The sequence below is a fragment of the Pasteurellaceae bacterium RH1A genome (genome assembly GCA_012221805.1).
Lineage (GTDB): Bacteria > Pseudomonadota > Gammaproteobacteria > Enterobacterales > Pasteurellaceae > RH1A.
Window position 1 is genome coordinate 1380542 of the sequence record CP015195.1, and the last position, 57671, is coordinate 1438212.

Here is a 57671-nt window from a genome sequence, read left to right on the forward strand (position 1 = left end):
AGAGAAATGGAAGCCCGTGCCAAGGCCCAAGGCCTGGATGATGCCTTCCAAACCATCCTCCAAGCCCCTGAGGAATTTGAAGCACCCAAGGTTAAACTGGCACCAGCCGCTGAACCTGCAAAAAATCCACCCAAACAGACCGCTTACCCCACCCAGGGCTATGGCGACACCCTCATTCACCCGCTTTTGCAGCAACACAAGAAGCTGGAAAAGCCCAGCACGCCCCTGCCAACCCTGAACTTGCTCAAGCAGGCTCCAGCCCAGAGCCAACTTATTACCGAGCAGGAGATCCGAGAAACCTCTCAGCGCATTGAGCAGGAGTTGGCCAACTTCGGCGTTAAGGCTACGGTGGAAGATGTCCTGGTCGGCCCTGTGGTCACCCGCTATGAAATCCAGCCTGCCGCCGGCACCAAGGCCTCTAAAATCATGAATTTAGATCAGGACTTGGCCCGTGCCTTGGTCTTCAAGGCCATTCGTATCACCGAAGTGGTGCCAGGCAAGCCCTACATGGGGATTGAAACCCCCAACGCTCACCGTGAAACCGTTTGGCTGCGGGATGTGCTAGACAGCCCAGAATTCCGCAATACCACGGCCACCCTGCCAATGGCCTTGGGCAAGGACATCAGCGGCAAGCCTGTGGTGGTGGACATGGCCAAAATGCCCCATCTCTTGGTAGCTGGCCAAACGGGTGGCGGTAAATCGGTTGGGGTCAATACCATGATCTTGAGCCTGCTCTACAAGCTCAGCCCAGAGCAGGTTCGCTTTATTATGATCGACCCTAAAGTGGTGGAACTCTCCATTTATGATGATATTCCTCACTTGCTCACACCAGTGGTGACAGATATGAAACAGGCGGCCAATGCCCTGCGTTGGGCGGTGGAGGAAATGGAACGCCGCTACCAGCTGCTCAAGCATTTGGCTGTGCGTAACATTGAAGGCTATAACGACAAGATCGACCAGGCCGAGGCCATGAATTATCCGATTCCCAATCCGCTCTGGCGGCCAGGCGACTCCATGGACAGCTTCCCGCCACCACTAGAAAAACTTAGCTACATTGTGCTGATTGTGGATGAATTTGCCGATCTGATGATGACCGCAGGCAAGCAGGTGGAAGAGCATATTATGCGGATTGCCCAAAAGGCTCGTGCGGTCGGTATCCACCTGATTTTAGCCACCCAACGGCCATCAACCGATGTAATCACAGGGGTAATTAAGGCCAACATTCCAAGTCGGATTGCTTTTACGGTGTCTAGCCAAATTGACTCCCGCACCATCTTGGACAAGGGCGGAGCAGAAAGCCTGCTTGGCCGAGGGGATATGCTTTATTCAGGTGCCAGCAGCCCAGAAATTATCCGTGTGCATGGGGCTTTTATGAGCGATGAAGACGTGCAAAAAGTCGCAGACGACTGGCGGGCCCGTGGCAAACCGAATTATTTAGACAGCATCACAGCTTCCTCTGAGGAAGGCGAGGGCAGTGACGGCCGCAATCAAGGCGGCGATTTAGACCCGCTCTTTGATGAAATTGTCGAATTTGTGGTGGAAAGCAATGTCACCTCCATCAGCGGCATCCAACGCCGCTTCTCCCTAGGCTTCAACCGAGCCGCCCGCATCATCGATCAAATGGAGGCCGAGGGCGTGATTTCCAGTGCCGATAGCCGAGGGAAAAGGGAGGTCTTGGCCAGATAAATCTAGATTGGCATAAGCTGGTATTGCTTATGCCTTTTCTTTATTGGAGAAAAATGTATGAGTAATCATGTTAAAGAATTTCAGATCAGATGCCCAATAATAAGATGTTCTGGTTGGGTAAATTATATAGATAATGAATTTTATGGGGGCGGATCATGCGGCAATGTTTGGTTTTCACAAGAGAGCTTGATACAGGATATTCAAGCAATTATTAAAAAATATGAATATAGAATAAAGTCTTACAGCCAAGAAGACTTACTGTTGCATAATGAAGATGAACCGTGTAATTATGAAAGCTTAGTAGAAAACGAATAGTTTTCCCTAGAGGAAACAAGCGGTTTATTTTTGCAAAAAATCTGCAAATTTAGCCCGCTTGTGCTATCGAGGTAGAAATGAGATTGAATTCAAAATAATTTAAAACAGGAAATATAATGGAAAACCCAATAAATGCTGTAACACTACCAAAACCACTGCTTACAGACCTTTCTGTGCTTATAGAACAAAGCCAAAGACAGGCTGTGCAATATGCCAACAGCACGCTGACTTTATTGTTTTGGCAAGTGGGCAAACGCATCAATCAAGATGTGTTAGGTAACCAGCGAGCCGCTTATGGAAAGCAAATTGTTCCCCTAATTTCCAATGAATTGGAAGCTAAATACGGACGCAATTTCACCGAGAAAAACATTCGCCGAATGATGCAATTTGCCCAAGTCTTCCCCGAAGTTGAAATTGTCGTTCCACTGGCACGACAATTGAGCTGGTCGCATTTTTTGATTTTAATTCCCCTTAAAAACCAAGAAGCGAGAATGTTTTATGCACAATTAGCGATTTCTGAAACATTAGGCAAACGAGAACTTCGTGAGCAAATCAACATCAAAACCTTTGAACGCACACAAATAGCCAATTTACAGGCTGGGCAGTCAGAAATATTGCCACTGAACACTTTTAAAGATCCGTATTTGTTGGACTTTTTGGGGCTTCGTAGTGATTTTTGGGAAAAAGATTTAGAAACCGCCATTTTGCATAAATTAGAAAATTTCATCTTGGAAATGGGCAAGGGCTTCGCCTTTGTAGAACGTCAAAAAAGAATGATTATAGATGGTGAAGACTTTTATTTGGATTTGCTCTTCTTTCACAGAAAACTCAAACGATTGGTCGCTATTGAACTCAAATTAGGCAAATTCCAAGCCCAGCATAAGGGGCAAATGGAGCTTTATCTCAAATGGCTGAATAAATACGAGCGGCAGGCAGATGAAGAAATGCCGATTGGCTTGATTTTGTGTGCCGAAAGCAGCCGAGAACAGGTGGAGTTGTTGGAACTGCATAAAGACGGTATCATGGTTGCCGAATACTGGACGGAACTGCCACCGAGAAAAGCCTTGGAAGAAAAACTACACGAGGCGTTTTTAGAAGCCCAAGAGCAGTTTGAAAGCCGTAGATTGTTAGGAGAATAAAGTGGTTGTTTCTTGCAAAAAATCCGTAAAACTTGACCGCTTGTAAAAATATTTTTAATTTAAAAAAGTAAAACAAAATGAAATGTTTGGTTTCTTGAGTTAAAGCAAGCGTAGCAAGCATAGAGTGGCCGCTTGCACCCACGCAGTTTTCAAAATTTAGTCGGTAGGATGCTGCCTGCACTAACATCCCCCCTATTCTACGCACTAAGAGAGGTTGTATATGATTAGAGACAATAGAAAGATGATAGCTATTTGGGTGGGCGAAAGCCATAAGCCCTTAGAACAATGGTTAAAGTACACAGATGGTATAGAAAACACAAGAAGAAAGCCGCCGATTGAAAAAGATTTTGGTTGGTTTCCTGATGTTGATTTATTTGGTATTCATATTAGTGATAACGATGTTGTTATCCCAATAGAAGATTTAATACTTGGAGCAACCATATATTCAGAAGAAACCATAAATAAGGTTATACTGGCAGCCAAAGAAAAAGGTATTATGCAAGGCAATAGATTATATTACTATAATCGTTCTGAGTTTATTCCTGATGATGGCAACCCTGATAAATTATATAATGATTTAATGTTTATTGGAAATTTTGAAAATCCACGTTAAATTTATAAGCAAGCGTAGGGTGAGTGCTTGCACCCACGCAATTTCCTATGCACAGAACTCTTCGTGATCGATTGCGACGAAGTCGCTATTGGGGAGGGCTAAATTTAAAGGTGTAATATGATTGTTGAAACCTATAACTATGGTCTGTGTTTGTTTTCCTATGAAAGACTTATTTCTTTTTGGTGGAAAACAAAAAAACAAGAACAAAAAGGTTGTTGGATTTTTTTGAGAAAAACCATGATCACTATATACAATCACTCAAGTCTGGCGTGTGGTTGCCTATTCCAGAGATCGTTAGTGGTGGTTATAAGGTAAGCCTGATTGACGAGAGCAAGGTGGCCGATCTTAATCATCTGTTTAAATACGACAGCTTTAATTTAGAAATAAGCGATAATGCCGTATGGATTTGCGATATTGGGAAATTGTTGAGTTTTGACAAAACCCTATTTCAGGACAGAGATGAGATTTTTTATTATGATCTTGATAAGATCAAGGTAACTAGTGGCCTTCGAGTGCCTATGCCCAATGGGAAATATCTGGTCTCCATTCTCGGCTCTCTTGAAAACCAGCAGCCCTGCTTTTCCTTTGTGTTTAAGCCGGTATCTGAATTTGACGGTTTTAAAGATCCAAGAGAAGATGAAAAATACTCCTTTCAGTTTGATGAGATAAAATAAAATGGAATGGCAAATGAACCATAATAAAGCCAGGCAGTCTTTTATAAAGATTAAAAAATGAGGTGCTAATGATTGATATAGATTGCTTTGGTCGGCCTGACTTTTTGAAAACCTTATATCCTCATGGTCTTACCGCTCATGCAATGATTAAAGATTTCAAAATCTCCATTGATGGATTTAGTGAATTTAGTTTTTTTATAGACCAAGAACCTGAGTTTGTCGTAAAAAAATGGGGGCAGTGGGGAAGGGATTTTAAGGGTTTATGGATAAAAACGGGCAATAACTGCCAGTTTAATCATATTGAAATTAAGGACTTGGATAAGCTGGGCTTTAATCCATTGTTTATCTTTAAAGAAGATGATGGGAGAATACGGATCCATTCAGAAAGAGGTGATTCAAGATTTTTAGTGGATTTAGCCTTAAATCATAGATTTATTATACAGGACATCATACCTATTTTACTTGACGAGTAAGTCGGACATAAGCAACAAGCGGGCTATTTTTGCAAGAAATTTGCAAATTCAGCCCGCTTGTAGCGTGGGCTTCAGCCCACGTTAAGATCTATTGACTAAAACCTGGGTTAAAGCCCAGGCTACATGCTATCTTTTCACCAACATAGCCCTCACTTCCCAAGCCACCACCAGCCCCGTTAGGCCTAGATAAACCAAGGCCATCAATTCGGTATTTTTCAGTGACAGGTAATAATGCACGCCGCCCAGTAAGAGGCAGAGGTAGCCCAGTTTGTGGAGGTAGAACCAGCCCCTGCCCATGGCTTTTTTCACCCAAGGTAGGGAGCTGGCGGCCATCAGGCATAAAATGGCGAAGGCAATAAGGCCAATAATCAAGTAGTTACGGCTGAAAATTTCGCCAATAAAGAGTGGCAGGTCGCTGCCCAGTTCCAAGACAAAATACGAGGCCACATGCAAGAGGGCGTAAAACCAGGCCCAGAGGCCCAAGGCTCGGCGTAAAATTTGGTATTGGTTTTTCTTTAAGAGAAAAAGCACAATGCCCAGTAAAAACATGACCAAGAGAATGGTCAGGGCGGTAAAGCCTAAAAAATGCTGAATGCCCTTGATAGGGTCTGCTCCCAGTTGGCTGTAGTCTTCAAGATAAATGCGGGAGGCCAGCCACAAGAGGGGCATAAGACAGCCAGTATGCACCAGGGTGCGGAGGAAAGCTAACATCAGTAATTTGCCCTCAAGTCTAAGCCTTGATAAAGATGAGCCACCTGATCGGCATAGCCGTTAAATGGCAGGGTCTTTTGGCGGCTTACGCCACTTAAGAGGCCGCCTGCTCCAATCACCCGTTCACTGGCCTGAGACCAACGAGGGTGATCCACTTCAGGATTGACATTGGCATAAAAACCGTATTCCTGCGGGGCCAGCTGGTTCCAGGTGGTGATAGGCTGTTCTTCCACTAAGCGGATTTTGGCGATGGATTTAATGCTCTTAAAGCCATATTTCCAAGGCACAACCAGGCGGATAGGGGCGCCGTTTTGGTTGGGCAGGATCTTGCCATAAAGCCCAACTGACATCAGCGTCAAAGGGTGCATGGCCTCGGCCAGGGTCAAGCCCTCTTTATAGGGGTAGTCCAAGCCGCCGCCAAAGAGCGGGTTCTTTTGGCCTGGAATGTTTTCAGGGTCGTAAACCGTTTCAAAGGCCACATATTTGGCCTTGCTGGTTGGTTTGGCTAGAGTCAGGAGCTTGTTTAGCTCAAAGCCAATCCAAGGCACCACCATAGACCAGGCCTCCACACAGCGGAAGCGGTAGATCCGCTCTTCAAGCGGGAAAGAAGTGAGGATTTTTTGCATATCCAAGACCATGGGGTTTTCCACCTCACCTGAAATCTCCAGTTTCCAGCCCTCAGTTTTGAGGCTGGAGGCAAACTTGGCAGGGTCGTCCTTGCCTAGGCCAAACTCGTAGAAGTTGTTATAGCCCGTGACCTTGTTTTCAGGTGTGAGTTTGAGATCCAAGCCTTCGACAGCCTTTTTAAAGTTAAGGGCGTCTTGCTTTTGTGCTTGAGCCGTCAGCGGCAGGGCAGAGGCCAGGCCCACCAAGCCCATGGCCTTGATGATCTGGCGGCGCTGGTGGAAGATGGCTTCAGGGGTTATATTGGAGGAAAGGTTTTGCATGGTTGAATATCCATTTTATGTTAGCGCCAGCGTCCTCGCTGGTGCTAATCGTTGATAAATAAGGCACCAGCGAGGACGCTGGCGCCATCAAGGATTGAGCACGAGTTACATTTTCTCTTTCGCTTTTTGCATCTCGCCCATCATGTTATCAGACTTCATGCTGTCCATTTTGTCGGATTTCATGTCTTTCATTTTACCCATGCTATCCGATTTCATGTCCTGCATTTTGTCCATTTTCTCAGACTTCATCTCACCCATTTTATGCATGGACTCATCCTTCATGCCCTTCATTTTTTCTTGCTGCATCTGCATACATTGCTTGTCCATACTGTCGCAAGGTTTTTGCATTTCAGTTGCATTGGCCGTTTGAATTGTGCAGAATAAAAAAAGTGAGCTGGCGGCTAAGGTTTTTAAAGTGAAGTTCATTGTGTGTCTCCTTTTATAAAAATAGGGTAATTAAAATGGAAAGCACCTGGCTTTCATATCATTAGACGCAGTCGCTCAGCAATGCTTACAAAATTTTTTGAAAAAAGGAGATGAAATATGGATATGCCATTTTCTCAAGGCCAACTTGAGGAGATCCGAGGCAAGATGCTGAAATTTGCCCTGCTTCAGGTGCAAGACCAAAGTTTGGCTGAAGATATGGTGCAGGAGGCCTTTTTAAATGGCCTGAAAAACCAAGCGTCTTTTAAGGGGCAAGCCGCTTTTTCAACCTGGATTTTTGCTATTCTCAAAAACAAGATCTTAGATTATTTCCGCCAGAAAAAACGCTGGGTTTTGGAGTCGGAATTGGCCGATCAGGATGAAGATACCAACCATTTTTTTGATGAAAACGGCCACTGGAAGAGCCAGCAGTCGCCCTTTAACTTGGCCAAACACGATGGCGAAATCTATTCCAAGGAATTTTGGCGGCTCTTTGAGGCCTGCTTGACCCACCTGCCGGCCAGACAGGCTCGGGTCTTTATGATGCGAGAATATTTGGAGCTAGACAGCGAGCAGATTTGCAGCAATCTTGAGATCAGCACTGCCAACCTGCACACTTCGCTCTACCGTGCCAGACTACAACTACAAGCCTGCCTGACCCGCAAATTAGGAGACTAAATATGAACTGCCAACGTGCCTCGGAACTAATTTCCCGTTCCAAAGAACAAAAACTGACCAAGTCGGAGCAGCTCCGCCTACAATTACACCTCTTGGCCTGCACCCATTGCCGAAAATTCCAAAAAAACTGCGATCAGTTAAGTATAATGATGCAGCAATTCAAGGGCCAGGGTGAGCAAGACTAGATGGCTCATTTCCAGCTTGATTTACGAGCCTACACCTGCCCCCTGCCACTCTTGATGACCAAAAAGGCCTTGAAGACCTTAACAAGCGGGCAGGTGTTGGAGGTTTGGGTCAATAAGAGTGTAGCCAGAGCCGATTTTGAAGCCCTGGCCCAGCAACTTAACTTGCATTTTTCCTTTAGGGAAAACCGACTTTATTTTGAATATCAATAAGGAGTTTCTATGAAAAACAGATGGTTATTTCTAGCCGCCCTAAGCGGCTTTTTCTGTGTCGCCTTTGGGGCCTTTACCGCCCATGCCCTTGAAAAAAGCCTGTCTGATGTGGCTTTGACTTGGATTGACAAGGGGCTGAAATATCAATTTTTCCATACCCTAGCCTTGTTGGCGCTAGGCTTCTTCCAACTTGCAAATAATCTGCAAAATCCACCCGCTTGCCGGGCCAAGGCCTTTAATCTTATCGGCGGCAGCTGGGCACTGGGCATTTTGCTTTTTAGCGGCAGTCTTTATGCCTTAGCACTTGGTGCTAGCAAGATCTTTGTTTGGACAACACCGATCGGCGGCACGCTCTTTTTAGTGGGTTGGGCGGCCTTGATCTTTGTAAGCACAAGAGCGAGTAAGTAATGAATAAACTGGCCCTTTACTGCCGCCCTGGCTTTGAAAAAGAAGTGGCAGGTGAAATTACAGACAAGGCCGCCGAGCGAGGTGTGTTTGGCTTCGTTAATCTTAAGGAAAACAGCGGCTATGTGATTTTTGAATGCTATCAGGCAGGCGATGCCGACAGATTAGCTCGGGAGCTGCCCGTCAGCCAGCTTATCTTTGCCCGCCAGATGATTGTGGTGGGTGATTTGCTGGAAAACCTGCCCGAGCAGGACAGGATTTCGCCTATTCTTGAGTGTTATCAAGCCTTTAACCCCCAGGCTAGCTGCGATATTTGGGTGGAAACGCCTGACACCAACGAGGCCAAGGAGCTTTCGACCTTCTGCCGCAAGTTCACCGTGCCCTTGCGGGCGGCCCTGAAAAAAGAGGGCTGGCTCAAGGGCAGGGCAGGGGCCAAAAACAGCCTTCATCTGCATATTCTTTTTATCCGCCCAGGCGCTTGCTATGTGGGCTATGCCTATAACCATACCCGATCACCGTATTTCATGGGTATTCAACGCCTGAAATTCCCAGCCGATGCCCCCAGCCGTTCTACTCTCAAGCTGGAAGAGGCCATTTTGACCTTTATTCCCGTCCAGGAAGAAGAAAAGCGTTTTTCTGATCAGATGGTTGGCGTGGATTTAGGCGCCTGCCCAGGGGGCTGGACCTATCAGTTGGTTAAGCGTGGTGTCTTTGTTTATGCGGTCGATCACGGCAAAATGGCAGCCAGCCTGCACGACACGGGACGGATTGAACACTGCCCAGAAGACGGCTTTAAGTTCCAGCCACCCAAGGGCAAGCGGGTGGATTGGTTGGTTTGCGATATGGTAGAGCAGCCTATGCGGATTGCCAAACTGATGGCCAAGTGGTTTATCAATGGCTGGTGTAGGGAGAGTATCTTCAACCTCAAGCTGCCTATGAAAAAGCGTTATCAGGAAGTGCAGCTTTGTTTGGACTATTTAGCTGAAAGCTTGGCTAAAGAGGGCTTTAAGTTCAAGCTTCAAGCCAAGCACCTTTATCATGACAGGGAAGAAATTACTGTGCATATCCGTGCGGAAAAACTGTAAAATCGGCCAAAATGGGATAAATATCCTACAAATAGTTTAGATAATGGTCGCTTGTGCGGTTTTTTATAAAAAAGGCTTGCAAGAATTTTTTGTGGGCCTATAATAGCAACCATTCAGACGCGGGGTGGAGCAGCTTGGTAGCTCGTCGGGCTCATAACCCGAAGGTCGTCGGTTCAAATCCGGCCCCCGCAACCAGTTTTAAGGCTCATCGTTCTGTTTAGGACGGTGAGTTTTGTTTTATTAGCTGTTTGATTTTACAAGGATTTGTAAAAAAACGAATAAAACAAACCGCTTGGAAGCCCCTTAAAAATTTTTGGGGCTTTTTTGTGGCTTGAGTCCAGCTTTGTTTGTTTTAAGAGGGCTTTTTAGCTCTTTTTTTGTATCTAATAATCCCCCTCTTTGAAAAAGAGGGGTTAGGGGAGATTTTTCAGGCTTGATAACGGAGAGAGGGAGCATTTTTGAAATGTTTTACCTGCTTGTAAGTTAGTTAAATCCCCCTAGCCCCCCTTTTTCAAAGGGGGGAATACTAAATAGGAGGTTTCTTTGGCAACTTTGGAACAGAAATTACAAGATTTAGTGCTCGATTCTATTGAAGCAATGGGATGTGAGCTGGTTGGTATTGAATGCCAACGTGCAGGGCGTTTTTTAACCGTTCGCCTATACATTGACAAAGAAGGTGGCGTTAGCATTGATGATTGCAGCGATGTCAGCCGTCAAGTCAGTGCCATTTTTGATGTGGAAGACCCGATTGCGGATAAATACAACCTTGAGGTCTCTTCCCCAGGCTTAGATCGCCCACTTTTCACCCTTGAACACTATCAACGCTTTATCGGCCGTGAAGTAGTGATCCACCTGCGGATCCCAATGTTCGACCGCCGCAAGTGGCAGGGCGAGATTTTAAGCGTGGAAAATGACTTGATCAGCTTAAAAGTCGAGAATGAAGAACGTGCCTTTGCCTTTGGCAATATTCAAAAAGCCAATTTAGTTCCAGTTTTTAATTTTTAATAGGGAAAACCATGAGTAAAGAAATCCTGTTAGCCGCAGAAGCGGTATCCAATGAAAAATTATTACCAAAAGAAGCGATTTTTGAAGCCCTTGAAAACGCCTTGGCCATCTCCACCAAAAAGAAAAAAGAGATGGACATTGATGTGCGTGTGGTGATTGATCGTAAAACTGGCGAATTCCAAACCTTCCGCCGCTGGCTTGTGGTGGAAGAAGTCCACAATATGACCCGTGAAATCACCCTTGAAGCGGCACGTTTTGATAATCCAGACGTACAGTTGGGTGATATTGTTGAAGATGAAGTGGATTCTATCCCCTTTGATCGCATCACCATGCAAACAGCCCGTCAGGTGATTAGTGCCAAGATCCGTGATGCAGAACGCCAGAAAGTGGTTGATCAATTCAAATCCCACTTAAACAGCATCATCACGGCCACCGTCAAAAAAGTGAACCGTGATCAAATTATCTTGGATTTAGGCAATCAAGCTGAAGCGGTGATCATGCGTGAAGATATGTTACCGCGTGAAAACTTCCGTCCAGGTGACCGTGTGCGTGGTGTACTTTATGCCATCAAGCCTGAATCCAAAGGCCCGCAGCTGTTTGTTACCCGTGCTAAACCTATCATGCTGGAAGAGTTATTTAAACTTGAAGTGCCAGAAATTGGCGAGGGCGTGATTGAAATCAAGGGTGCCAGCCGTGATCCTGCCTCTCGTGCCAAAATTGCGGTCAAAACCCATGATAAACGTATCGATCCAGTCGGTGCTTGCGTGGGTATGCGTGGCGCCCGTGTTCAGGCCATCAGTAATGAATTGGGCGGCGAGCGTGTGGACATCGTGCTTTGGGACGACAATCCAGCCCAGTATGTGATCAACGCCATGGCACCAGCCGATGTGGTCTCTATCGTGGTAGATGAAGACAAGCACGCCATGGACTTGGCCGTTGAGCCAACCAAACTGGCCCAAGCCATCGGCCGTAACGGCCAAAACGTGCGTTTAGCCACCCAATTAACAGGCTGGGCCTTAAACGTGATGACCACCGAAGACATGGAAAAACAAAATAAATCTGCCACCAACAAGCTGGTTGATTTATTTATGCGTGAACTTGAGCTGGAAGAAGACTTCGCCCAGTTATTGTGCGATGAAGGCTTTACCACCCTTGAGGAAGTGGCCTATATCCCAGTATCAGAGTTTACCGCCATTGATGGCTTAGAAGATGAAGACCTGGTTGAAGAGCTTCAAACCCGTGCTAAAAATGCCCTGACCCGCATTGCCCTTGAAGAAGAGCAAGAGCTGGCGGCGGCCAATATTGAAGAGGCGCTCTTAAACCTTGAGGGCATGGAACGCCACATTGCCTTAAAACTGGCTGAACAAAACATTAAAACCCTTGAAGAACTGGCTGAACAGGGCGTTGATGATCTTGCAGACATTGAAGAATTATCCGCAGAAAAAGCGGCTGACCTTATCATGGCAGCCCGCAACATTTGTTGGTTCAGCGAAAATGAATAAAGGAGTAGAAGATGACAGAAGAGAAAAAACCCGCGAAAAAATTATCGCTGGGCGGCAAAGTCAATAAGCAACAAGATACCGTAAAAACCATTACTTCCGATGGCAAGGCCAAGGCTGTTGTGGTTAAGCAACACAAGCATCGTTCTGTAGATATTGAAGCAGCCAAAAAAGCCGAAGAACAAGCCCGTTTAGCAGCTGAAGCTCAAGCCCAGGCTGAAAAACAAGCGGCTGAAAATGCCAAAAAAGTTGCAGAAGAAGCCGCCAAAGAAGAAGCGAAAAAGGTTTCTCAACCGCCTGTGATGCCAAACAAGGCCAAGGCAGACAAACCAAAAGCCGAAGCCAAACCGGCTGCACCAAAGGCAGAAAAAATAGTGGATGCCGAAAAAGAAGCCAAGCGTAAGGAAGAAGATGAATTACGCCGCAAGCAAGAGGAAATCGCTCGCCAAAAAGCCGAAATGGAAGCCAAGCGTGCCGCAGAAAATGCCCGCCGTTTAGCTGAAATTGAGCGTGAAGAGGGTGGCAATACCAGCGAAGACTTTGAAGACGACCGTTTCACCTCCAAATACGCCCGTGAAGCAGAAAGCGATTCTGAACGCCGCAGCGAAAACCGTGGCCGTGGTAAGGCGGGTGTGGCCAAGGCCAAAAAAGGTGGCCGTGATGATGTGTCTAGCAAGTCTGAACGTGAAGCCAATCGCCGTAACCAAAAGGGCAAAGCCAATAAGAAGAGCAGCCTGCAACAGGGCTTTACCAAGCCAGCTGCCCCGGTTACCCGTGATGTGGTCTTAGGCGAAACCATCACAGTTGCAGAATTGGCCAACAAAATGGCCGTGAAAGCGACTGAAGTGATCAAAACCATGATGAAGATGGGGGCTATGGCCACCATCAACCAGGTGATCGACCAAGAAACTGCCCAACTGGTGGCAGAAGAAATGGGCCATAAGGTTATTTTACGCAATGAAAACGAGCTAGAAGACTCACTCATGAGCGATCGTGATGTGGATGTGGAAAAAGTTACCCGTGCGCCAGTGGTGACCATTATGGGCCACGTTGACCATGGTAAAACCTCCCTTCTTGACTATATCCGTAAGGCCAAGGTGGCCGCAGGCGAGGCCGGCGGGATTACCCAGCACATCGGTGCCTACCATGTCGAAACCGATGATGGCAAGATGATCACCTTCTTAGACACCCCAGGACACGCAGCCTTTACCTCCATGCGTGCCCGTGGTGCCAAGGCAACCGACATCGTGGTGCTTGTAGTTGCCGCAGACGATGGCGTTATGCCACAAACCATCGAGGCCATTCAACACGCCAAGGCGGCGGGTGTGCCAATCGTGGTTGCGGTGAACAAAATTGATAAGCCAGAAGCTAACCCAGACCGAGTGGAAACCGAGCTTCTGCAACACGAAGTGGTGGCCGAGAAATTCGGTGGTGATGTGCAGTTCGTTTATGTGTCTGCCAAGAAAGGAACAGGCGTGGACGAGCTACTCGAAGCCATCTTGCTCCAATCTGAAGTCTTGGAATTAACCGCTGTGAAAAACGGCATGGCAACCGGTGTGGTGATTGAGTCCTACCTGGATAAAGGCCGCGGTCCAGTGGCAACCGTGCTGGTTCAATCGGGTACGCTTAACAAGGGCGACATCGTCTTGTGTGGTTTTGAGTACGGCCGTGTTCGTGCCATGCGTGATGAGAACGGTAAGGACATTGATTCAGCCGGCCCATCCATTCCAGTGGAATTACTGGGTCTTTCTGGCGTGCCAGCTGCCGGTGATGAAGCAACCGTGGTGCGTGATGAGAAGAAAGCCCGTGAAGTGGCCCTCTATCGTCAAGGCAAGTTCCGTGAAGTCAAACTGGCTCGCCAACAAAAAGCCAAACTTGAGAACATGTTTACCAACATGACCGAGGGCGATGTGGCTGAACTCAACATTATCGTTAAAGCAGACGTACAAGGTTCTGTGGAAGCCATCGTTCAATCCTTGCTTGAGCTTTCAACTGATGAAGTGAAAGTCAAAGTTGTGGGTTCAGGCGTGGGCGGTATTACCGAAACTGATGCCACCTTGGCTGCTGCCTCCAACGCCATTATGGTCGGCTTTAACGTGCGTGCCGATGCCTCTGCTCGCCGTGTAATTGAAAACGAAAGCATTGACCTACGCTACTATTCCATCATTTACGAACTTCTCAACGATGTGAAAGCAGCCATGAGCGGTATGTTACAGCCTGAATTCAAGCAAGAAATCATCGGCCTGGCTGAAGTGCGTGATGTCTTCCGCCACCCGAAATTTGGTGCCATTGCAGGTTGTATGGTCACTGAAGGTATTGTTAAACGTAACAACCCAATCCGTGTTCTGCGTGATAACGTGGTTATCTTTGAGGGCGAGCTGGAATCCCTGCGCCGCTTTAAAGACGACGTATCTGAAGTCCGCAACGGCATGGAATGTGGTATCGGCGTGAAGAACTACAACGATGTTAAAGTCGGCGACCAAATTGAGGTCTTCGAAGTGGTTGAGGTTAAGCGTTCGATTTAAGCGCTACAAACAAGATAAAGCCCCGCAAGGGGCTTTTTTTGTGCCTGCAAGCGGTTAGTTTTGAGCTGGAATTTGCAAATTGGCTTGATAAGCAAGGCGGGGAGAGCAGGGCACAAAAAAGCCGAACTCATGTTCGGCTTTTTCTTTCAACGTTTGCTATTCAGGCTTTGGCTCTGAATTGGCAACAGAGCCATTATTCAAATCAACATCAGGTGTTTGTTCCGTTTCTTCCTTAACCTGGTTTTCTGATGCGTTATCATCGGATTTAGGCTTGGTGGAATTGTCCTTCCAGGTTGATTCGCTGACTGGTCGGCGGTTCATCAAGTCATCAATTTGCTGGCGATCCAGGGTTTCATACTTGAGGAGGGCATCCTTCATGGCGTGGAGAATGTCCATATTTTCCATCAGTACCTTCTTGGCTCGGTCGTAGTTGCGGTCGATGATCTTACGCATTTCTTCGTTAATCACCTTGGCAGTATCTTCTGATACGCCCTTAACCGCCCCAAAACCATCTTCATCTTGGTAGAAAATTGGGCCAAGTTTTTCGGAGAAGCCCCATTGGGTCACCATGGCTCGCACAATGCGGCTGGCCTGTTGAATATCTGATGAAGCCCCTGTGGTAATCTTATCTTCACCAAAAATCAAACCTTCTGCCACTCGGCCACCGTAAATCATGGATAGGCGGCTTTCCAGCTTGGTAAAGGTTTCGCTAACCCGGTCGCCTTCAGGCAAGAACTGGGCAAAGCCGAGAGCCTGACCACGAGGGATAATGGTGACCTTGTTGATTGGATCGTGTTCTGGCATGAGATAACCCACAATCACATGGCCCGATTCATGGTAGGCCGTGTTTTCGATTTCTTTCGGGGTCATGGCCATGGAACGGCGTTCTGGGCCCATGTTGATCTTGTCCTTGGCCTTTTCAAAATCTTCCATGGTCACGACTTTCTTGTTCTCACGGGCGGCGAAAAGGGCAGCTTCATTGACTAAGTTGGCTAATTGAGCGCCTGAATAGCCTGGTGTTCCACGAGCCAGGGTTTCTAAGTCCACATTGGCAGCCACTGGCACTTTTTTGATGTGAACCTGTAAAATTTGTTCACGGCCTTTCACATTCGGTAAATCAACTGTGACCTGGCGGTCGAAACGGCCTGGACGGGTGAGAGCATTGTCCAGCACGTCTGCACGGTTGGTGGCAGCGATGATAATAACCCCTTCACTGCCTTCAAAACCATCCATTTCCACCAACATTTGGTTGAGGGTTTGTTCACGCTCATCGTGGCCACCGCTAAAGCCGGCACCGCCACGCTTACGGCCGACCGCATCGATTTCATCAATAAAGATGATACATGGGGCATTCTTTTTAGCCTGTTCAAAGAGATCACGCACACGGGAAGCACCGACACCCACGAACATTTCCACAAAGTCAGAACCGGCCATGGTGAAGAATGGCACTTTTGCCTCGCCCGCAATGGCCTTGGCCAAGAGGGTTTTACCCGTACCTGGTGGGCCGACCATAAGAATGCCTTTAGGGATACGGCCACCCAGCTTTTGGAATTTCTGCGGATCACGCAGGAAGTCCACCACCTCGGCCACTTCTTCCTTGGCTTCATCACAGCCTGCCACATCGGCAAAGGAGGTTTTAACCTGATCGGCGGTCAGCATCTTGGCCTTGCTACGGCCAAAGCTCATGGCACCCCGGCCTCCGCCCTGCATTTGTCGCATATAAAATACCCAAAAGCCGATTAACATAAGCATTGGGAACCAGGAAATCAGGATTTGAGAGAGCAGGCCACGGCGTTCTTGAGGTTCACCTTTGATCACGGCTGAGGTTTTGGCCAGGTCTGCCATCAGATATTCATCATACATAGGCATAACAGTCTGATACTGGGAGCCGTCAGCCTTGGTCACCGTGATAGAATCATCATTCTGTTTGAAATTAACCTCTCTTAAGCGGTTATCCTTGATGTCGCTTAAAAAGGTTGAGTAGGGCACGGTGTTGGCCGTGTTAGTGAAGTTCGAGTTAAAACCTTGGAAAGCGGTCATAAGCACAACGGCCACCACTACCCAAAGTACAATGTTTTTAACCATATCGTTCAAGGTTAAATTCCTCTTGTGAAATAAAAAAGAAAAACAGCGTCAGATTACTATAAATTTAGGCTTTAGGCTATTTAAAATTCCCCGCCTGCTTAGCCTGAATGCCAAACAAGCGGGTAAAAAAGCGAGATTTTTTGCAAAAAGGCAACTTAGCCCTTGTAGCCCGTTGCCACAATATAGACTTCACGCGATCGGCCACGAGAAGCCTCAGGCTTACGGACTTTCACCGTGCTGAACATGGAACGGATTTCCCGCAGATATTCATCAAAGCCTTCCCCTTGGAAAACCTTGACTACAAAACTGCCCTTGACGGCCAAAACCTGACGGCACATATCCAGAGCCAGTTCCACCAGATACATGGCACGAGGAATATCGACAGACGGCATACCACTAAAATTAGGCGCCATATCCGACATAACCACATCCACCTTCTCATCACCCACTCGCTCCAGCAGGGCATTGAGTACACTTTCCTCACGGAAATCGCCTTGCAGGAAATCCACCCCCACAATAGGGTTCATATCCAAAATATCACAGGCAATGACCCGGCCCTTGCCGCCAATTTGCGTGACAACGTATTGAGACCAACCCCCAGGGGCAGCCCCTAAATCGACCACGGTCATACCATGCTTAAATAAGCGATCGGTTTGTTGAATTTCATCTAATTTAAAATAGGCACGGGAGCGAAGTTTTTGCTTGTGTGCCTTTTGGACAAATTGGTCCTTAAAATGTTCTGCAAGCCAACGAGATGAGCTTGCACTGCGTTTTCTACCCATGAATATTCCTTCTAAAAAATCCCTCTAATAATAAGGGTAAAATCAGAACATTCAAGGGAATTTGATCGGGAATGGGCTTTTTTATTCGTTTTTATAACTATTTATTAAGCAGAAAGGGGAGATAGCACCAGGCTATCTACTCAGAAAGGAATAAATTATCTATATATCGTTTTTATGCTAACTCCCAACTTAAATTAGAAATAAGCCTGCACGCTTCACATTGGAAGTGAAAAATCTCGTGTAATGGCTCGGCTAATTTCCAAGGCTTGCTGCAGCAAGGGCACTTGCGGTCTTGTTCTTGAGCCTCATCTTGGCCAAGGCGATAGAGATAGTAGTAAGTTGGAATAGCGGTTTTCTTTTCAATTTCTTGGCAAAGCGCGATGCCTCGTTGGCTGAGCCTGCTTGTGTGCTCAGAAATTTCTGCTAAGGCGGCAGCTTCCAAAATATTACCATTCATTTGTAACTGATCGCAGGCCTGCCAATCTTCTTGCCATTTCAAGATTTTTTGAGAGAGTGCTTGGTCTTTAAGGGTATAAAGTGGAATGGCCCAAAAATCATCCCCACTGTGTAAAGGAGAAGCGGTTTCAAGGTGAGTGGTGTAGAGGATTTGGAAACTTGGTTCCAAATATTCGCTTGTGCCATCACTATTGTAGTCTAGCCCTTCCACCTCGAATTGTGTAAAGGCAAGGCCATGTTTAGCCAATAAAGCCAGGGCATTTTCGACCTCTGGGCTATTGTGGGCTTCAGATAAGCTGTCCATTTCAGGTAGGACTAGGCTGGCCTGAAAACAAGGCTGGCCTAATTCGTTAATCTGATGGGTGACGGGGATTTCCTTGCCAATGATCTGCCCATTGTAGCGCCACTGGTTGATCAGGTGGTTAATGCTCAATAAAGCATCATCAGACATTTTTTCATAGGTAAAACAAACTTTCGCTAAATACATGGGGTTCTCCTTTTCCTCTCATTATGAGCATTATTTTACAAAAGACAAGGTTTGCTTTCATTTAGTATATCTAGTTTATGTGAGCTTGATCACAGTTAAATTGCAATTTTTTAAATAAAAGGCGATTTTTTGATAAATTTAGGCTATAATCCCCCTGTTTTATTTCCAAATTACCCGAGAAAGCGGCTAACAAAAGCGATTTTTGACAAGATTGCTTCTGCTAGTCGCCATTTTTAGGAAGTAAAACACTCGTTTTAACCCTATCAAGAGGACTTATCATGACACCTATCGTCAGACAATTTAAGTATGGTCAGCACACCGTGACCTTAGAAACTGGTGCAATCGCCCGTCAAGCCACTGCAGCCGTCATGGCTAGCATGGATGACACATCTGTATTAGTAACAGTCGTCGCCAAAAAAGACGTCAAAGAAGGCCAAGACTTCTTCCCCTTAACCGTTGATTATCAAGAGCGTACCTACGCGGCTGGCCGTATTCCAGGTGGCTTCTTCAAGCGTGAAGGCCGTCCATCTGAAGGCGAAACCTTAGTCGCTCGTTTAATCGACCGCCCAGTTCGTCCGCTTTTCCCAGAAGGTTTCTTCAACGAAATCCAAGTCATTGCCACGGTGGTTTCTGTTAACCCACAAATCAGCCCAGACCTGGTTGCCATGATTGGTGCCTCTGCAGCCCTTTCCTTATCTGGTGTGCCATTTAACGGCCCAATCGGTGCGGCCCGTGTGGGTTTCATCAACGATCAATTCGTGCTTAACCCAACCACGTCTGAACAAAAAATCAGCCGTTTAGACCTAGTTGTAGCGGGTACAGACAAGGCTGTACTCATGGTGGAATCTGAAGCCGACATCTTAACCGAAGAACAAATGTTGGCCGCCGTGGTCTTTGGCCATGAACAACAACAGGTTGTGGTAGAAAACATCAAAGAATTTGTTAAAGAAGCCGGCAAACCACGTTGGGACTGGGTTGCACCTGAACCAAATACTGATCTCATCAACAAGGTGAAGGCCTTGGCTGAAGCCCGCTTAGGCGATGCCTACCGCATTACTGAAAAACAAGCCCGTTATGCACAAATTGATGAAATCAAGGCTGAAACCATTGCAACCTTGACTGCCCAGGATGAAACCATCACTGAAGGTTCCATCATCGACATCATCACTTCTTTAGAAAGCCAAATCGTGCGTGGCCGTGTGATTGCAGGTGAACCACGTATTGATGGCCGTACCAAAGATACCGTGCGTGCCCTAGACATCTGCACGGGCGTGCTACCACGCACCCACGGTTCTGCCATCTTTACCCGTGGCGAAACCCAGGCCCTTGCGGTTGCAACGCTGGGTACAGAGCGTGATGCCCAAATCATTGATGAACTAACCGGCGAAAAATCTGACCGTTTCCTGTTCCACTACAACTTCCCTCCATATTCTGTAGGTGAAACAGGCCGTATCGGCTCTCCAAAACGCCGTGAAATCGGCCATGGTCGCCTGGCCAAACGTGGTGTATTAGCTGTTATGCCAAGTGCCGAAGAGTTCCCGTATGTGGTGCGTGTGGTGTCTGAAATCACTGAATCTAACGGTTCTTCTTCTATGGCCTCTGTTTGTGGTGCTTCTCTTGCCCTTATGGATGCAGGTGTGCCAATCAAGGCCGCTGTAGCTGGTATTGCCATGGGCTTGGTGAAGGAAGACGACAAGTTCGTCGTACTTTCAGACATCCTAGGCGATGAAGACCACCTAGGCGATATGGACTTCAAGGTGGCTGGTACCCGCCAAGGTGTAACCGCTCTACAAATGGACATCAAGATTGAAGGCATTACCCCTGAAATTATGCGTATCGCCCTCAACCAGGCCAAGGGTGCCCGTATGCACATCTTAGGCGTGATGGAGCAGGCCATTCCAGCCCCACGTGCGGATATTTCAGACTACGCCCCACGTATTCACACCATGAAAATCGATCCTAAGAAGATTAAGGATGTAATCGGTAAAGGTGGTGCAACCATCCGTGCCTTAACCGAAGAAACTGGTACATCAATTGATATTGACGATGACGGCACAGTGAAAATTGCTGCTACCGATGGCAATGCAGCCAAGGCAGTGATGGCCCGTATTGACGAGATCGTGGCAGAGGTTGAAGTCAATGCTGTTTACAAGGGTAAGGTTACCCGTGTGGTTGATTTCGGTGCCTTTGTATCCATCTTAGGCGGCAAGGAAGGTTTGGTACACATTTCCCAAATCACCGAAGCCCGTGTTGAACGTGTGTCTGACTACTTGTCTGTTGGTCAAGAAGTTCAGGTTAAAGTGGTTGAAATCGACCGCCAAAACCGCATTCGTTTAACCATGAAGGACTTAAACCAAGATTTAGCCCTTAAACAAGCTGCGGAAGACGTGGCTGTTGAAGAGGTGCAGTCAGAGGAATAATCTCTATTTTGTAGGGTGGGCATCCTTGCCCACCAAAATATGAGATGAATTCATGGTGGGCAGGGATGCCCACCCTACAGCCCTCATTTTATGGAGGGTATTTATGCAAAACAACACTCAATTTGAATCAAGCCCAGGGTTCGCCCTGCCATATTTCATCAATGTTAACCTGTTTATTGAGTAAGGTTTTGCCTCCCGTGTTGTTGGGAAAGCGTAAGCGGTCAGCATTTGCAAAAAATCTGCAAATTTCGCCCGCTTGTACTCAAGTAAGACATTGATTTTTCAAGCCTCTTATCCAATCACTCAACAATTTAGTTTTATTTTAGGGATTGTATATCCCTTTTCCTATTTGGATTTTTATGACAACCAATACACAAACCTTTGCCGATCTCGGTCTCCCACAAACCCTTCTTGATGCTGTTACACAAATGGGCTTTGTAAACCCATCGCCAATTCAGGCCGCTTGTATCCCGCACTTGCTCAATGGCCGTGATGTGCTGGGCATGGCCCAAACCGGTAGTGGTAAAACCGCTGCCTTCGGCTTGCCGCTTTTGGCTCAGATCGACCCAGACCAACACCACCCACAAATGCTAGTGATGGCTCCAACCCGTGAGCTTGCTATTCAAGTAGCCGATGCCTTTGAAACCTTTACCAAAAATATCCGTGGCCTGCGGATCGTAACCGTTTACGGTGGCCAACGTTACGACATCCAGCTCCGGGCCCTTAAACAGGGGTCGCAAGTGGTGGTGGGCACACCAGGCCGGATTTTGGATCACATCCGCCGTGGCACGCTAGACCTGTCTAACCTCCGTTCTATCGTGCTGGATGAGGCTGATGAAATGCTACGCATGGGCTTTATTGAAGATGTGGAAACCGTGATGGCTGAGCTGCCTGAAGATCACCAAACGGCCCTTTTCTCCGCCACCATGCCTGAGCCCATCCGCCGGATTACCCGCCGTTTTATGACCGATCCGCAAGAGGTCAAAATCCAGGCCACCCAACAATCCCGCCCAGACATTGCCCAAAGCTACTGGCTGGTCAATGGCTTCCGCAAAAACGATGCGCTTTTACGCTTCTTGGAAGTGGAAGAATTTGATGCGGCCATTATCTTTGCCCGCACCAAGACTGGCACCATCGACATCACCGAGCTATTAGAACGCAATGGCTACAAGGCCGCCGCCCTTAACGGCGATATGACCCAGGCCGCCCGTGAGCAAACCCTAGACCGCCTCAAATCCGGCCGTTTGGATATTTTGGTTGCCACCGATGTGGCTGCCCGTGGTTTGGATGTGGAACGCATTAGTTTAGTCGTAAACTATGATATTCCGCTGGATTCTGAAAGCTATGTGCATCGTATCGGCCGTACCGGCCGGGCAGGTCGTTCTGGTCGTGCACTTCTCTTTGTTGAACCACGTGAACGCCGTCTGCTCAAAAACATTGAGCATTTGATGAAAACCCGTGTTGATGAGATCGCCGTACCTAACCATGAAATCCTGATGGAAAAACGCCGGGAACGTTTCAAGGCCCGAATTTCCCAGCAATTAGAACATCACGATCTCCCGCTCTACCGTGAGCTTTTAGAAGATCTCTTCACAGCCGACCAAGACCATGATGAACTGGCCGCTGCCATGATGATGATGCTACAAGAGAAGCAGAAGTTAATCCTGCCGCCAGATGCTCCAATTCGGGCTATGAAGGGCGAGCGTGGCCGTGATCGTCGTGAGCGTGATGACCGCCGTTCCAACCGTGAATACCGGGATAATAACGGTGTGGCCATGGATCTCTATCGGATTGAAATCGGCCGGGAAGATGGGGTAGAAGTCCGTCACATTGTCGGTGCCATTGCCAACGAGGGTGATATCAACAGCCGCTATATCGGCCATATCAAACTGCACGACAGCTATTCCACCATCGAACTGCCACAGGGCATGCCGAAACACCTGGTGCAACATTTTGCCACCAAGGCCCGAGTGCTCAATAAACAAATGCAGATGTCCTTGTTAGGCCCAGTCGGTGCCGGCAACGACAAGCCATTTGAGGGCCGTGGCCGCCGTGGTGACCGCAATGAGCGGGGCGGCCGACGTGAAGGTGGCTTTAAGGATCGCCGTGACAACAAGGGCGGTTTTAAGGAAAAACGCTTTGGTGACAAGCGAGGCCGTTACTAAAACTAACTAAGTAAGAAATTCCGCATAGCAATATGCGGAATTTTTTTGTGACAAGCGGTTAAAAATCTCGCAAAATTGACAAATTATACAGGCTGGGGCCTTACAAATTCGACATTTTGTGTATAATGCAGGCTTCTATTTGAAATGATTTCACCCTAGACCTAGAGGAAATTTGAATGAAAAAAGTGATTACCTTAGCAGCCGTTTTGGCCTTGTCTGTTTCAACCATTGTGGAAGCAAAACGTGGTGGAGCAGGGCGTTCCATGAGTATGAGCCGTCCTGCGGCAACCGCACCTGCTAAGCCTTCTGTGATGCAAAGCCAGGGCGGGGCCAATACCCAGCGTGATGCCAATTTCAGCAGTGCCGCCCCGCAAGCTGCACCTGCGGCCCAAGCGGCAGCCCCTCGTGGTAATGCCATGGCCAATGTCGCCATGGGTGCGGCGGCTGGTTATCTCTTAGGTGATATGCTTTCCCCAAGTGCTGCCCAGGCTCAACCAGCCGCAGGCCAGCCCTTGGAGCAATTAGGCCAGCAGGTGGCAGGACTTGTGCCAACCTTTAAGTCTTTTGATTCCTCTAACCCAGCCTTGATTGGTAAAGCGGGCGATCAAAACCTCTTCTGCTTAAATGGTGCCATGTTCCTGATCAATGGAGCTAATAACCAGCCTTCTGCCATTGTGGATGCCAGCGGCCAGGCCTTGGCTTGCCAAACAGCCCAGTAATTTCTAGGCCTTATGATAGCGCCAGCCTCCAGGCTGGTGCTTAGGATTTGGGCACCAGCCTAGAGGCTGGCGCCATCTTTTAGGCATGTAAACACACTATCAAGCGGTCAAAAATTCCCAATTTTTTACAAATCCTGTGAATATCCTAACATCTTCCAAGCCCCAATGGCTGCAAGACCTGGCCCAGGCCATTAACGATCCCCTTGAACTGCTTAAGGCACTTGAGCTTAACCCTGCCGATTTCGCCCAAGACATTGAGGCTCGCAAACTCTTTGCCCTTCGAGTGCCTCGGCCCTTTGTGCAAAAAATGCGGAAAAAGGAACCGCTTGATCCGCTCTTTTTACAGGCCATGTCGGCAGGCCAGGAGTTTGAGAGGGTAGAAGGCTTTGTTAAAGACCCGCTGGAAGAGCAGCACAGCCCAGCACCCAATATTCTGCATAAGTACCACAACCGCCTGCTCTTTATGCTCAAAAATTCCTGCGCCATTAACTGCCGTTATTGCTTCCGCCGGCATTTTCCTTATGAAGAGGTTAAAAGCGGCAAGCGGGTGTGGCAGGAGGGCTTGGCCTATATTGCGGCCCATACAGAGCTGGAGGAAGTGATTTTATCGGGCGGCGATCCGCTCATGGCCAAGGATGAGGAATTAGACTGGCTCTTGAGCCAGTTGGAGGCCATTTCCCACCTCAAAACCTTACGCATTCATAGCCGTTTGCCAGTGGTGATTCCTAGTCGAATTACGGGCGAGCTTTGTCAGCGTTTGAGCCATTCACGCCTTAAAACCGTGCTAGTAACCCATATTAACCATGCCAATGAAATTGATGAGGTTTTGGCAGAAAAAATCGCCCAGCTTAAGCAGGCGGGTGTTACGGTCTTGAACCAGTCGGTGCTGCTCAAGGGCGTCAATGATAAGGCCCAAACCCTCAAAGACTTGAGTGACAAGCTCTTTGAGGCGGGCGTTTTGCCTTATTATTTACATCTCTTGGATAAGGTGGAAGGGGCAAGCCATTTTTATGTGAGCGATGAAGAAGCTTTTGCGATTTATAAGGAATTGCAAGCCATTACATCAGGCTATCTCGTGCCGAAATTGGCACGAGAAATTGCCTTTGAGCCGAATAAAACCTTGATGGGCTAGGCCTGGCGGCTGACGTTTAAGGCAGAAAAACTCTGCGCTGTTGGCATCACTTCAATACGGTTGATATTCACATGTTCTGGCTGCTGGTTGAGCCAAAGCACGATGTTGGCGATGTCTTGTGGGCTAACGTACTGGACCTTTTCATAAACCTTGGCGGCTTTTTCATCATCGCCCTTAAAGCGGACGTTGGAAAACTCCGTGCCGCCGCACAGGCCAGGCTCCACATTGCTGACCCGCACCTTGGTACCGGCCAAATCTGCCCGTAGGTTGAGGCTAAACTGCTTGACAAAGGCCTTGGTGCCACCATAAACATTGCCGCCTGGGTAGGGGTAGTTGCCGGCAATCGAACCGAGGTTAATCACATGGCCTTGGTTGCGGGCTACCATGTCAGGCAGGATGAGGCGGGTGATATTGACCAGGCCCTTGATGTTGGTGTCGATCATCTGCACCCAGTCCTCAATCTTGGCCTGATGAGCACCCTCTAGGCCCAGGGCCAAACCGGCGTTATTGACCAAAAGATGAACCGTTTGCCAGTCTTGCGGACGGCCTTGTAGGGCCTGTTCGGTGGCGGCTAAATCGCTAATATCAAAAGCAAGCGGGAGAAAGTTCTCGCCAAATTGCAATTTTAGATCGTTTAGGCGTTCAGCCCGTCTGCCCGTGCCGATCACCCGATAGCCTGCCTCAATCAAGGTTTGGCAAATGGCTCGGCCAAAGCCTGCGGTGGCGCCGGTTACTAATGCGGTTTTCATTTTTCACTCCTTTGTCTGTTTATTTGTGGCTGAAAATATACCCTAAATAGGTAATTTTCTAAACCCTTTATTTCTTTTCTGCTTGGGCGTGCTAAAATCAGCCTTATTTTTCACAAAGAGAAACAAGATGCCTAAACAGAACCTCCTAACCGCCCAAGGCGAGCGAGTGGCGGTGGTTGCAGGGGTTAGAACCCCCTTCACCCGCCGAGATAAGGGCTTTAAATCATCTTATGCGGCAGACTTAGGCACCATGGTGACCAACGAGCTTTTAAGCCGCCTGGCCATCGACCGCCAGCAGATTGAGCAGTTAGTCTTTGGCCAAGTGATTCAGCAACCTGATGTGCCTAATCTGGCCCGGGAAATTGCCCTGTCGCTCAATATGCCTCGTCTTCAGTCCTATACCTTGAGCAGCTCTTGTTTATCGGGCCTCCAGTCCATTGCCAACGTGGCTGGCTCTATTATTAGCGGGTCGGTTACAGCAGGCATTGCCGGCGGGGCAGACTCCATTTCCAATGCGCCCTTTACCCTCAGTTCAGTGGGCGTGCATAAACTCAAGGCCATTCTCAATGCCAAGACCTTAGAAGATAAATACCGCCTTTTCCGCCTCTTTTCTTGGCGGGACTTGGTGCCGCACGGGGTCAATCTCAAAGACTATATGACCCAGATGTCAGTGGCCGAAATTTCAGAACAAATGGCTCAAAAGCATCAAATCAGCAGGGCAGAGCAGGATGAATACGCCCGCCATTCCCACCAAAAGGCGCAAGATGCTTGGAAGTTGGGCATTTTGAAAGAAGATGTAATGACCTCCTTCCCCCGTCCCTACAGTGATTTTGTGGTCACAGACGACCTCATTCACGCCGCCACCCGCCCAGCCTACTACCAACGCTTTTCCCCTATTGTGCATAAGCACTATGCCACCGTCACTGACGCCAATATGCCGCAGCCTGCCGATGGGGCAGCTGCCGTATTACTGATGAACGAGGGCAAGGCCAAGGCCCTGGGTTACAAACCTTTGGGCTACATTAAAAGCTATGCCATTATGGGCAACGATATTTGGGACGATATGTTTGTTGGCGCTACCCTGGCCAGCGCCCAGGCCCTGGAGCGAGCCAGCCTTGATCTTGCTGATATGGACTATATTGATATTCACGAAACCTCGGCCAGCCAAATGTTAGCCAATATCCGCCTCTTAGAATCCGACCAATTTGCAAGAAATCAGCTCAACCGCACCGCTTGCTTGGGCAAGATTGATTTAGACAAGCTCAATGCCCTGGGCGGATCCATTGCCTTTGGCAACCCACGAGCCGTTACCAGCCTGAGGATTGTAATTCAATCCCTCAATGCCCTGAAACGCAAGGGCGGCGGCCTCTCTTTGGTGGCCTCCAGCGGTTTGGGTGGCCTGGGTGCAGCCATGGTCTTAGAAAGTGAGTAGGGCAGAGGAGAAGAAGATGATTGAACAAGATTCCCCATTTAAGGTAACCCTTGACGATAACCGCATTGCCATTGTGAAAATTGATGCCGACAATGCCGAAAACTGGCTGCCCGAGAGCTTTGTGGACGACTTGCGGGGCGTGATCGGCACGGTTTTATACCAGCAGGCTCGGGGCGTGATTTTTATTTCAGCCAAAGAAGATGTTTTTATCAAGGGCTTTAAGTTGGCAGGTTTGGCTGAAAAAAGCGATGAGCAGCTCAAGACCCTATCCCACGATATGCAGGCCGTTATGCGGGAAATCAACGTGCTCAAAGTGCCAGTAGTGGCCGCCATTCATGGCCACTGTTTCGGCCTGGGCTTGGAGCTGGCCTTGGCCTGTGATTACCGCCTGGCCAGTGAATCTGCCGACACCAAATTCGCCATGCCGCAGGTGCGTTCGGGCATTCTGCCCTTTGCGGGCGGCACTCAACGCCTGCCCCGTTTAATTGGCCTGCAAAATGCCACGCCACTCTTGCTCTCTGGCCAAAAAATTGGGGTGGAGAAGGCCTTAAGGCTGGGCCTGGTGGATAAAGCGGTGCCAAAAAGCGTACTTTTTGCAAGAGCCTACCAAATGTTGATGGACAATGCCATCAGCAAAATCAACCACCGCCAGGACAATCCCTCCCTCTTTAAACGCTGGCGTAAGCAGTTGGAAGGCAATAAATTCTTCCGCCAGAAATTTTTAGACCGAACCGAGAACCTGGTCTGGCTTAAGGCCTTCGGCAATTATCCAGCCGTGGAAAAAATCATTGAGCTGCTCAAAGAACCCCATTTCAAACCAGGCCTGGCCTTGGAGCAAGAAGCCTTTGTGGATTTGCTCAGAACAGAGCAGTCGCAAGTCCTGATTCGGCTCAAACAGACCGAACGCCAGATGAAGGCCCAATATGTTGAGATGGGTAATGTGCGGGATGTCTTACAAGTTAGCGTACTGGGCAGCGGCTTTATGGGGGCCGGTATTGCCTATTTAACCGCCAATAATGCCCGCGTGCCGGTGCGGATTAAGGACATTCACCCCTCTGAAATCCAAAAGGCCCTACGCACCTGCTACAACCTCATGCAGGCCGCCGTGGCCAAGAAAACCCTCAATCACGGCGAAATGGTGCAACGTATGAACCTGATTACCGGTGGCGACCGCTTAGTCGCTGCCCAGGCCACCGACTTTGTGATTGAAGCGGTGTATGAAAAGCTGGAACTCAAGCAGCAAATGGTGCGGGAGAGCGAGGCCTATTATGACGAACACGCCATTTTCGCCAGCAATACCTCCACCTTCAGCATTAAGGAAATTGCTTCTGTCGCCCAGCGGCCTGAAAATATCATCGGCTTCCACTATTTTAGCCCCGTGACCAAACGCAAGCTGGTGGAGATCATTCCCCATGAAAAAACCAGCCAGCACACCATTGCCACGGCCATTCACTTTGCCATTCAGCAGGGCAAGATCCCGCTTTTGGTGGCTGACAAGCAGGGCTTTTTCATCAACCGTATCTTGACCCCTTATTTGTTGGAGGCCATTCAGTGCCTGGTGGAAGGGGAGGGCATTGAGTTTATCGACCGCTCCCTGCAAGAGTTCGGCTTTAAGCTCGGCCCGCTGGCCATTATTGATGAAATGGGCCTGGATGTGATGGTGAAATCCAACCCAGCCCTGGTGGCCGAGCTAGGCCAACGTTTCGCCCTGCCTGAAAGTGTGGACAGCCTGATCAAAAATGAACGCAAGGGGCGGAAAAACAAGCGGGGCTTCTATTTATACGATTCCTACGGCAACCGCACCCAGGAAGATAAGAGTATCTACCATGTGATGGAAACCATCATGCGTAACGATATGGAGGCCGAGCAAATCGCCCGCCGCTGTATCCTGCGTATGATCAACGAGGCCTGTTGGTGCTTGCAAGATGGCGTGATTCGCTCCACTGACGAGGGCAATGTGGCCTCGGTGCTGGGCCTGGCCTTCCCTGAATTTCGGGGCGGAATTTATGCCTACATTGAAAAAGTGGGTGCGCCAACCATTGTGGAACAGTTGCAAAAACACGCCAAACTCCATGGCAGCCGCTTCGAGCCTTGCCAATGGTTGCTAGAAAAAGCCCAGCAAGCGGTGTAGAATAGGCGTTTTTTTACAAATATAAGGAAGAAAAATGGCCTTTGCCTCTCTTTTTACCCTCTTAGACGACATCGCCGCTGTGCTAGATGATGTGGCTGTGATGACAAAAGTCGCTGCCAAGAAAACCGCAGGTGTGGTAGGTGATGATCTGGCCCTTAACGCCAACCAAGTCACCGGTGCGACTGCCGAGCGGGAGTTACCCATCGTTTGGGCTGTGGCCAAGGGGTCGTTGATCAACAAGGTTATCCTGATTCCGATTGCCCTCTTACTCGCCGCTTTTCTGCCTGCCTTGATTGTGCCATTGCTTATGATTGGCGGCGCCTACCTTTGTTTTGAGGGGGTAGAGAAGTTGCTGCACAAGTTCTTCCATAAGGAAGAAGCGGTAGAGCAGCCAGTGGTTTTTGATGAAGCGGCCAAGATCAAGGGTGCGATTCGGACCGATTTTATCCTGTCCGCCGAAATCATCATTATTGCCCTGGGCGTGGTGTCTGCGGCCAGTATGACCACGCAAATTCTTTCCCTTAGCCTAATTGGTGTGGGCATTACCGTGGTGGTTTATGGCCTGGTGGCCTTGATTGTTAAAGCCGATGACTTGGGCCTTTACCTTATGCAGAAACCAGCCACCGCAGGCCTAGGCAAGGGGATCTTATGGCTTATGCCACGTTTTATGCGGCTGTTAAGCATTGTCGGCACCATTGCCATGTTCTTGGTCGGCGGCGGGATTTTCACCCACAACTGGGAAACCTTGCACCACATCTTGGCTGAATATAACTTGGTGGATGGGCTACTAGGTATGCTGGCCACCTTGGTGGTGGGCGTGATTATCGGCGCTATTTGCTGTGCAGTGATTTTGCCAGTGATGAAATTGTTTCACAAATCTTAATTCAAGAACAAGCGGGCTTAAATTTGCAAATTTTTGCAAAAAATAACCCGCTTGTTTATTTTTTAGGGGTCTTATTATGAAAATCAGCCTTATTGTTGCCCGCACCCTCAATCATGTTATCGGCAAGGACAATCAAATGCCCTGGCATTTACCTGTCGATTTAGCCTGGTTCCGCCAAAATACACTGGGCAAACCCGTGATTATGGGCAGAAAAACCTACCAATCCATCGGCCGGCTCTTGCCCAAACGGCCCAATATTATCTTATCCCGCACAGGTTTTGAGGTGGAAGGGGCCTTATCAGCCAGCAACCTAGACCAAGCCTTGGCCTTAGCAAAAGACTTAGGCCATAGCGAGGCCATGATCATTGGCGGCGGCGAACTCTTTAAACAAGCCTTAAACCTTGCAGATAAATTATACTTAACCGAAATCCAAGCCCAGATTGAGGGCGACACCTTTTTCGAGTTTGATGAAAGCCAGTGGCAGCTTAAACAAGAAAGCTGGTCAGAGATAGATGAAAACAATCCTTACCGCTGCCGATTTATGATTCTAGATCTTTCGCATAATGTAGATTATGTTAAATAAGATAAAATAAGGGAGCTTGAATGCTCCCTTTTCAGTATAACTGTCTTTTTAAGAGGTTAAGGGTTAAATCAGGTTGTTTAAAAAGCATAGTTTTATCGGTCAAGTGATTAAGTCCCTCTAAATCTTGTTTTGAAATATAGGTTATGGCCTCTCCTTGTATGGCATATTCAGCTTGAAAGCATTTATCCAAAGCCTGATCGCAGGCCTCTTCATTTTCGAGGATTGAGAAAAGATAATCCGAAAGCTGAGCGTTCAAAAGATCAATCATCAACCTTGAACAATCCAGGATATGCTCAACTTTATGCTCAATTAAAAAACTCAAAAAGGTATATAAGCACTCCCCGACTATTTTATAAGTGATATTCTCTGTTGTGCTGCTATATATTTCATCTGTATCAATGATTAAGCCATCACATTTTTCCCTTAAAGGGATAAGGGTTAAAGCATCATTTGTTTGTTTTGCGTTCTGATAAATGAAATCAAAGGTGAGAAAGGCATCTCCTTTTTGAAGGCCTCTATCCATTTCACTAATATCTATATGGCAATCAATATCCTGGTATAAAGTCACAATTCTATCAAGACAAAAAACACCAAAGCGTTTTTGTTGATTAAGGTTTAAAGCCCGTAAGGCTTTCCTTAAGGCCTCCTCCTTAAACTTTGTTATCATTTTCCTGCTCCTTTTTCCCAAACCTAAACTTTTTAAATCTTTTCGCCTTTTTAGACATTAAAAAGACAAAAACAAAGAACAGAATGCTCAAAAAAGCAAATAAGCTATTATAAACCCAATCATCAAATTTACCCGATTGCATGATGGTATAAGAGGCGAAATCCTTTTTTACATTATTATCGTAACTGACCCCGTCCCAAACGTATTCCTTAGGTGCAAAACCATAATTGAAAACCCGAATAGGATTATCTCGTGTGCCCTTGCCCTCTCTCCTTTCTTTAGGATGAACAAGCAAAAAGATAGGCCCCTTCTTAAGGCCTTTACTATAGCTGGCCAGGGGCTTAAAATCATGATCTCTTTTGCCCTTATGGAAATAATAGACAGCGTAATAAGTCTTATCTTTTCTCAACAAATAAATATCTGCCCGATCATGATACATATGGCTTCTCCAAGAACGCTCTACATATTCATAATTATCTAGCCGAATTTCTTCAGAGGCCTTCTTATAATCAAGCGTGTTCGAAAATAATAGGGCAAGAAGACGGGGGACAATAACTACACCCCAGAAAAGTAGGCCAGAAAAGAGGGCAATATGGGTTATATGATTAGAAAGATAGGTTTTTAATTTCATCATCTTATAGGTATCCTGTGGATCACGGCGCTTGTAAGCCAACTATAGCCAATTTACCTGCAAAATGCTACCATAAGACCCTTTTTAGCCACTATATCAAGACCTTAATGAACCTAAGCCTGCCGCCCCTGAGCCTTTATATTCACATTCCCTGGTGTGTACAAAAATGCCCTTATTGTGATTTTAACTCCCACGCCCAAAAGGGACTGATTCCTGAAGCGGACTATATCCAACATCTGTTGGCAGACTTCAGAGCTGATTTAGAGCGTTACAGGGTTGCGATAAGCCAGCGTAAGATCCACTCCATTTTTATCGGCGGTGGCACGCCCAGCCTCTTTTCGGCTGAAGGCATTGGCTATTTGCTGGCTCAAATCCGCCAACTGATTGATTTTGAACCCCATATCGAGATTACTCTGGAAGCCAACCCAGGCACAGCCGAGGCAGAACGCTTTATTGGCTACGCCCAGGCAGGCGTAAACCGAATTTCTATGGGCATTCAGAGCTTTGAACCTGAAAAACTGCTCAAGCTGGGCCGAATTCACGATAATCTTGAGGCCAAGCAAGCGGTGCATTTTGCCCAAAATGCTGCAAATTTTGGCCTTAAGAGCTTTAATATCGACCTCATGCACGGCCTGCCTAACCAGTCGGTGAAACAGGCCTTGAGCGATTTGGAGCAAGGCATTGCCCTCAATCCACCGCATTTGTCTTGGTATCAATTAACCATTGAACCCAATACTCTCTTTTATTCCCGCCCCCCTACCCTGCCCGATGACGATGAACTTTGGGACATCTTCGAGCAAGGCCATGCGCTTCTCACTCAAGCAGGCTATGAGCAATACGAAACCTCGGCCTATGCCAAGCCTGGTTTTCAGTGCCAGCATAACTTAAATTATTGGCGGTTTGGTGATTACCTGGCCATCGGTTGCGGGGCCCACGGCAAAATCAGCTATCCAACGGGTGAAATCTACCGCTTCAGCAAAACCAAACACCCCAAGGGCTATATGCGGGGCGAATATCTCTACAGCCAAGATCCAATCGCTTTAGAAGACCGCCCTTTTGAATACTTTATGAACCGCTTTCGCCTCTTAGAGCCAACGCCAAAAGCCGAGTTTGAACAATATACAGGTTTAAAACGTGACAATGTTGCGGAAATTATGGATTGGGCCCTTGCAAAAAACTACATCCAAGAGACCGCTTGCAGCTGGCAAATCACACAGCACGGCAAGTTGTTTTTAAATGAGTTGTTGGAAGGTTTTTTGAGATAGGCTTTTTGTAGCGTGGGCTTCAGTCCACGATGTTAGGTAAATTTTATCAATAACGTGGGCTGAAGCCCACGCTACCATCTGTCTTCTCCTGCTGTTAGTCCATTTTTGTATCAAAATTATCATAAGGAAGTCGTAATTTAATACGGGCGTCTTGAGCGTGACGGCAAGGATAAGTGCTAGAAATTTCATATTGCTTATCCCAATTTGCCTTTTTAATCTGGTCAATACATTGATTGTAGGTTACTTTGAGCTTTTCATAATCCTTGGTAAAGGCTTCTACGATTTCATCATTTTTAGCTTTAACGGTGTTTCCCCATGTTTTGCAAGGTTCATCAATCTTCATATAATCGCCTTTGAGACAATAGGTTTTTTCTTGGCTAAGTAAGGTTTCATAAGGCACTTGCGCCAGCTCTACTTGAGCCTGTTCGCCCGCAGCTCTTTTCCACACATCACAAGTAGAAAATTTGCGTTGATCTTGCTTGCAATAGTTTTCCCGTGTATTTAATAGGTTGGCCAAACCTTGGGATTTTAGTTCTTCAATGGCAGGATTGATTTTTTCATTATATAGTGTTTCCATAGCACGGCAATCTGAGCTGCGCTCAAAACCGATCGTATTCAAACAAGAAGAATTGAGTACCGTTTTGGTAAAATCTTGCCAAGATTGTGAGCCATACTGTTCAACCATTTTAGCCTTGGCTGCTTCCAGTTCCGCCTGCTCTTTGGCCTTACGTTCAGCTTCTACTTTTTCACGCTCAATACGGCGCTGCTCCTTAACCGCCCCTTCTGCTGCTAAACATTCAGTAAAGGCCTTATCTTCCTTTTTAAGTTTGCCTTCCCAAAAGGCCTTTTCACATTCTTTTAATTTAACCTTGGCTTCATCAAGATTTTTGGCATAGTAGGCCTGATCTTTTTCGCCGCAGGCCGTTAGCCCCAAGGCCATGGCCAAGAGGCTGTATTTCATCACTTTCATAAGCGTTCTCCTTTTGATTAAAGACTTATTTTAAGGTTTAAATAGGATTGCCAATCTTATTGTTTAAAAAGAATACGATTATTGTCAAGAAGAAAACAAAATCTTTACATTCTGTATATTCAAGGCCTAGTCAAAGAATATTGCAAAAAATCCTCAAATTTCAACCGCTTGTATAGTAATATATAGGCGGTTTTTTTACAGGATTTGATTATGAACAGATTAACAGCGGGGCAAAAGGCTCCAGAATTTACCCTCTTAGATGAAAACAGTCAGCCAGTCAGCCTTGCCCAATTTGCAGGCAAGAAGGTGCTGGTTTATTTTTACCCCAAAGCCCTGACCCCAGGTTGCACCACCCAGGCCTGTGGCTTGCGGGATAGCAAGAGCGAGTTAGATGAGCTTAATGTGGTGGTGTTGGGCATTAGCCCAGATCTCCCCAAAAAACTGGCCCAATTTAAGGAGAAAAAAGCCCTCAACTTTAGCCTGCTTTCCGACCCTGATCATGCGGTTGCAGAGGCCTTTGGGGTTTGGGGCGAGAAGAAATTTATGGGCAGGACCTATGATGGCATTCATCGTATTTCCTTTTTAATTGATGAAAAGGGCGTGATTGAGGCGGTTTTTGATAAATTTAAGACCAGCGACCACCATCAAATGGTTGTAGATTTTGTGCGGGGGTTAGGCCATGGCCAATAAGGCAATCTTCCTCGACCGTGACGGCACCATTAACATTGACCACGGCTATGTGCATAAAATTGATGATTTCCAAATCATTGAAGGCGTGGGCAAGGCCCTCAAGCTCTTGCAGGATAAGGGCTATTTGCTGGTTTTGGTGACCAACCAATCGGGCATTGCTCGGGGTTATTTTTCGGAAGACCAATTTTTGCAGCTAACCGAATGGTTCGATTGGTCGCTAGACGAAGACTACGGTGTGGTCTTGGACGGCATCTACTACTGCCCTCATCACCCAGACGGCCAAGGCCAATATGGCCAAGACTGTGACTGCCGTAAACCCAAGGCAGGTATGTTTAAAGAGGCCATGAGGGATCTCAATATCGATCCTGCCCAGTCCCTTATGGTGGGCGATAAACTCGAAGACCTGTTGGCTGCCGAAAATGCGGGGGTTAAAACCAAGATCTTGGTTCGCACCGGCAAGGCCGTGACGCCTGAGGCGGAAGCCAAGGCGGATAAAGTTTTGGATAGCTTGGCCGATTTGCCTAAGTATCTCTAAGTTCCCTTCTTAACAAGCGGGAGAAATTTGGCGATTTTTTGCAAATCGCCCCTGCCCTACCCGCTTGTCAGATCAAATTTTCATAAAAATCCCTAAATTTCCCCTTTAAAACTGTGCCAATTTCCTCATAAAAGTGGTACATTTACCCCCGTTTTATCTTAAAACGCAATCATTTTTAACTTTAAATCATACAGGAGTCTTTATGCTTATTGGTGTACCAAGAGAGCTGCTGGCGGGTGAAAATCGGGTGGCGGCAACGCCTAAGACCGTTCAGCAAATTTTAAAGCTCGGCTTTGATGTCATCGTGGAACACGATGCCGGTTTTAAGGCCAGTTTTGAAGACAATGCTTTTGTTGAAGCCGGTGCCACGGTTGGCGATCAGAAAGCCGTTTGGGCGGCCGATATTATCTTTAAGGTCAATGCCCCAACCGATGCGGAAATTGCCTTGATGAAGGAAGGCCAAACCCTGGTTAGCTTTATCTGGCGAGCTCAAAACCCAGAACTGATGGCTAAACTGACCGCTAAGAAAATCAGTGTGCTGGCCATGGATTCTGTGCCACGTATCTCCCGTGCCCAAGCCCTGGATGCCCTATCTTCCATGGCCAATATTTCGGGCTACCGTGCAGTGATTGAGGCCGCCAACGTCTTTGGTAGCTTCTTTACCGGCCAAATTACTGCGGCAGGTAAGGTGCCACCAGCCAAGGTGCTTGTGATCGGTGCAGGTGTGGCAGGCTTAGCCGCCATTGGTGCAGCCAACAGCCTAGGTGCTATTGTGCGGGCCTTTGACTCCCGTCCTGAGGTAAAAGAACAGGTCAAATCCATGGGTGCTGACTTCTTAGAAATCGATTTCAAAGAAGAAGGTGGCAGCGGCGATGGTTATGCTAAGGTTATGTCAGATGAGTTTAACCGCCGTGCTATGGAGCTTTATGCAGAGCAGGCCAAAGAGGTGGATATTATTATCACCACGGCCGCCATTCCAGGCAAACCTGCCCCTCGTTTGATTACCAAAGAAATGGTCGATTCCATGAAACCAGGTTCGGTAATTGTGGACTTGGCCGCTGCGACAGGGGGTAACTGTGAATATACAAAAGCAGGCGAAGTGGTGACAACCGATAACCAGGTGAAAATCCTAGGTTACACCGACTTCCCAAGCCGTTTACCGACCCAGTCCTCCCAGCTTTACGGCACTAACTTAGTGAATTTACTCAAGTTATTGGCACCAAATAAAGACGGCCAAATCGACATCAACTTTGACGATGTGGTCTTGCGTGGTGTGACCGTGGTGCGTGATGGGGAAGAAATCCCACCAGCCCAAATTCAGGTTTCGGCTCAACCGCAACAGGCGGCCAAAGCTACCCCACAAGCGGAGAAAAAAGAGGAAAAACCTGCAAATCCTAAGCTCAAATATGGCTTGTTGGCCGCAGCCGGTGTCCTCTTCCTCTGGTTGGCTTCGGTTGCACCTGCTGCCTTCCTGTCCCACTTTACCGTTTTCGTACTCTCTTGCGTAGTCGGTTACTATGTGGTTTGGAACGTCAGCCACGCCCTACACACCCCGCTTATGGCGGTGACCAATGCCATTTCGGGCATTATTATCGTGGGTGCGGTGCTGCAAATTGCCCAACCAACCGGGAATTTCTTTATTGATATTTTAGCCTTCTTTGCCATCTTGGTTGCCAGCATCAATATTTTTGGTGGCTTCAAGGTAACCCAACGCATGCTGGCTATGTTTAGAAAAGGTTAAGGAGAAACTATGTCTTTTGGATTTGTTACCGCGGCTTACATCATCGCCGCCATTCTCTTTATTATGAGCCTTGCCGGCCTTTCTAAGCACGAAACGGCCAAGGCAGGTTGCTGGTACGGGATTGTGGGGATGGGGATTGCCTTAGTGGCCACCATCTTCGGCCCTCAATCCCAGGGCACTTTCTGGATTCTCATTGCCATGGCCATCGGTGGTTTCTTGGGTGTGCGTAAGGCACTTAAAGTTGAAATGACCGAAATGCCAGAATTAGTGGCCATCCTTCACAGCTTTGTGGGCTTGGCAGCCGTCTTGGTTGGCTTTAACAGCTATGGCCTACACGTTGATGCGGTTATTCCAGGCGGCCTATCGCCAGAGCAGGTAGAGGCCTTTGTGGCTGAGCAAAAAACGCTTGCCAACATCCACAATGTGGAAGTTTTCTTGGGGATCTTCATCGGTGCCGTGACCTTCTCAGGCTCCCTGGTGGCCTTTGGTAAACTCAGCGGCAAGCTCTTCGGCCGCAAGGTTTCCTCTGCTGCCCTCAACATTCCTCACAAGCACAAGTGGAATTTAGCGGCTATTTTGGTATCGGTCTTTTTGATGATCGTGTTCCTAAACAATCCGCACAACATCTTCCCTGTGATGGTGATGACCGTAATCGCCCTCCTTTTCGGCTGGCACTTGGTGGCCTCCATCGGTGGTGCTGATATGCCGGTTGTGGTGTCTATGCTTAACTCCTATTCTGGTTGGGCCGCGGCAGCGGCAGGCTTTATGCTTAGCAACGACCTTCTCATCGTAACTGGTGCCCTAGTGGGTTCTTCTGGTGCCATCCTTTCTTACATCATGTGTAAGGCCATGAACCGCTCCTTTATTAGCGTAATTGCTGGTGGCTTCGGCACAGAAGTTCAAGCTTCAAAAGGTGATGAAGAATACGGCGAACACCGTGAAACCACGGCGGAAGAAGTGGCTGAAATGCTTAAAAATGCCAGTTCAGTGATCATCACCCCAGGCTACGGTATGGCCGTGGCGCAAGCCCAATACCCTGTGGCAGAAATCACCGCTAAATTACGCGAACGTGGCGTAAACGTGCGTTTTGGTATCCACCCAGTGGCAGGCCGTTTACCAGGCCACATGAACGTACTCCTAGCCGAAGCCAAGGTGCCTTATGATGTGGTGCTTGAAATGGATGAAATCAACGAGGACTTTGCGGATACGGATGTGGTACTTGTTATCGGGGCTAACGACACAGTAAACCCAGCCGCCCTAGACGATCCATCTAGCCCAATCGCTGGCATGCCAGTGTTAGAAGTGTGGAAGGCACAAAATGTGATTGTGTTTAAACGCTCTATGGCCGTGGGCTACGCCGGCGTCCAAAACCCACTCTTCTTTAAGGAAAATACCCAAATGCTCTTTGGGGATGCTAAAGAACGTGTGGATGATATTTTAAGAGCCTTAAATGGCTAATTCTCAGGCGGGTTAAACACCCGCCTTTTTCTTTTTGAGCGGTAAGCTCAAACTAAGTTTGCTATTGCCAATCTAATTTGGGCAAAGCAGGCACAATTCGGCTGGGATTAACATTGGCAAAAGAATAAAAATAATTCTGCACAATATAATCTAAATCCACGGTTTTTCTGATTGCACTTATTTTGTATAAATCAAGCATATATCGGTACAAATATTCAAACTCGGAAAGTGGTTTTAGACTGCATTTAAATAGCGTTGCATAAACCTTGGCATAGTAGACAAAATAGTTGCTGATTCGTCAAAAACTATGCCAAGTGGACAAAATAGTTGCTAATGTTTATTTTCTAAAATGTTAGCAGCTATTTTTATTCAAAAAATCCTTTATAAACATGGCTTTATGTTTTTTGCTTAATCCATTATGATTATTTAACTGTCGCTTCATATGTTTAAATAGCCCTTCAAGCCTATTTGTTGTCCTTTCTATATTTAAATCTGACCGTTCTTCAAAAGTAAATAAATATTTCATATACCATTTAAGGCTTGCATAAGCCCCTCTAACACTACGATGCTTATAAGGTAAATATCCCTTTTCATTTGGCTTATCACTTCTTTCTTTTAAATACTCTTCATGTTTTAAATACCAATAATGAAGGCGTTTGTAAAATTCATTTTTTGAACTCTCCACCAGTGTTTTTACGATAACTTTTAATTCTTTTCCCGCTTGTGATTGATGCTTTTTTCTGAGTTTTCTCATCACTATTGCAACCATATGAAACTGACACATCTGCACAGGTGCATTGAACAAGTCCTTCATCAGACCTCGCCTACCATCACAGGTAATGGATTGTATTATATAGCTTTTTTCTCTCAATCTATTAAGTGCCAGCTTATAGTAAACGTCTTTTTCTGTTCTTACAAAACAGTGAAATACCACTTTCTTTGTATGAGAGTCCATTAACACTAATACGCCGAAATTACGCTTAAAAAAGGTAGTGTCCATAATTATATTAAGCGATGTGCTTTGAGGTGGATGTAATAATGTTTTAGGAGCTTTATCAATATATCTTTGGATAGTTCTAACCGAACAATGATACTTATTGGCAAGCTGTTGATAAGTTTGTTTTCCTGAAGTGTAATCATCCCAGATCTGTATTGGGTCTAATTTCTTTTGATGGGTAAAGGTTTTATGGCATTGATTACAATAATAACGCTGAATGTTATTTTGTTTACCATGTTTCTTGATATTCGCACTTTGGCAGAAAAGGCAGTTTTTTGTTCATTTTTCAAAAAGAGGGCTTAAAGCCTTGTACTATAAGGCTTTAAGCCACTTTTTAGCAACTATTTTGTCTATTATGCCTAAACCTTTTCAAAGCGAATTAAGGTCGGGAACAAGAAAAAATCACTTAAGGTTATCTCATGGCCAAATAAATAGGGCTGATGTTGCAAACGCTTATTCAAATCTGCCAAATCAGCAAAAAATTCTGAAAGTAATGTATCATAATCAGCTTGGTTTCTACAAAAACCAATTTGATATACTTTGGCAGTAATATGGTCGTTTAGCCAATGATTTAGGGCGATAATTTCATTTTTTAAGGGGTTTGGCACAAGAATATGGGGATTTTTCGCCACATTTTGCCAGTTTGTTGCCAAGTTCAATGCCAACTCTGCCGAGCTGTTGGAGGCAATTTTCTGTTCCGCCTTATCCCAAAGTACAGGAACGGTTGCCCTGCCTGAAAAATCATGTTGGTGTTTTTGGTAAATTTCATACAGATGGTGTCGGTTTAAAATAGGGTCGGAAAAATGTTGGTCAAAAATCCAACCATCTGTTTTTAAAGAAGATACAGATGAAACCGTAATCGGTAAGCCCAAAAACTGCACCACCAAATTGGCACGGTGGGCATAAGGGCAAGCCAGTGAAATATACAAATGATAGCGGTCAGCTTGTACAATGGTCGCAGTTGGAATGAGCGTTGCATTTTCCACAGATTCATCGGCAACCCAAACACCTTTATTAAGTAAAGACATAAAAACTCCTCTTAAATCAAACGAATACAAGCCACACCAGCCAGTAATAAGATCACGCCAGCAACCTGTAGCCATGAAACGGCTTTTTTGGCTGTGCCAAACCAACCGAATTTATCCACCAACAGACTGCCGACAATCAAGCCAAGCAACATCAACATTACCACTGAACCTGTGCCGATCTGTGGCACAAGCCACACACTGGCAAAAATAAACAGGCCTGCCAACACACCGCCAAACCAAATCCATAGCGGTTGATTTTTAGGCGACTTTGTTAAATGGGACAGGCTTTTTTCATAAAATAATACGATGAATAACAGCCCCAGTGTTCCCACCAAAAAGGACACCAGCGATGAGGTTAAAGGCGACCCCAGCACTCGCCCTAGCTCGCCATTGACGGCGGCCTGCGTTGCCATGCCCATGCCGCCCAAAATACCCAAACCACGCCATAGCCATAAGCCTTTGCCATGTGTTTGCCTGTTTAAGGTTTTGATATTGGGCAAAACCACCGCCACCACAACACCAAGTAACACAAGGCTAACCCCAAGCATTCGGCTGCTTGAAAAAGCGATTTGTTTGGCGTTCAACCAAGCAAACGTATCAATCAAGACTCCCATCAAAACTTGCCCCAAAATGGGCATCACCGCCGTTTGCACACCACCTAATTTAGGGAAAATCAGCACATTGACCGTTAAACTAATCATGCCCAACACACCACCAAGCCAGGCCCAAAACGGTACATTCTGTAAAACAGGCTGGCTAATCATTAAGGAATTGCCTGACAAAAACGATAACATCAGCAAAAATAAAAAACCGACAGAAAAAGAAACCAGCGAAGTTAAAAACGGCACAGACAAATGTAAGCGTAAACGCGCATTCACGGCAGACTGAAAGGCAATGCCCATACCTGCCAAAATACCAATCAATAAAATCATCATAAAACCCTTATTATATAAATGGATTGCCAAAAAACTATCTTAATGCTAAGATAAATTCAGTTTAGTACCTATTTATCTTAATGTAAAGATATTTTTTATGAAAAACACACTCCCCACTGATAAAGTAGACGACATCATCAGCCAATGGCAAACTCAACACCCAGATTTTGCCTTAAAATCCATGGCTATTTTAGGGCGTTTGCAAAGCTGTGCCGCTATGCTTGAACCGCTTTTAACCGCCAAATTCGCTGAATTTGGGCTAAATTATGGCGAATTTGATGTATTGGCGACTTTACGGCGATCTGGCGAACCCTTTGTCTTATCGCCTACCGAACTTTATTCGACCCTGATGATTACATCAGGTGCCATAACCAATCGCTTAAAGCACTTAGAAAACAAGGGCTTAATCGAGAGAAGGCCCAATCCAAACGACAGCCGCAGCCTGCTGGTTGCCTTAACTGATGAGGGCAAAGAGCTAATTGATCAGGCCTTTATGGCCCACTTGGAAAATGAGAATAGGCTGTTGGAAGATCTATCAGATGAGATGTTGGAAAATTTAAATCAAGGATTGAAGGCCTTGTTATTAGCATGGGGAAAATAATAAAGCATGCTTTAATAAGCGGTCAATTTTTGCCAAAAATTTGCAAATTTTAAGGGAAACTGAACCGCTTGTACCCTCTAAAGAAGCGAAAATGGAACAGGATCGATGGCGCCAGCGCCCTCGCTGGTGCCGTGGTTTACTTAAAAATCTATGGATAAAAAAGAAGCAGCAGCTGGTGGCTGGTTCTATCGGAGATATAATTTATGCAATTAATTATTTTTAATAATTCTGTAAACGGCTATAACTTGGGAGAAGTTTACTCTAAAGATGCTTTATTAAATCAGGAGATTTTCTTTGAATTTGACAAGGGAAAATCACAACGACTTATTGCTATCAGTGCAAAAAGCATTAAAGAATTCTATTTAAACAATAAAAAGATAACCTTTGACAATTTTGAAAATTTTTTAGAAAAAAATTCTGTACTTATAGAAAATCACATTCACTCTACACACTATATTTTTAAAGAATACAATATTTGCATTGTTTTATTGAGTGGATATAATTATTTTGCGGAGGTTTTGATTTATGATGAATCAATCAAAGAACTATATGAAAACAATTTAGCCGCTTTTTCAAGCGACATCTACAAGAAGCCACAAGCTTTTTTGAAAATCAACTAAAAGTCGAGCCTTATTTTTCATTTGATCAGTTTTATTTTGGGATGAGTTTTGAGGATTTTGTGAGAATATTAAACAAAAAACATCCTTTCAATGAAAATAATAAGAGAATAATTGAGATTGATCAGGTGCTATTTTCCTTTAGAGGAGAAAGGTTTAATGAAGTACTTGTAGATAAAAAAGTAAATAAAAACATAGAGATCTATATTTCTGATTTTTGCATTACCAATAAAGAGGATTTACTAGTTCTTAAAAATGAATACTCCTTTATAGAAAGAAGAGATGGCAGGATTGTTTTTAATGATCTGGGCTTTAGTGTAGACCGTGAATGCAAAGAGTATTATTTTTTTCATAAAGACCTTTTGCCATTTTGGAGTAATCCATATCGTCCAATTACTAGTTGGTAGTTTTTTGACTTAACAAGCAGTTAAATGGTTGAATTTTTTGCAAATTTTAAGGGAAACTGAACCGCTTGTACCCTCTGAAGATGTAAAAAATAGAACAGGGTCGATGGCGCCAGCGCCCTCGCTAGTGCCGTGGTTTACTTAAAAATCTATGGGTAAAAAAGAAGCACCAGCCTAGAGGCTGGCGCTATCGGAGGGTTCAGTTTTATGATGGCGTGGGTGCAAGCCCACCCTACGTTTGCTAATTGGAAAAGGTATTACACACATTCGGATTGCCGGCCTGCAAGCCCTTTCTGAACCAGGCCAAACGTTGGGCGGATGAGCCGTGGGTGAAGCTGTCTGGCACGATGCGGCCTTGGTTTTGCTGTTGCAGGCGGTCATCGCCCACCGCTTCAGCGGCTAAGAAGGCTTCCTCAACATCGCCCTGCTCTAACTTGCCTTCACGCTGTAATTGATAGCCCCATACGCCTGCAAAACAGTCGGCCTGTAATTCTACATTGACGGAAATTTTATTGGCGGCTGTTTGGGAGCGGGCGTTTTGCTGGGCGGCTTGGGTCTTGCGGCTAATGCCCAGGAGGTTTTGGACGTGGTGGCCGACCTCATGGGCAATCACATAGGCAAAGGCAAAATCGCCCGAAGCCTTGAGTTTGTATTTCATATCATCGTAAAAGGACAGATCCAGGTAGATCTTCTCATCGGCCGGGCAATAAAAAGGCCCCATCACAGATTGGCCTGTGCCGCAGGCCGTTTGGGTTGCTCCACGATAAAGCACCAACTTGGGTTCACGGTAGGTCAGGCCATTTTGGTTGAAATAGTCAGCCCAAATTCGTTCGGTGGTATAAAGCACCTTGCGGGAGAGGGTGTTAAGTTCGGCTTCTTCGGCGCTTGGTTGATAGCTGCCCTGCTGCTCGGTATAAGAAGACTGCTCACCCAAACTGACAATGCCTGATAAATCCACGCCATAATAGGCCCCAACCAAGACGATAATCAGGCCTAAGAGGGAGCCTTTCCCCTTGCCTGATACTCGGCGGCCCGACTGGGCGCGGCGATCTTCCACATTGCGGCTTTCTCTTTCATTTTCTAAACGCATAGTCTTTCCTTATTTGTAAAAAATTGATCATTTGTGACCGCTTGTTAGCCTGATAAACGGCCTAAATATGCCCTGCCGCCCAGGTTTTGAACCTGCCGCATGATCCAGTCTTGCTTTTTCCGCATAATGGTGCCAGGCCGATTGACCTTATAGATATGCGGATTGGGCAAACTGGCAGCCAGCAAGGCGGCTTCTTGCATGGTCAGCTGGCTGGCCTTTTTCTTGAAATAATGCTGGGCGGCGGCCTCGACCCCAAAAATGCCTGGGCCAAATTCGGCGATATTGAGGTAGATTTCTAAAATCCGTTGCTTGCTCCAAACCGTTTCCGTCAGCAAGGTCAATGGCACTTCAATGCCCTTACGCACCCAGCTTGTACCGTGCCAGAGGTAGAGGTTCTTCACCACCTGTTGGGAAAGGGTGGAAGCCCCTCGCAGTTTCTTATTTTTCCGCTTTAAAACACTTTCAATGGCCGCTAAATCCAAGCCAAAATGGTTGTCAAAATTCTGATCTTCAGCCGCAATCACGGCCATTTGCATCTGCCAGGCAATGCGGTCTAGGCTGGCCCATTGATATTGGATCTTATAGGGTTGGCCCTGCCATAAATGACTGATTTTTTGTTGGGCCATATAGGCTGAAAAGGGAATGGGCAGGAGAGAAAAAATCAAGGTCAGGCTTAAAAAGAAGCTGCCCAGGGCCAGGCTGATTCGGCTAAAGCCAAACCAAAGCCATTGTCCCAGGCCTTGTAATTCTTTGGGCAGAAAGAATCCCACCAATTTGCCCAACCAAGTTTGAGATCTTCTGCGGGAGGATTTACGCTTTCTGGCCATTAAACTTCTGGTTTACCCAGGCTAAAATTTGTGGGTCAATGGTTTTAAGTTGGTTAGAGCCACGAGTGATAGTGGCGGCACTGGTGTTGAGGCGTTGCTGAATTTCACGCTGGGAATGTTGGTTGCCTAAGAGCAGGCCAACAATTTGCACCCGCAGGCCCAGGGAGCTGCGTTCATCAGGGGTCAGCATAATAGATAAAAGCTCTTCCAGTTTATCCTCTGCCACGGCCTGTCGAACAAGCTCAAGAAAATCTTGCCATTCTTGCGGATCACGTTGGGTGTAGGGTAATTTCATGAGGCCTCCAAGCAAGCGGTCGGGATTTGCAAAAAATCCACAAATCCCGACCGCTTGTTTTATTTTTTCTTGCTGCGTTGGTCGTCCAACTCTGCCCCTTTCGGCAGGTTAAACTTGAATAGGCTGTCGTTTACGTTGGCGGTGGACACATTGCGAAGCACATAGAGATTGCTCTGCCCATCTCGTTCAATGGTGCTAAAGCCCTTTAAGAGGCCGTTGGCATCAATACGAACATCAAACTGCTTGATGGCACTCTTTTTGGATTTTGGCTTGAGCACAAAGTTATCCATATTTTGCGTGACAGTGTATTGTTCCCAGTGGCGCTTATCATTGCTGGTTAAAAGCACAAAAGGCGTATCGCTGACCGCGTCCTTGACCCAGTTGGCTGTCGCTTGCGATACAAAAGGATCATAGAACCACAGGGTTGAACCATCTGAAACAATCAGGTTTTCCTGTGGGCTCTTGGTTTCCATTCTAAAGAGGTTTGGGCGTTTAACATAGAACTTACCCTGACCTTTCTGCACTTCCTTGCCCTTGGCTGAACGCACCGTTTGGTCAAAATCCGCCCCGTATTGCACGGCCTGATCCAAGCGTTTTTGCAATTCTGCCACCGCTTGTGGATTGGCCCAAAGGGCGCTGCTCATGGTCATCAAGCCTAAAACCAATGCGGATTGTTTAAATAATGCTTTCATAATATTCCTTGATAGAAAAAAGGTAATCCTAAGATTACCGTTTTTAAGAATAGTTCCAATTATAGCCCAATCAGCCCTTTCACTCACGCTTTAATTTTTGCTCCTTCCGCCTTTTTTGGAAGAAGTGGCTAATTTTTTGGCTGCATTGCTCGGTCATTACTCCGCCTCGAATCTCCAGAAAATGGTTCATTTTATAGTCTTCAAACAGATGGAAGCGAGAGCCAACCGCCCCCGTTTTATAGTCACTGGCTCCAAAAACCAAACGGCTAATGCGGCTATGCAAAATAGCCCCGGCACACATGGGGCAAGGCTCTAGGGTCACATAAAGGGTGGTATCCAGTAGGCGATAATTTCCCAGCTTGTCCGCCGCTTGTCGTAAGGCTTGAACTTCTGCGTGAGCCGTAGGGTCAGACTGCACAATCACTCGGTTCCAGCCCTCTCCCAAAACATTCCCCTGGCTATCCACCAAAACCGCTCCCACGGGGATTTCGCCCTCCTGTTCAGCACGATCTGCCAGCTCAAGGGCATATTGCATAAAGTGAAAATCTTGCTGGGAAAGGGTAAGCGGGCAAGAGGTTTGGGTGGGTTGGATAAACATAGGGCTTATAACTTACATGAAAAAGCCACTTTGCAGTGGCTGATAAACTATTTTTTATTTTCTTGGGCTAACAAGCAAATTGTTTCAAAATTTCAAATAGAAGCCTGCATTATACACAAAATGTCGAATTTGTAAGGCCCTAGCCTGTATAATTTGTCAATTTTGCAGGAAATTTAACCGCTTGTAGCCAATTCTTCGGCCACCGCCTCTGCCTGTTGCATTACATACTCAATGGCATCTTCCTGCTTATCAGGCGGATACTTGAAAAGCAACAAGGCTCGGCGAACCAGCAGTCGCATTTTGGCTCGGACAGAATCCTTGTATTGCCAGTCAATAGTCACCGATTTGCGTAGGCTGTTGGTGATCATTTTGGCGAGTTTCATCAGGGTTTCATCGCCCATTTGTTCCTTGGCACTGGCGTTTTGGGCTAAAGCGTCATAGAAGGCCAATTCGGCAGGGCTTAAACCTAGGCTTTCGCCCCGCTTTTGTTTTTCATCGAACTCTTGAGCCAGGGCGATCAGCTCTTCCAAAATATCAATCACGCTTAAATTGTGGTTGTGGTACTGGCTCATCGCCTCTTTGAGTTTCTGCTCAAAATCCTTTTTCAGGGTTTGGTTAGCCCCTGATTTTTGGCGGATTTGACTGCCCAAATAACGCTCTAAAGCCGACACCCACAAGTCCTTGGTTTCGCTTTGCTTAATGCTGGCTAAAAATTCATCTGACAGCAGGTTGATATTGGGCCGATCCTTTTCCAAGGCCTCAAATAAATCCACCACGCCTTCTGATTCTACGGCACGGTTGAGCAGGGCGGCTAGCTGTAAGCCCTTGTCGGTTTTATCTTGCGGTGACCGTTCTTCACTTTTGCTAATCGTGCGACGAACAGCATCGAAAAAGGCCAGTTCTTGGCGGTATTTGTCGGCTTTAGGCAAGGCGGCACACAGGCTAAAGCCCTTATGTGCCAAACGCACCGCCTGCAAGAAAGCGTCCTTGCGTGGGGTTGGGCTTTTGGTCTGTAATGATGGTTGCATACGATCCAAGGCCAAAATATGGTTAGCCGCACGGCGAATGGCAGCAAGCAGGGCCTGAGGTTCCTGAATTTGCAAACTTTCTGCCAAATCAAACCGCTTGCCTTCAACTGGTGTAGCAAACTGCCCCCGAATGGTCTCAATATAGTCCAACATCTTGCCAAAGGCGGCCTCCACGTCCTGCACAATTTCGCCCTTGCCGCCAGCGTTGGTGTACTTGGCAAAGCCGGCTTTCATTTCTTCGGTCAGCCCATAATAGTCCACAATCAAGCCACCACTTTCCCGGCTCTTATTGCGAAAGACCCGATTAACCCGGGCTATCGCCTGCATAAGGTTGTGATCCTGCATTGGCTTGTCCAGATACATTGTATTACAACAAGGCACGTCAAAGCCCGTCAGCCACATATCCCGCACAATCACGATTTTGAGCGGATCATCAGGATCCTTAAAGCGTTTTTCCAGGGTTTTCTTGTCCTGTTGGTGCATTCGCCATTCGGGAGGATCGCTGGCGACATTGCTGGTCATCACCACCTTAATCGCCCCTTGGGTGACCTCATCAGAATGCCAACTTGGACGAAGTGCGGTGATTTTTTGGTACAATTTTACGCAGATTTTACGGCTCATCACCACAATCATGGCCTTGCCGTCCACCAGCTCGGTGCGTTTTTCATAGTGGCTGACAATGTCCTGAGCCAGCAAATCCAAACGGCTGTCCAGCCCCTGAATTTCCTCCCGCAAACGCATCGCCGCCTGATTATCGCCATAAACTGCCTCCGCCTCTCGCACCACATTGGCAAATTCAGGGCTTTCACGCAGCACCGCTTGGCGTGGCTCATAGAAAATCGGCACGGTCGCTCCGTCCTCAATGGCACGCTGAAAATCGTAAATAGACACATAGGAACCGAACACATCACGGGTGTCCCGATCTTCCAAGTCCATCAAAGGCGTGCCAGTAAAGCCGATAAAGGAGGCATTGGGCAGGGCTTGACGCAGGTGCTGGGCGTAACCCGTGCGATACTCGCCCTTTTCGGTCAGTTTCTGTTCAAAGCCATATTGGGAACGGTGGGCTTCATCAGCAATCACAATAATGTTGCTCCGCTCATTCAGCATTGGAAAGGCACTCTCCCCTTCCAGCAAGCCGAATTTTTGAATGGTGGTAAAAATCACCCCGCCCGATTCCCGTTTTGCCAGTTCATCACGCAATTCTTCTCGGCTATCCGCCTGCACGGGCGTTTGTTTAATTAAAGCCTGACCAGCAGAAAAAGTAGCGAATAATTGACCGTCTAAATCATTGCGATCGGTTACCATCACCAAGGTAGGGTTACGCAATTCACTTTGTGCTAGCACCTTGCCGGCATAAAAGAGCATAGAGAGCGACTTGCCCGAACCCTGGGTATGCCAAACTACGCCAATCTTGCGATTGCCCCTTTCGCTTGCTGCCACTAGCGTACAATCCACCGCCTCATTCACCCCATAAAATTGGTGATAAGCCCCGATTTTCTTGATGGTGCGATTTTGGCTGTCCTTCTCAAAAATCACAAAGTTCTGCACATAATCCAACCAAGTTTTAGGCTTAAAGAGACCACGCAGCAGATCTTTTAACTCATCACCGAATGTAATCAGCTCACTTTCCGCCTTTTCATTGACTACTCGCCAAGGGGTAAAGCGGTCAAAATCAGCCGTTAGCGCCCCTAACTTGGCAAACGTGCCGTCTGAAATCACCAGTGCCTGATTAAAAACAAAGAGATCGGGCAACTCGCTCTTGTAAGTCTGCAACTGGGCGTAGGCCTTGGGTAGATCCGCATCCACCGCTAGCGGATTTTTCAGCTCAAAGACCACCAAGGGCAAGCCGTTCACAAAGCCGATCAAGTCAGGAATCCGCTTGCCTTTTTGGGTGGCTATATCCAACTGATTGACCACCCGAAAATCATTCTTTTCAGGCTGGGCAAAATCCACCAAAATCGCCACATCGTGTTTTTGTTCGCCCTCCGCCTGATAGCTGACCGCCACCCCATTGCGGAGCCAGCCATAGGCCTGCTTGTTCTGCTCCAGCAAATCCGCACTGTCCCAACTGGTCACCAACCGCACCACCTCTTCCACCGCACTTTCTGGCAACTGCGGATTGAGCCGCCTTACCGCCTGCGTCAAAATCGGCCTTAACACCACCTCACTCACCCGCTCCCGCCAAGGGTTTTCCCCTTCTGGCACAATGGTTTTGCCAAAGCTGTAATTCCAGCCCAGCAGTTGCAGGGTGTCGATAGCGGATTGTTCGATAAAGTTTTCATTGATGTCGAAGTTGTTGATTTTCATGTTTTTTCCTTTTTTCAAGAGGGAAAGTTGGTTTTTGCGATCGGGATCGTAAAATTTAAATGTGTGGCTTGCTCGCCTACCCTTCTCCAATCACAATGTTGGCCTTTTTGATAACTGGAGGATTTATGTGGAATATTCTTAAAAAACCCATTGAAAAATCAAGCCTTGAGGCTTGGGCGAAAATAGCAGATGACATTATAAAAGTTGCAATTTTGGCTTTACCTGTTATTCTATACAATGAGCAGTATTCAAACGTCTTGAAGACGTTTAACATCATTGCAGTGTTATTTATCATTTATGGTCTTATTGCGATTAGTCGTGCCATAAGACGTAACTTACTTCAAAACTAGGAGCATATTATGGGGCTTTCAATTGGTCTTGCTATCATCGCCATAATGGTTTGGTCTTTCCTTTTTTGGCTTAATCGTGCTCTAAAAGAGGAGAACAAATAAAATGGATCTCACGATTGTATTACTTCTTATGCTTGCTGTTATTTTCGCTATCTATCGCTGGTCAAGCAAACTCACCAAAGACGATGTCATTAAGTAATTTATAGGCCCCAAGAGCTTGCTTTTGGGGTTTTCTTATTTACGGACGCATGCAATGCGTCCCTACCAGTCACGTTTAATTGTATTTATGGTGATATTAAATAACGTATTGTAGGGACGCATTGCATGCGTCCATTTCGATATTTATGCCCCACCAATATCTTATAAAGATGAATATATGCAAAAAACCATTCGCAAATCTGTCCGTGTCCGTTGGGACGCTTATCAAAACGGCTGTTATTTCGTTACCATTTGCACCAAGGACAAATTTCATTATTTTGGTGAAATATCAAATAATGTAATGCATTTATCCTTATTAGGTTTGGAATTGCAAAACATCATTCAAAATACACCGCTTATTCGCCCTGATTTATTTATTGAAATACCTATTTTTGTGGTTATACCTAACCACGTTCATTTCATCATTACCATCAATCATGAAATTGATCACCATCAGCATTATTTTGGTTCGCAAAGTAAAAATTTATCCGCCATTGTGCGTGGTATTAAAGGAGCTTTAACCAGCTTTGCCAAGAAAAATGGAATTCCCTTTCAATGGCAACCACGTTTTCATGAGCATATTATTCAAAATGAACGAGCCTTTAATTACATTTATGATTATGTTGAAAATAATGTTATCAATTGGGCGAATGATTGTTTTTATTAGCAATGCAACATCGGATAACATATTTTGTGGACGCATGCAATGCGTCCATACCAGTCACGTTTAATTATATTTACGGTGATATTAAATAATGTATTGCGTGGAACACATCGCATACGTCCGTTGCGGTATTTTTGTCTCTTCAATTTTGATTTAACGCCCCGTTTTTGGACGCATGCAATGCGTCCCTACCAGTCACGTTTAATTATATTTGTGGTGGTATTAAATAATGTTTTGTGTGGAATACGCTGCATGTGCCCGTTATGATATTTTGGTCTCATCAATTTTAATTTAACGCCCCGTTTGTGGACGCATGCAATGCGTCCCTACCAATCACGTTTAATTATATTTGTGATGGTCTTAAATAATGCATTGTAGGGACGCATTGCATGCGTCCGTTGCGATATTAGCGTCTCATCAATTTTGATTTAACACCTCGTTTGTGGACGCATGCAATGCGTCCTTACCAATCACGTTTAATTATATTTTTGGTGATATTAAATAGCGTATTGTAGGGACGCATTGCATGCATCCGTTGCGATATTTATGTCTCATCAATTTTGATTTAACGCCCCGTTTTTGGACGCATGCAATGCGTCCCTACCAGTCACGTTTAATTGTATTTATAGTGATATTAAATAACGTATTGTAGGGACGCATTGAATGCGTCCGTTGCGATATTAATTCCTCATAAAAATTTGATTTATCCCCCGCACGGCAAGCCGTACGGGGTTACGCATATTTAGGGGCTTTGCCCCTAAGAATCTACAGGGGAAAGCCCCTGGCTTATCAGTAACCTATTATGATGAAACTCATATAGGTTTTATGTTTCACCACTTTCTCTATATAACTTAACCGCATTTTTCAAAATTTCATCACACATTTTAGATAATTCCTTCCAAGATTTTATCGTATTGAATCCACCGTATTTTAACTTAAAATGCGTATATTCCTCTCCTTGGTTAGAAAAAGGGTACTTTAATAATTGATACCACTCATCGATACTTTTTTCATTATCATCTAAAAACTTTTTAACAATATGTTCCTCTGGTAAGATTGTTGTATTTGATTTTATCAAATCAATAAATTCATCCTCACCAACCAGCTCAATATAAGATGAAATTAAATCACTAAATTTATGTTTTCTTGGGGATTTCCTGAAATTAAAACAATTGCTCCTTTTAATATCAATTCAATCCCGTGGTAAAAATTAAACAATGTAGGTACAGATACATTAACGTCGCACCATTTTGTTGCATCATCTATTTCTTGAGCAGTTAATAGCCTTTCTGATAAAACACTATATGAATTGTTATTGTTAACTATCTCTTCTGATGAATATTTGGCTAATCTAAGGAATTTTTCACCAAGATCAAAAAAAGATAAAGAATCTTGTGACATTTTAAATTTCTCCATTAAGTAATTTAGGTAATAAAACATCTCTAACTTGAACCAAAAAATCATTTTCAGTTAAATTAGACTTCCTCATTTCAAAAAAAACATTTACATATTTATGATGCAATGTTAGCAGGTTGAAATCAGGTGTTAATAAACTTATTTGTTTTAAGTGCATAGGCCCAAAATTTCTCTGTGCTGAACCTGATGCTCTTATTTCAAGCTCGTGCTGTAATTGTGTTTCTACAAAACCAGTAATAAAGGACAATGTACTTTTATTCTCTATAGGTCTAAAACGGATTACACTGGTATTTAAAGATAAAGGTAAGTGTGCCTGTCTAACAAAAGCAAAACGTCCTAGAGTTCCTGATGTAGAAATAACAACATCATCTTCTTTTAATTGAAAATGTGAATATTTACCAAATGCCTCCTCCTTAGTTATTTTATTTGCTGTTTCTAAAGATAAATCTCCATTTTTAATACACCGAATATTAATGAATTTAATACCATCATCTTCTTCCGTATATTGCCAGTTCCTTATTCCCGGCCCCTCTAAAAAATCAATGATTTCTGGTAAGGGTCTCATCTCCCATCCCCTCGGCACGCCATCTTCCCCAATCTCACTCGGAAAAGCCTCTGCCACTTCCCACAACTCTCCATAAGCCTTAGGATCTTCTGCCTGCAAGCGGTCTAATTCTTGGTCGGTTTTACCAGAAATCACGCTCATTGCGGATCGGTTGGCTTGTTGGGGTGTGCCGCCTTGTGCCAAGGTTTGGGCTTTGGCTTTGACGGGGTCGAAGTCGATAAACCAGCTTTTAAACATCGTTTGAGCGATTTGTTCTAGGGTTTGGTTGGTTTGGGTGTTGAGTTGGATTTTTTCATCAAAAGAGCCTAAAACATCAGCTATTCTTTTCTGCTCATTTAAATCAGGATAAGAGATATTCATAAATTCAAACGTATCACGAGTAATCGTATCAAAGACCGCACCGTGAGTTTTTCTTTTTAATTCACTTATATTATTTTTCAGATAGTAATATAAATATCCATTATCTATAACGTCGTCTTTTCCTGTTAGTCCATAACAAGATTGATTAAATGCCATTGGTTTACTTAATTGAGCTAAGCAACCGACTGTTCCACGAGCAGAAATAATTAAATCATCTTTATTTAATAATTTCGTACTACTTTTATTTAATCCCAATTCTGTAATTTTTTCTGCTGATGAAGAAACATACCTGAAATCATTATTAAAATCAGCAACTGAGAGCCAATTTATGTCCCCATTCCAATAGCTATCTTCACTTCTTTTTGGTGTTCCACCTCCAATAATGTTAATAACTTCTGACAATTTAGATATATTCCAACTACTCATACCCCAACCCCTTCAAATTCTCACTAATCTTCACTTCCAACTCTCTGCCCTTGGCAAACTGCTCCCTTAAACAAGCGGTCAGATTTTGCATTTTTTCTGCAAATGGCACGCCGTCGTCTTCTTGTTCTTCTGCACCGACATATCTGCCTGCGGTCAGGACATAGTCGTTTTGGGCGATGTCCTCAAGGCTGGCGGAATAGCAGAAGGCTGGGGTGTCTTGGTAGCCTTCTTGCTTTTGCCAGTGGTGGTAGCAGTCGGCGATCTTGGCGATGTCAGCTGGGGTGAAGTCCCGTAGGACACGGTCTTTCATATAGCCGATTTGACGAGCGTCAATAAACAAAACTTGGCCTGGGCGTTTTTTCGCCTTGTTGAGAATCCAAATGCAGGCGGGGATTTGGGTGTTGGTAAAGAGTTGGCCGGGCAGGGCGATCATGGCCTCCACTAGGTCTGCCTTAACCAAGTTTTTGCGGATTTCGCCCTCATTGTTGGTGTTGGAACTCATCGAGCCGTTGGCAAGCAGGAGTGCCATTCGCCCTTGGCTGGAAAGGTGGTAGAGCATATGTTGCAGCCAGGCGAAGTTAGCGTTGCCGGCAGGCGGTGTGCCGTAGGCCCAGCGGGGGTCTTGGGCGAGTGATTCGCTCCACCATTCCTTCATATTAAAGGGCGGATTTGCCATTACGAAGTCCATTTTTTTGTCCAAGTGCAGGGGGTGTTGCAGGGTGTCTTCGGGCTTGTCGCCGAAGTCGAAACTAATGCCCCGAATGGCCATATTCATCACTGCCAGTTTGCGGGTGGTGGGGTTGGATTCTTGGCCGTAAATGGAAATGGCGTTGCGGTTGCCTTGGTGGGCTTGGATAAAGCGGTCGGTTTGCACAAAAAAGCCGCCTGAACCCATTGCTGGATCGTAAATCCGCCCAGAATAGGGCTCCAGCATTTCTACAATTAGGGTAACGATGGATTTAGGCGTGAAATACTGACCGCCCTTTTTGCCCTCTGCCAAGGCGAATTGGCCCAAGAAGTATTCATAAACGTGGCCCAGAATATCCTTGGCGTGCAGGTGGACAGGCTCGCCATTATAGACGGGCTGGGTGAAGGACGTGTTGGAGAAAGTGTCAATCAGCCCAATCAGGGTGCTGTCCGGCACTTCAAAGCCGCTAATGCGTTGCAAAATGCCCTTTAAAGCGGTGTTTTCTCGCTCAATTTCTGCAAAAGCGTCATCAATTAAAATCGCCACGCCCTTGAATTTGCCACCCCAAGGCAGTTCATCGCCTAGATTGAGCTTGCACAGGGCGCGGATATTTTCCCAGCGAGCCTGTTGTGGCACCCAGAAGATGTTGTCTTGGGCGTAGTAGTCCCGCTGTTCCAGTTCCTGCTCTTGCAGGTCGGGGCTGAAGATGTCGGGGTCTAAATAAAGCTCGTGGTTGGGGTCGCTAAATTGGGCTAGGAGCTGGTTGCGATGATTGGAGAAGCTGTCAGAGATGTATTTTAGGAAGATAAAGCCGAGTACGATATGCTTGTAGTTGGCGGCATCAAGGTTTTTGCGTAGGCTGTCGGCAGATGCCCACAAAGTGCGGTCTAAATCATTTAAAAAGGCTTGACTTTGGTCAGAAAGTTGGACAGGCTGTGCTGTGCTGTGCTGTGCTGTTAGACATTGTGGTTCCTTGGAAATAGAAGTAAAGGCCTATCCTATAAAAATTTGTGCGGAAAATAAATAAGATTTTGGGGGAAATTTGTTTCTTATCAAGGCAATACAGCCCTGAGGGAATTTTCTTCGCAAAGTGGGGAATTTGTTGTATCATACGCTTCTTTTTATACCCTTATGCCAAACGGCATTTTTGATAACCTTGAGGACAACATGGCAAGTTATAGCACAAATGATTTCAAACCAGGTTTAAAATTTATCCAAGATGGTGAACCTTGTGTAATCGTTGAAAACGAATTTGTTAAACCAGGCAAAGGCCAGGCCTTTACCCGCACTAAAATCCGCAAATTGATTTCTGGCAAGGTGCTTGAAATCAACTTCAAATCTGGCACCAGCGTAGAAGCCGCTGATGTGGTGGACTACAACTACAACTACTCTTACAAAGATGAAGATTTCTGGTACTTTATGCACCCAGAAACCTTCGAGCAAATCTCTGTAGATGAAAAAGCCCTTGGCGACAACGACAAATGGTTGGTTGATCAAGCAGAATGTATCATCACCCTTTGGAACGGCTCGGCCATTTCTGTTACTCCACCAAACTTCGTGGAATTAGAAGTGGTTGAAACTGACCCAGGCCTTAAGGGCGATACAGCTGGTACCGGTGGTAAACCAGCAACCCTAAGCACAGGTGCGGTCGTGCGTGTGCCTTTATTCGTTCAAATTGGTGAGGTTATCCGTGTGGATACCCGCTCTGGCGAATACGTTTCTCGTGTAAAATAAGTTGATAGGCTGAACTTGGGTTCAGCCTGTTTTTTATCCCTCCCTCAACCCCAAGGAGCATATTATGGCATTAGGTTGGTATGAACTTAAACTGGCAAAAGATGGACAATTTATGTTCAACTTAAAGGCAGCCAATAGTCAGGTTATCTTGACCAGTGAACTCTATAAATCCCGTGCAGCGGCAGAAAATGGCATTGCTTCTGTGCAAAAAAATGGTGTGGACGCTGCCAATTTTGAAATGAAGGAAACCACAAGCCAAAAACCTTATTTCATCTTAAAGGCCAAAAACCACCAAGAAATTGGCCGCAGCCAATACTACAGCTCTGAAGCCGCTGCCAAAAACGGGATTCAGTCTGTGGTTAATAACGCAGCCACTGAAACCGTTAAAGATTTAACAGCAGAATAAGCCCTAGCTTCTTATGATGGCGCCAGCCTCCAGGCTGGTGCCTATTAATCTTATACCAGCACCAGCCTGGAGGCTGGCGCTATCTTTTCCATGCTACAAAGTTTTATTTACAAGGAAAGCCATGCACGTCCCCTTTCGAGCCATTATTTCTGACCTTGACGGCACCCTGCTCAATGCTGACCATAAAATCGGTGATTTTACCATTCAAACTCTAGAAAAACTGGCCCAGAAAGGCATTGATATTTACTTGGCCACGGGCCGTAATCACCCTGATGTCCGCCATATTATCAGCAAGGTCAGTGTAAAAGAGGCCACGTTGGTCACCGCAAACGGTGCCCGGGCCAACAAACTCAATGGCGAACTGCTGGCCAGCCATTACTTGCCTGAAGACTTGGCACTTGAATTGATGAATATTGACTTCGACCCTAGTCTGGTTTGCCTTAACAGCTATCAGGCCGATGACTGGTTTATCAATAAGGACATTCCCCAGCTACGCCAATACCACCAAGATTCGGGCTATATGTATCAGGTGGTGGATTTTACCCAGCACCACGGCAGACAGACGGAAAAGGTCTTTTATATCGCCAAAGATCCAAAAGATCTGGAACCCATCGCTGCCCATATCCAACAACACTACGCCGATCAGGTCCATTTTGCCTACTCTACCCCCAATGTTTTGAGGTTATGAATAAGGGTGTCTGCAAGGCCAATACCCTGGCGGAAGTGGTCAAGTTGCGGGGTTATAGCCTGGAAGATTGTATTGCCTTTGGCGATGGCATGAACGATGTGGAAATGCTGGCCCAGGTTGGCAAGGGTTGTTTGATGGAAAATGCCGACCCTCGCCTCAAGGCTGCCCTGCCCCACAATGAGGTGATCGGCCATCATAAGGAT

General features: G+C 46.2%; 57 protein-coding genes, 1 tRNA gene and 1 pseudogene (2 of these 59 running past the window's edge). 36 read left to right on the top strand and 23 right to left on the bottom strand.

Annotation, left to right across the window (positions count from 1 at the left end; translation table 11 throughout):
• From A4G20_06455 to A4G20_06480, 6 genes are all read left to right on the top strand, one after another.
• On the top strand, positions 1-1686 hold the 3' portion of the coding sequence (locus tag A4G20_06455) for a cell division protein FtsK (protein QIW15997.1). Its footprint begins 1119 nt before the window's first position; only the last 1686 of its 2805 coding nucleotides appear in the window; the start codon falls outside the window, past its left edge; the stop codon is at positions 1684-1686.
• A gap of 57 nt (positions 1687-1743) precedes the next feature.
• Positions 1744-2001, top strand: a complete 258-nt coding sequence (locus A4G20_06460; protein QIW15998.1) for a hypothetical protein — start codon at positions 1744-1746, stop codon at positions 1999-2001.
• Between the two features lie 116 nt (positions 2002-2117).
• Entirely contained in the window at positions 2118-3140 is a 1023-nt protein-coding gene (locus A4G20_06465; GenBank protein QIW15999.1) for a hypothetical protein, read from the top strand.
• 220 nt (positions 3141-3360) lie between these two features.
• The gene (locus A4G20_06470) at positions 3361-3753 is read left to right on the top strand and encodes a hypothetical protein (protein QIW16000.1); all 393 of its coding nucleotides are present in this window, start codon (positions 3361-3363) and stop codon (positions 3751-3753) included.
• Positions 3754-3965: 212 nt separating this feature from the next.
• Entirely contained in the window at positions 3966-4427 is a 462-nt protein-coding gene (locus tag A4G20_06475) for a hypothetical protein (GenBank protein QIW16001.1), read from the top strand.
• Positions 4428-4495: 68 nt separating this feature from the next.
• Positions 4496-4900, top strand: coding sequence for a hypothetical protein (locus A4G20_06480; protein QIW16002.1), 405 nt, complete (start codon positions 4496-4498; stop codon positions 4898-4900).
• A 126-nt stretch (positions 4901-5026) separates the two neighbouring features.
• On the opposite strand, the gene A4G20_06485 is transcribed toward A4G20_06480, so the two are convergent.
• From A4G20_06485 to A4G20_06495, 3 genes are all read right to left on the bottom strand, one after another.
• A complete protein-coding gene (locus A4G20_06485) occupies positions 5027-5611 on the bottom strand; it encodes a sulfoxide reductase heme-binding subunit YedZ (GenBank protein ID QIW16003.1) in 585 nt (194 codons plus the stop codon).
• Positions 5611-6558 carry a mononuclear molybdenum enzyme YedY gene (locus A4G20_06490; protein ID QIW16004.1) on the bottom strand — a complete coding sequence of 316 codons (948 nt, stop codon included), beginning with the start codon at positions 6556-6558 and terminating at the stop codon, positions 5611-5613. The genes A4G20_06485 and A4G20_06490 overlap by 1 nt, the downstream gene beginning before the upstream one ends.
• Positions 6559-6663: 105 nt before the next feature.
• Positions 6664-6984 (bottom strand): hypothetical protein, encoded by a 321-nt coding sequence (locus A4G20_06495; GenBank protein QIW16005.1) that lies wholly within the window; start codon positions 6982-6984, stop codon positions 6664-6666.
• 117 nt (positions 6985-7101) lie between these two features.
• Between A4G20_06495 and A4G20_06500 the strand changes: the two genes are divergently transcribed.
• From A4G20_06500 to A4G20_06540, 9 genes are all read left to right on the top strand, one after another.
• Positions 7102-7659, top strand: a complete 558-nt coding sequence (locus A4G20_06500; GenBank protein ID QIW16006.1) for an RNA polymerase subunit sigma — start codon at positions 7102-7104, stop codon at positions 7657-7659.
• 2 nt (positions 7660-7661) lie between these two features.
• A complete protein-coding gene (locus A4G20_06505) occupies positions 7662-7844 on the top strand; it encodes a hypothetical protein (GenBank protein ID QIW16007.1) in 183 nt (60 codons plus the stop codon).
• A complete protein-coding gene (locus tag A4G20_06510) occupies positions 7845-8054 on the top strand; it encodes a hypothetical protein (protein QIW16008.1) in 210 nt (69 codons plus the stop codon). It abuts the gene before it with no gap.
• Between the two features lie 9 nt (positions 8055-8063).
• Entirely contained in the window at positions 8064-8462 is a 399-nt protein-coding gene (locus A4G20_06515) for a hypothetical protein (GenBank protein QIW16009.1), read from the top strand.
• Positions 8462-9544: a 23S rRNA (cytidine(2498)-2'-O)-methyltransferase RlmM gene (locus A4G20_06520; GenBank protein QIW16010.1), complete on the top strand. Its 1083-nt coding sequence runs from the start codon at positions 8462-8464 to the stop codon at positions 9542-9544. Before A4G20_06515 ends, A4G20_06520 begins: the two co-directional genes overlap by 1 nt.
• 118 nt (positions 9545-9662) lie before the next feature.
• Positions 9663-9739, top strand: a tRNA-Met gene (locus A4G20_06525).
• A 348-nt stretch (positions 9740-10087) separates the two neighbouring features.
• Positions 10088-10549, top strand: a complete 462-nt coding sequence (locus A4G20_06530) for a ribosome maturation factor RimP (GenBank protein ID QIW16011.1) — start codon at positions 10088-10090, stop codon at positions 10547-10549.
• An 11-nt stretch (positions 10550-10560) separates the two neighbouring features.
• Positions 10561-12051, top strand: coding sequence for a transcription termination/antitermination protein NusA (nusA, locus tag A4G20_06535; protein QIW16012.1), 1491 nt, complete (start codon positions 10561-10563; stop codon positions 12049-12051).
• Between the two features lie 11 nt (positions 12052-12062).
• Complete coding sequence (locus A4G20_06540) at positions 12063-14573, top strand: translation initiation factor IF-2 (GenBank protein ID QIW16013.1); 2511 nt, start codon at positions 12063-12065, stop codon at positions 14571-14573.
• A 156-nt stretch (positions 14574-14729) separates the two neighbouring features.
• Here A4G20_06540 and hflB read toward each other — a convergent pair whose 3' ends face one another.
• From hflB to A4G20_06555, 3 genes are all read right to left on the bottom strand, one after another.
• On the bottom strand, positions 14730-16667 hold the full coding sequence (hflB, locus tag A4G20_06545; GenBank protein QIW16014.1) for an ATP-dependent metalloprotease: 1938 nt from the start codon (positions 16665-16667) through the stop codon (positions 14730-14732).
• Between the two features lie 146 nt (positions 16668-16813).
• Entirely contained in the window at positions 16814-17440 is a 627-nt protein-coding gene (locus A4G20_06550) for a 23S rRNA (uridine(2552)-2'-O)-methyltransferase (GenBank protein QIW16015.1), read from the bottom strand.
• 172 nt (positions 17441-17612) lie between these two features.
• Positions 17613-18383 (bottom strand): hypothetical protein, encoded by a 771-nt coding sequence (locus A4G20_06555; GenBank protein QIW16016.1) that lies wholly within the window; start codon positions 18381-18383, stop codon positions 17613-17615.
• A gap of 278 nt (positions 18384-18661) precedes the next feature.
• Here A4G20_06555 and A4G20_06560 point away from each other — a divergent pair, with 278 nt between their 5' ends.
• The 4 genes from A4G20_06560 to A4G20_06575 all read left to right on the top strand — a co-directional run bounded on the left by A4G20_06560 (position 18662) and on the right by A4G20_06575 (position 24819).
• Positions 18662-20803, top strand: coding sequence for a polyribonucleotide nucleotidyltransferase (locus tag A4G20_06560; GenBank protein ID QIW16017.1), 2142 nt, complete (start codon positions 18662-18664; stop codon positions 20801-20803).
• 359 nt (positions 20804-21162) lie between these two features.
• Positions 21163-22968: an ATP-dependent RNA helicase gene (locus tag A4G20_06565; protein QIW16018.1), complete on the top strand. Its 1806-nt coding sequence runs from the start codon at positions 21163-21165 to the stop codon at positions 22966-22968.
• Positions 22969-23144: 176 nt separating this feature from the next.
• Complete coding sequence (locus tag A4G20_06570) at positions 23145-23687, top strand: hypothetical protein (GenBank protein QIW16019.1); 543 nt, start codon at positions 23145-23147, stop codon at positions 23685-23687.
• 136 nt (positions 23688-23823) lie between these two features.
• Positions 23824-24819: an EF-P beta-lysylation protein EpmB gene (locus A4G20_06575; GenBank protein QIW16020.1), complete on the top strand. Its 996-nt coding sequence runs from the start codon at positions 23824-23826 to the stop codon at positions 24817-24819.
• Here the strand turns inward: A4G20_06575 and A4G20_06580 are convergent.
• On the bottom strand, positions 24816-25568 hold the full coding sequence (locus A4G20_06580) for an NADP-dependent 3-hydroxy acid dehydrogenase (GenBank protein QIW16021.1): 753 nt from the start codon (positions 25566-25568) through the stop codon (positions 24816-24818). The two genes, A4G20_06575 and A4G20_06580, sit on opposite strands and share 4 nt — an antisense overlap.
• Positions 25569-25695: 127 nt before the next feature.
• Between A4G20_06580 and A4G20_06585 the strand changes: the two genes are divergently transcribed.
• From A4G20_06585 to A4G20_06600, 4 genes are all read left to right on the top strand, one after another.
• Positions 25696-27000: an acetyl-CoA acetyltransferase gene (locus A4G20_06585; GenBank protein QIW16022.1), complete on the top strand. Its 1305-nt coding sequence runs from the start codon at positions 25696-25698 to the stop codon at positions 26998-27000.
• Between the two features lie 16 nt (positions 27001-27016).
• The gene (locus tag A4G20_06590; protein QIW16023.1) at positions 27017-29131 is read left to right on the top strand and encodes a fatty-acid oxidation protein subunit alpha; all 2115 of its coding nucleotides are present in this window, start codon (positions 27017-27019) and stop codon (positions 29129-29131) included.
• A gap of 34 nt (positions 29132-29165) precedes the next feature.
• On the top strand, positions 29166-30014 hold the full coding sequence (locus A4G20_06595; protein ID QIW16024.1) for a hypothetical protein: 849 nt from the start codon (positions 29166-29168) through the stop codon (positions 30012-30014).
• Between the two features lie 76 nt (positions 30015-30090).
• Positions 30091-30597, top strand: a complete 507-nt coding sequence (locus A4G20_06600; protein QIW16025.1) for a dihydrofolate reductase — start codon at positions 30091-30093, stop codon at positions 30595-30597.
• Positions 30598-30628: 31 nt separating this feature from the next.
• Here A4G20_06600 and A4G20_06605 read toward each other — a convergent pair whose 3' ends face one another.
• The gene (locus A4G20_06605; protein ID QIW16026.1) at positions 30629-31264 is read right to left on the bottom strand and encodes a hypothetical protein; all 636 of its coding nucleotides are present in this window, start codon (positions 31262-31264) and stop codon (positions 30629-30631) included.
• Positions 31248-31898, bottom strand: coding sequence for a hypothetical protein (locus A4G20_06610; GenBank protein ID QIW16027.1), 651 nt, complete (start codon positions 31896-31898; stop codon positions 31248-31250). The genes A4G20_06605 and A4G20_06610 overlap by 17 nt, the downstream gene beginning before the upstream one ends.
• Before the next feature lie 104 nt (positions 31899-32002).
• Between A4G20_06610 and A4G20_06615 the strand changes: the two genes are divergently transcribed.
• A complete protein-coding gene (locus A4G20_06615; protein ID QIW16870.1) occupies positions 32003-33160 on the top strand; it encodes a YggW family oxidoreductase in 1158 nt (385 codons plus the stop codon).
• A gap of 94 nt (positions 33161-33254) precedes the next feature.
• Here the strand turns inward: A4G20_06615 and A4G20_06620 are convergent, their stop codons facing one another.
• A complete protein-coding gene (locus A4G20_06620; protein QIW16028.1) occupies positions 33255-34130 on the bottom strand; it encodes a hypothetical protein in 876 nt (291 codons plus the stop codon).
• A gap of 210 nt (positions 34131-34340) precedes the next feature.
• Between A4G20_06620 and A4G20_06625 the strand changes: the two genes are divergently transcribed.
• The 4 genes from A4G20_06625 (at position 34341) to A4G20_06640 (ending at position 38554) form a co-directional block, all read left to right on the top strand.
• Positions 34341-34820: a thioredoxin-dependent thiol peroxidase gene (locus A4G20_06625; protein ID QIW16029.1), complete on the top strand. Its 480-nt coding sequence runs from the start codon at positions 34341-34343 to the stop codon at positions 34818-34820.
• On the top strand, positions 34810-35355 hold the full coding sequence (locus A4G20_06630) for a D-glycero-beta-D-manno-heptose-1,7-bisphosphate 7-phosphatase (protein QIW16030.1): 546 nt from the start codon (positions 34810-34812) through the stop codon (positions 35353-35355). The genes A4G20_06625 and A4G20_06630 overlap by 11 nt, the downstream gene beginning before the upstream one ends.
• A gap of 202 nt (positions 35356-35557) precedes the next feature.
• Positions 35558-37096 carry an NAD(P) transhydrogenase subunit alpha gene (locus A4G20_06635; protein ID QIW16031.1) on the top strand — a complete coding sequence of 513 codons (1539 nt, stop codon included), beginning with the start codon at positions 35558-35560 and terminating at the stop codon, positions 37094-37096.
• Between the two features lie 9 nt (positions 37097-37105).
• On the top strand, positions 37106-38554 hold the full coding sequence (locus tag A4G20_06640; GenBank protein ID QIW16032.1) for an NAD(P) transhydrogenase subunit beta: 1449 nt from the start codon (positions 37106-37108) through the stop codon (positions 38552-38554).
• Positions 38555-38906: 352 nt separating this feature from the next.
• Here A4G20_06640 and A4G20_06645 read toward each other — a convergent pair whose 3' ends face one another.
• The 3 genes from A4G20_06645 to A4G20_06655 all read right to left on the bottom strand — a co-directional run bounded on the left by A4G20_06645 (position 38907) and on the right by A4G20_06655 (position 41511).
• The gene (locus tag A4G20_06645; protein QIW16871.1) at positions 38907-39509 is read right to left on the bottom strand and encodes a transposase; all 603 of its coding nucleotides are present in this window, start codon (positions 39507-39509) and stop codon (positions 38907-38909) included.
• A gap of 401 nt (positions 39510-39910) precedes the next feature.
• Positions 39911-40579: a hypothetical protein gene (locus A4G20_06650; protein ID QIW16033.1), complete on the bottom strand. Its 669-nt coding sequence runs from the start codon at positions 40577-40579 to the stop codon at positions 39911-39913.
• A gap of 11 nt (positions 40580-40590) precedes the next feature.
• Positions 40591-41511: a hypothetical protein gene (locus A4G20_06655; protein ID QIW16034.1), complete on the bottom strand. Its 921-nt coding sequence runs from the start codon at positions 41509-41511 to the stop codon at positions 40591-40593.
• A gap of 100 nt (positions 41512-41611) precedes the next feature.
• Between A4G20_06655 and A4G20_06660 the strand changes: the two genes are divergently transcribed.
• The 3 genes from A4G20_06660 to A4G20_06670 all read left to right on the top strand — a co-directional run bounded on the left by A4G20_06660 (position 41612) and on the right by A4G20_06670 (position 43139).
• Positions 41612-42115, top strand: a complete 504-nt coding sequence (locus A4G20_06660; protein QIW16035.1) for a MarR family transcriptional regulator — start codon at positions 41612-41614, stop codon at positions 42113-42115.
• A gap of 203 nt (positions 42116-42318) precedes the next feature.
• The gene (locus tag A4G20_06665) at positions 42319-42735 is read left to right on the top strand and encodes a hypothetical protein (protein QIW16036.1); all 417 of its coding nucleotides are present in this window, start codon (positions 42319-42321) and stop codon (positions 42733-42735) included.
• A 59-nt stretch (positions 42736-42794) separates the two neighbouring features.
• Positions 42795-43139, top strand: a complete 345-nt coding sequence (locus A4G20_06670) for a hypothetical protein (protein QIW16037.1) — start codon at positions 42795-42797, stop codon at positions 43137-43139.
• 238 nt (positions 43140-43377) lie between these two features.
• Here A4G20_06670 and A4G20_06675 read toward each other — a convergent pair whose 3' ends face one another.
• From A4G20_06675 to A4G20_06700, 6 genes are all read right to left on the bottom strand, one after another.
• Positions 43378-44226, bottom strand: a complete 849-nt coding sequence (locus tag A4G20_06675; GenBank protein ID QIW16038.1) for a hypothetical protein — start codon at positions 44224-44226, stop codon at positions 43378-43380.
• A gap of 44 nt (positions 44227-44270) precedes the next feature.
• Positions 44271-45053 carry a monofunctional biosynthetic peptidoglycan transglycosylase gene (locus tag A4G20_06680; protein QIW16039.1) on the bottom strand — a complete coding sequence of 261 codons (783 nt, stop codon included), beginning with the start codon at positions 45051-45053 and terminating at the stop codon, positions 44271-44273.
• Positions 45037-45348 (bottom strand): Trp operon repressor, encoded by a 312-nt coding sequence (locus A4G20_06685; GenBank protein QIW16040.1) that lies wholly within the window; start codon positions 45346-45348, stop codon positions 45037-45039. Before A4G20_06685 ends, A4G20_06680 begins: the two co-directional genes overlap by 17 nt.
• A gap of 59 nt (positions 45349-45407) precedes the next feature.
• Positions 45408-46040, bottom strand: a complete 633-nt coding sequence (gene lolA / locus A4G20_06690) for an outer-membrane lipoprotein carrier protein LolA (GenBank protein QIW16041.1) — start codon at positions 46038-46040, stop codon at positions 45408-45410.
• Between the two features lie 79 nt (positions 46041-46119).
• On the bottom strand, positions 46120-46638 hold the full coding sequence (locus A4G20_06695) for a tRNA adenosine(34) deaminase TadA (protein QIW16042.1): 519 nt from the start codon (positions 46636-46638) through the stop codon (positions 46120-46122).
• A gap of 173 nt (positions 46639-46811) precedes the next feature.
• A complete protein-coding gene (locus A4G20_06700; GenBank protein QIW16043.1) occupies positions 46812-49973 on the bottom strand; it encodes a restriction endonuclease subunit R in 3162 nt (1053 codons plus the stop codon).
• Positions 49974-50098: 125 nt separating this feature from the next.
• Between A4G20_06700 and A4G20_06705 the strand changes: the two genes are divergently transcribed.
• Positions 50099-50323, top strand: coding sequence for a hypothetical protein (locus A4G20_06705; protein QIW16044.1), 225 nt, complete (start codon positions 50099-50101; stop codon positions 50321-50323).
• A 376-nt stretch (positions 50324-50699) separates the two neighbouring features.
• The gene (locus A4G20_06710; protein QIW16045.1) at positions 50700-51188 is read left to right on the top strand and encodes a hypothetical protein; all 489 of its coding nucleotides are present in this window, start codon (positions 50700-50702) and stop codon (positions 51186-51188) included.
• A gap of 820 nt (positions 51189-52008) precedes the next feature.
• Here the strand turns inward: A4G20_06710 and A4G20_06715 are convergent.
• The 4 genes from A4G20_06715 to A4G20_06730 are packed head-to-tail and all read right to left on the bottom strand — an operon-like array spanning position 52009 to position 55519.
• On the bottom strand, positions 52009-52263 hold the full coding sequence (locus A4G20_06715; GenBank protein QIW16046.1) for a hypothetical protein: 255 nt from the start codon (positions 52261-52263) through the stop codon (positions 52009-52011).
• 44 nt (positions 52264-52307) lie between these two features.
• Positions 52308-52586, bottom strand: a complete 279-nt coding sequence (locus A4G20_06720) for a hypothetical protein (protein ID QIW16047.1) — start codon at positions 52584-52586, stop codon at positions 52308-52310.
• Position 52587: 1 nt separating this feature from the next.
• Positions 52588-53952: a type I restriction endonuclease subunit S gene (locus tag A4G20_06725; protein ID QIW16048.1), complete on the bottom strand. Its 1365-nt coding sequence runs from the start codon at positions 53950-53952 to the stop codon at positions 52588-52590.
• Complete coding sequence (locus tag A4G20_06730; GenBank protein QIW16049.1) at positions 53945-55519, bottom strand: restriction endonuclease subunit M; 1575 nt, start codon at positions 55517-55519, stop codon at positions 53945-53947. The genes A4G20_06725 and A4G20_06730 overlap by 8 nt, the downstream gene beginning before the upstream one ends.
• A gap of 288 nt (positions 55520-55807) precedes the next feature.
• Here A4G20_06730 and A4G20_06735 point away from each other — a divergent pair, with 288 nt between their 5' ends.
• The 3 genes and pseudogenes from A4G20_06735 to A4G20_06745 form a co-directional block, all read left to right on the top strand.
• Positions 55808-56374, top strand: coding sequence for an elongation factor P (locus A4G20_06735; protein ID QIW16872.1), 567 nt, complete (start codon positions 55808-55810; stop codon positions 56372-56374).
• Between the two features lie 64 nt (positions 56375-56438).
• Complete coding sequence (locus A4G20_06740) at positions 56439-56780, top strand: hypothetical protein (GenBank protein QIW16050.1); 342 nt, start codon at positions 56439-56441, stop codon at positions 56778-56780.
• A 121-nt stretch (positions 56781-56901) separates the two neighbouring features.
• Positions 56902-57671 (top strand): annotated as a pseudogene (locus A4G20_06745) (hypothetical protein); it runs 39 nt beyond the window's last position.

What these genes read in the sequence shown, in the direction of transcription:
- A4G20_06465 (QIW15999.1), top strand. Translation starts at nt 2,118, where the DNA reads ATGGAAAACCCAATAAATGCTGTAACACTACCAAAACCACTGCTTACA.
- A4G20_06580 (QIW16021.1), bottom strand. Translation starts at nt 25,568, where the DNA reads ATGAAAACCGCATTAGTAACCGGCGCCACCGCAGGCTTTGGCCGAGCC.
- A4G20_06620 (QIW16028.1), bottom strand. Translation starts at nt 34,130, where the DNA reads ATGAAAGTGATGAAATACAGCCTCTTGGCCATGGCCTTGGGGCTAACG.
- A4G20_06640 (QIW16032.1), top strand. Translation starts at nt 37,106, where the DNA reads ATGTCTTTTGGATTTGTTACCGCGGCTTACATCATCGCCGCCATTCTC.
- A4G20_06635 (QIW16031.1), top strand. Translation starts at nt 35,558, where the DNA reads ATGCTTATTGGTGTACCAAGAGAGCTGCTGGCGGGTGAAAATCGGGTG.
- A4G20_06490 (QIW16004.1), bottom strand. Translation starts at nt 6,558, where the DNA reads ATGCAAAACCTTTCCTCCAATATAACCCCTGAAGCCATCTTCCACCAG.
- A4G20_06665 (QIW16036.1), top strand. Translation starts at nt 42,319, where the DNA reads ATGCAATTAATTATTTTTAATAATTCTGTAAACGGCTATAACTTGGGA.
- A4G20_06560 (QIW16017.1), top strand. Translation starts at nt 18,662, where the DNA reads ATGACACCTATCGTCAGACAATTTAAGTATGGTCAGCACACCGTGACC.
- A4G20_06460 (QIW15998.1), top strand. Translation starts at nt 1,744, where the DNA reads ATGAGTAATCATGTTAAAGAATTTCAGATCAGATGCCCAATAATAAGA.
- A4G20_06495 (QIW16005.1), bottom strand. Translation starts at nt 6,984, where the DNA reads ATGAACTTCACTTTAAAAACCTTAGCCGCCAGCTCACTTTTTTTATTC.
- A4G20_06470 (QIW16000.1), top strand. Translation starts at nt 3,361, where the DNA reads ATGATTAGAGACAATAGAAAGATGATAGCTATTTGGGTGGGCGAAAGC.
- A4G20_06695 (QIW16042.1), bottom strand. Translation starts at nt 46,638, where the DNA reads ATGTTTATCCAACCCACCCAAACCTCTTGCCCGCTTACCCTTTCCCAG.
- A4G20_06735 (QIW16872.1), top strand. Translation starts at nt 55,808, where the DNA reads ATGGCAAGTTATAGCACAAATGATTTCAAACCAGGTTTAAAATTTATC.
- A4G20_06720 (QIW16047.1), bottom strand. Translation starts at nt 52,586, where the DNA reads ATGTCACAAGATTCTTTATCTTTTTTTGATCTTGGTGAAAAATTCCTT.
- A4G20_06550 (QIW16015.1), bottom strand. Translation starts at nt 17,440, where the DNA reads ATGGGTAGAAAACGCAGTGCAAGCTCATCTCGTTGGCTTGCAGAACAT.
- A4G20_06710 (QIW16045.1), top strand. Translation starts at nt 50,700, where the DNA reads ATGCAAAAAACCATTCGCAAATCTGTCCGTGTCCGTTGGGACGCTTAT.
- nusA (QIW16012.1), top strand. Translation starts at nt 10,561, where the DNA reads ATGAGTAAAGAAATCCTGTTAGCCGCAGAAGCGGTATCCAATGAAAAA.
- A4G20_06500 (QIW16006.1), top strand. Translation starts at nt 7,102, where the DNA reads ATGGATATGCCATTTTCTCAAGGCCAACTTGAGGAGATCCGAGGCAAG.
- A4G20_06645 (QIW16871.1), bottom strand. Translation starts at nt 39,509, where the DNA reads ATGGACTCTCATACAAAGAAAGTGGTATTTCACTGTTTTGTAAGAACA.
- A4G20_06570 (QIW16019.1), top strand. Translation starts at nt 23,145, where the DNA reads ATGAAAAAAGTGATTACCTTAGCAGCCGTTTTGGCCTTGTCTGTTTCA.
- A4G20_06605 (QIW16026.1), bottom strand. Translation starts at nt 31,264, where the DNA reads ATGATAACAAAGTTTAAGGAGGAGGCCTTAAGGAAAGCCTTACGGGCT.
- A4G20_06610 (QIW16027.1), bottom strand. Translation starts at nt 31,898, where the DNA reads ATGATGAAATTAAAAACCTATCTTTCTAATCATATAACCCATATTGCC.
- A4G20_06740 (QIW16050.1), top strand. Translation starts at nt 56,439, where the DNA reads ATGGCATTAGGTTGGTATGAACTTAAACTGGCAAAAGATGGACAATTT.
- A4G20_06510 (QIW16008.1), top strand. Translation starts at nt 7,845, where the DNA reads ATGGCTCATTTCCAGCTTGATTTACGAGCCTACACCTGCCCCCTGCCA.
- A4G20_06725 (QIW16048.1), bottom strand. Translation starts at nt 53,952, where the DNA reads ATGAGTAGTTGGAATATATCTAAATTGTCAGAAGTTATTAACATTATT.
- A4G20_06565 (QIW16018.1), top strand. Translation starts at nt 21,163, where the DNA reads ATGACAACCAATACACAAACCTTTGCCGATCTCGGTCTCCCACAAACC.
- A4G20_06625 (QIW16029.1), top strand. Translation starts at nt 34,341, where the DNA reads ATGAACAGATTAACAGCGGGGCAAAAGGCTCCAGAATTTACCCTCTTA.
- A4G20_06680 (QIW16039.1), bottom strand. Translation starts at nt 45,053, where the DNA reads ATGGCCAGAAAGCGTAAATCCTCCCGCAGAAGATCTCAAACTTGGTTG.
- A4G20_06505 (QIW16007.1), top strand. Translation starts at nt 7,662, where the DNA reads ATGAACTGCCAACGTGCCTCGGAACTAATTTCCCGTTCCAAAGAACAA.
- A4G20_06595 (QIW16024.1), top strand. Translation starts at nt 29,166, where the DNA reads ATGGCCTTTGCCTCTCTTTTTACCCTCTTAGACGACATCGCCGCTGTG.
- A4G20_06540 (QIW16013.1), top strand. Translation starts at nt 12,063, where the DNA reads ATGACAGAAGAGAAAAAACCCGCGAAAAAATTATCGCTGGGCGGCAAA.
- A4G20_06615 (QIW16870.1), top strand. Translation starts at nt 32,003, where the DNA reads ATGAACCTAAGCCTGCCGCCCCTGAGCCTTTATATTCACATTCCCTGG.
- A4G20_06585 (QIW16022.1), top strand. Translation starts at nt 25,696, where the DNA reads ATGCCTAAACAGAACCTCCTAACCGCCCAAGGCGAGCGAGTGGCGGTG.
- lolA (QIW16041.1), bottom strand. Translation starts at nt 46,040, where the DNA reads ATGAAAGCATTATTTAAACAATCCGCATTGGTTTTAGGCTTGATGACC.
- A4G20_06515 (QIW16009.1), top strand. Translation starts at nt 8,064, where the DNA reads ATGAAAAACAGATGGTTATTTCTAGCCGCCCTAAGCGGCTTTTTCTGT.
- A4G20_06520 (QIW16010.1), top strand. Translation starts at nt 8,462, where the DNA reads ATGAATAAACTGGCCCTTTACTGCCGCCCTGGCTTTGAAAAAGAAGTG.
- A4G20_06705 (QIW16044.1), top strand. Translation starts at nt 50,099, where the DNA reads ATGTGGAATATTCTTAAAAAACCCATTGAAAAATCAAGCCTTGAGGCT.
- A4G20_06700 (QIW16043.1), bottom strand. Translation starts at nt 49,973, where the DNA reads ATGAAAATCAACAACTTCGACATCAATGAAAACTTTATCGAACAATCC.
- A4G20_06555 (QIW16016.1), bottom strand. Translation starts at nt 18,383, where the DNA reads ATGTATTTAGCGAAAGTTTGTTTTACCTATGAAAAAATGTCTGATGAT.
- A4G20_06675 (QIW16038.1), bottom strand. Translation starts at nt 44,226, where the DNA reads ATGCGTTTAGAAAATGAAAGAGAAAGCCGCAATGTGGAAGATCGCCGC.
- A4G20_06480 (QIW16002.1), top strand. Translation starts at nt 4,496, where the DNA reads ATGATTGATATAGATTGCTTTGGTCGGCCTGACTTTTTGAAAACCTTA.
- A4G20_06600 (QIW16025.1), top strand. Translation starts at nt 30,091, where the DNA reads ATGAAAATCAGCCTTATTGTTGCCCGCACCCTCAATCATGTTATCGGC.
- A4G20_06650 (QIW16033.1), bottom strand. Translation starts at nt 40,579, where the DNA reads ATGTCTTTACTTAATAAAGGTGTTTGGGTTGCCGATGAATCTGTGGAA.
- A4G20_06590 (QIW16023.1), top strand. Translation starts at nt 27,017, where the DNA reads ATGATTGAACAAGATTCCCCATTTAAGGTAACCCTTGACGATAACCGC.
- A4G20_06660 (QIW16035.1), top strand. Translation starts at nt 41,612, where the DNA reads ATGAAAAACACACTCCCCACTGATAAAGTAGACGACATCATCAGCCAA.
- A4G20_06630 (QIW16030.1), top strand. Translation starts at nt 34,810, where the DNA reads ATGGCCAATAAGGCAATCTTCCTCGACCGTGACGGCACCATTAACATT.
- A4G20_06685 (QIW16040.1), bottom strand. Translation starts at nt 45,348, where the DNA reads ATGAAATTACCCTACACCCAACGTGATCCGCAAGAATGGCAAGATTTT.
- A4G20_06485 (QIW16003.1), bottom strand. Translation starts at nt 5,611, where the DNA reads ATGTTAGCTTTCCTCCGCACCCTGGTGCATACTGGCTGTCTTATGCCC.
- A4G20_06655 (QIW16034.1), bottom strand. Translation starts at nt 41,511, where the DNA reads ATGATTTTATTGATTGGTATTTTGGCAGGTATGGGCATTGCCTTTCAG.